At 35.5% G+C, this 57,671-nt stretch carries 49 protein-coding genes and 4 pseudogenes (1 of these 53 running past the window's edge); 18 read left to right on the top strand and 35 right to left on the bottom strand.

Annotation, left to right across the window (positions count from 1 at the left end):
• The 4 genes from ltaS to ACFFHF_RS19730 form a co-directional block, all read right to left on the bottom strand.
• Nucleotides 1-1,845, bottom strand: partial view of a lipoteichoic acid synthase gene (ltaS, locus tag ACFFHF_RS19745; RefSeq protein ID WP_160547496.1) — the 5' portion only. It extends 135 nt beyond the left edge of the window; 1,845 of the gene's 1,980 nt are visible here — the first part of the coding sequence; its start codon is at nucleotides 1,843-1,845; the stop codon falls past the left edge of the window.
• Nucleotides 1,846-2,328: 483 nt separating this feature from the next.
• On the bottom strand, nucleotides 2,329-3,729 hold the full coding sequence (locus ACFFHF_RS19740; protein ID WP_160547495.1) for a nucleoside recognition domain-containing protein: 1,401 nt from the start codon (nucleotides 3,727-3,729) through the stop codon (nucleotides 2,329-2,331).
• Between the two features lies 1 nt (nucleotide 3,730).
• On the bottom strand, nucleotides 3,731-4,423 hold the full coding sequence (locus ACFFHF_RS19735) for a FeoB small GTPase domain-containing protein (protein WP_160547494.1): 693 nt from the start codon (nucleotides 4,421-4,423) through the stop codon (nucleotides 3,731-3,733).
• Nucleotides 4,420-4,668 carry a FeoA domain-containing protein gene (locus ACFFHF_RS19730; RefSeq protein WP_160547493.1) on the bottom strand — a complete coding sequence of 83 codons (249 nt, stop codon included), beginning with the start codon at nucleotides 4,666-4,668 and terminating at the stop codon, nucleotides 4,420-4,422. Before ACFFHF_RS19730 ends, ACFFHF_RS19735 begins: the two co-directional genes overlap by 4 nt.
• A gap of 285 nt (nucleotides 4,669-4,953) precedes the next feature.
• On the opposite strand from ACFFHF_RS19730, the gene ACFFHF_RS19725 reads away from it, so the two are divergent.
• The 6 genes and pseudogenes from ACFFHF_RS19725 to ACFFHF_RS19700 all read left to right on the top strand — a co-directional run bounded on the left by ACFFHF_RS19725 (nucleotide 4,954) and on the right by ACFFHF_RS19700 (nucleotide 11,156).
• Nucleotides 4,954-6,009 carry an NAD(P)-binding domain-containing protein gene (locus ACFFHF_RS19725; protein ID WP_160547492.1) on the top strand — a complete coding sequence of 352 codons (1,056 nt, stop codon included), beginning with the start codon at nucleotides 4,954-4,956 and terminating at the stop codon, nucleotides 6,007-6,009.
• Nucleotides 6,010-6,249: 240 nt separating this feature from the next.
• Nucleotides 6,250-7,212, top strand: a complete 963-nt coding sequence (locus ACFFHF_RS19720) for a cation diffusion facilitator family transporter (protein WP_160547491.1) — start codon at nucleotides 6,250-6,252, stop codon at nucleotides 7,210-7,212.
• A 105-nt stretch (nucleotides 7,213-7,317) separates the two neighbouring features.
• A pseudogene (locus tag ACFFHF_RS19715) lies at nucleotides 7,318-8,668 on the top strand (IS3 family transposase).
• Between the two features lie 384 nt (nucleotides 8,669-9,052).
• Nucleotides 9,053-9,835: a C39 family peptidase gene (locus ACFFHF_RS19710; protein ID WP_160547490.1), complete on the top strand. Its 783-nt coding sequence runs from the start codon at nucleotides 9,053-9,055 to the stop codon at nucleotides 9,833-9,835.
• Nucleotides 9,836-9,905: 70 nt separating this feature from the next.
• The gene (gene resA, locus ACFFHF_RS19705; RefSeq protein WP_160547489.1) at nucleotides 9,906-10,433 is read left to right on the top strand and encodes a thiol-disulfide oxidoreductase ResA; all 528 of its coding nucleotides are present in this window, start codon (nucleotides 9,906-9,908) and stop codon (nucleotides 10,431-10,433) included.
• 15 nt (nucleotides 10,434-10,448) lie between these two features.
• Nucleotides 10,449-11,156: a cytochrome c biogenesis CcdA family protein gene (locus ACFFHF_RS19700; RefSeq protein ID WP_160547488.1), complete on the top strand. Its 708-nt coding sequence runs from the start codon at nucleotides 10,449-10,451 to the stop codon at nucleotides 11,154-11,156.
• A 163-nt stretch (nucleotides 11,157-11,319) separates the two neighbouring features.
• Here the strand turns inward: ACFFHF_RS19700 and ACFFHF_RS19695 are convergent, their stop codons facing one another.
• The 5 genes and pseudogenes from ACFFHF_RS19695 to qoxA form a co-directional block, all read right to left on the bottom strand.
• The gene (locus tag ACFFHF_RS19695; protein ID WP_160547487.1) at nucleotides 11,320-12,648 is read right to left on the bottom strand and encodes a serine hydrolase; all 1,329 of its coding nucleotides are present in this window, start codon (nucleotides 12,646-12,648) and stop codon (nucleotides 11,320-11,322) included.
• A 78-nt stretch (nucleotides 12,649-12,726) separates the two neighbouring features.
• Entirely contained in the window at nucleotides 12,727-13,008 is a 282-nt protein-coding gene (qoxD, locus tag ACFFHF_RS19690) for a cytochrome aa3 quinol oxidase subunit IV (RefSeq protein WP_160547486.1), read from the bottom strand.
• A gap of 1 nt (nucleotide 13,009) precedes the next feature.
• Nucleotides 13,010-13,606 (bottom strand): annotated as a pseudogene (gene qoxC / locus ACFFHF_RS19685) (cytochrome aa3 quinol oxidase subunit III).
• Nucleotides 13,606-15,537 (bottom strand): annotated as a pseudogene (gene qoxB / locus ACFFHF_RS19680) (cytochrome aa3 quinol oxidase subunit I). Before qoxB ends, qoxC begins: the two co-directional pseudogenes overlap by 1 nt.
• Nucleotides 15,538-15,629: 92 nt before the next feature.
• The gene (gene qoxA / locus ACFFHF_RS19675; protein WP_160547485.1) at nucleotides 15,630-16,496 is read right to left on the bottom strand and encodes a cytochrome aa3 quinol oxidase subunit II; all 867 of its coding nucleotides are present in this window, start codon (nucleotides 16,494-16,496) and stop codon (nucleotides 15,630-15,632) included.
• Between the two features lie 544 nt (nucleotides 16,497-17,040).
• On the opposite strand from qoxA, the gene ACFFHF_RS19670 reads away from it, so the two are divergent.
• Nucleotides 17,041-17,553 (top strand): hypothetical protein, encoded by a 513-nt coding sequence (locus ACFFHF_RS19670; RefSeq protein WP_377058886.1) that lies wholly within the window; start codon nucleotides 17,041-17,043, stop codon nucleotides 17,551-17,553.
• Between the two features lie 297 nt (nucleotides 17,554-17,850).
• Here ACFFHF_RS19670 and ACFFHF_RS19665 read toward each other — a convergent pair whose 3' ends face one another.
• Complete coding sequence (locus ACFFHF_RS19665; RefSeq protein ID WP_377058885.1) at nucleotides 17,851-18,444, bottom strand: cell wall hydrolase; 594 nt, start codon at nucleotides 18,442-18,444, stop codon at nucleotides 17,851-17,853.
• Between the two features lie 683 nt (nucleotides 18,445-19,127).
• Between ACFFHF_RS19665 and ACFFHF_RS19660 the strand changes: the two genes are divergently transcribed.
• Entirely contained in the window at nucleotides 19,128-21,140 is a 2,013-nt protein-coding gene (locus ACFFHF_RS19660) for a LysM peptidoglycan-binding domain-containing protein (protein WP_377058884.1), read from the top strand.
• A 225-nt stretch (nucleotides 21,141-21,365) separates the two neighbouring features.
• Here ACFFHF_RS19660 and ACFFHF_RS19655 read toward each other — a convergent pair.
• Nucleotides 21,366-21,584: pseudogene (locus tag ACFFHF_RS19655) on the bottom strand (glutaredoxin family protein); the annotation flags it as partial.
• A gap of 268 nt (nucleotides 21,585-21,852) precedes the next feature.
• Between ACFFHF_RS19655 and ACFFHF_RS19650 the strand changes: the two are divergent.
• Both ACFFHF_RS19650 and ACFFHF_RS19645 read left to right on the top strand, forming a co-directional pair.
• A complete protein-coding gene (locus ACFFHF_RS19650; RefSeq protein WP_340906772.1) occupies nucleotides 21,853-22,614 on the top strand; it encodes a DUF8832 domain-containing protein in 762 nt (253 codons plus the stop codon).
• An 88-nt stretch (nucleotides 22,615-22,702) separates the two neighbouring features.
• On the top strand, nucleotides 22,703-24,130 hold the full coding sequence (locus tag ACFFHF_RS19645) for an MATE family efflux transporter (protein ID WP_377058894.1): 1,428 nt from the start codon (nucleotides 22,703-22,705) through the stop codon (nucleotides 24,128-24,130).
• A gap of 9 nt (nucleotides 24,131-24,139) precedes the next feature.
• Here ACFFHF_RS19645 and ACFFHF_RS19640 read toward each other — a convergent pair whose 3' ends face one another.
• The 3 genes from ACFFHF_RS19640 to ACFFHF_RS19630 all read right to left on the bottom strand — a co-directional run bounded on the left by ACFFHF_RS19640 (nucleotide 24,140) and on the right by ACFFHF_RS19630 (nucleotide 25,976).
• The gene (locus ACFFHF_RS19640; RefSeq protein WP_340906773.1) at nucleotides 24,140-24,295 is read right to left on the bottom strand and encodes a hypothetical protein; all 156 of its coding nucleotides are present in this window, start codon (nucleotides 24,293-24,295) and stop codon (nucleotides 24,140-24,142) included.
• Between the two features lie 427 nt (nucleotides 24,296-24,722).
• The gene (locus tag ACFFHF_RS19635; RefSeq protein WP_340906775.1) at nucleotides 24,723-24,914 is read right to left on the bottom strand and encodes a DUF2187 family protein; all 192 of its coding nucleotides are present in this window, start codon (nucleotides 24,912-24,914) and stop codon (nucleotides 24,723-24,725) included.
• A gap of 147 nt (nucleotides 24,915-25,061) precedes the next feature.
• A complete protein-coding gene (locus tag ACFFHF_RS19630; RefSeq protein ID WP_377058883.1) occupies nucleotides 25,062-25,976 on the bottom strand; it encodes a F510_1955 family glycosylhydrolase in 915 nt (304 codons plus the stop codon).
• Nucleotides 25,977-26,398: 422 nt separating this feature from the next.
• On the opposite strand from ACFFHF_RS19630, the gene ACFFHF_RS19625 reads away from it, so the two are divergent.
• The 3 genes from ACFFHF_RS19625 to ACFFHF_RS19615 all read left to right on the top strand — a co-directional run bounded on the left by ACFFHF_RS19625 (nucleotide 26,399) and on the right by ACFFHF_RS19615 (nucleotide 29,309).
• Complete coding sequence (locus tag ACFFHF_RS19625) at nucleotides 26,399-27,763, top strand: ATP-binding protein (RefSeq protein WP_377058882.1); 1,365 nt, start codon at nucleotides 26,399-26,401, stop codon at nucleotides 27,761-27,763.
• Between the two features lie 103 nt (nucleotides 27,764-27,866).
• The gene (locus tag ACFFHF_RS19620) at nucleotides 27,867-28,469 is read left to right on the top strand and encodes a TVP38/TMEM64 family protein (protein WP_377058881.1); all 603 of its coding nucleotides are present in this window, start codon (nucleotides 27,867-27,869) and stop codon (nucleotides 28,467-28,469) included.
• 426 nt (nucleotides 28,470-28,895) lie between these two features.
• The gene (locus ACFFHF_RS19615; protein ID WP_377058880.1) at nucleotides 28,896-29,309 is read left to right on the top strand and encodes a cupredoxin domain-containing protein; all 414 of its coding nucleotides are present in this window, start codon (nucleotides 28,896-28,898) and stop codon (nucleotides 29,307-29,309) included.
• A gap of 288 nt (nucleotides 29,310-29,597) precedes the next feature.
• Here ACFFHF_RS19615 and ACFFHF_RS19610 read toward each other — a convergent pair.
• The 4 genes from ACFFHF_RS19610 to ACFFHF_RS19595 all read right to left on the bottom strand — a co-directional run bounded on the left by ACFFHF_RS19610 (nucleotide 29,598) and on the right by ACFFHF_RS19595 (nucleotide 33,697).
• Nucleotides 29,598-30,931, bottom strand: a protein-coding gene (locus tag ACFFHF_RS19610; protein ID WP_377058879.1) for an IS3 family transposase whose coding sequence is annotated in 2 segments (ribosomal slippage) — nucleotides 29,598-30,559 and nucleotides 30,559-30,931 — 1,335 coding nt in all. Because the reading frame shifts where the segments join, the coding sequence is not laid out codon by codon here.
• A 108-nt stretch (nucleotides 30,932-31,039) separates the two neighbouring features.
• A protein-coding gene (locus ACFFHF_RS19605; protein WP_377058878.1) for an IS3 family transposase occupies nucleotides 31,040-32,379 on the bottom strand; the annotation gives its coding sequence in 2 pieces (ribosomal slippage) (nucleotides 31,040-32,007 and nucleotides 32,007-32,379; 1,341 coding nt in all).
• Between the two features lie 165 nt (nucleotides 32,380-32,544).
• A complete protein-coding gene (gene resA / locus ACFFHF_RS19600; RefSeq protein WP_377058876.1) occupies nucleotides 32,545-33,069 on the bottom strand; it encodes a thiol-disulfide oxidoreductase ResA in 525 nt (174 codons plus the stop codon).
• A 118-nt stretch (nucleotides 33,070-33,187) separates the two neighbouring features.
• Nucleotides 33,188-33,697 carry a GNAT family N-acetyltransferase gene (locus tag ACFFHF_RS19595; protein ID WP_340906783.1) on the bottom strand — a complete coding sequence of 170 codons (510 nt, stop codon included), beginning with the start codon at nucleotides 33,695-33,697 and terminating at the stop codon, nucleotides 33,188-33,190.
• Between the two features lie 527 nt (nucleotides 33,698-34,224).
• Here ACFFHF_RS19595 and ACFFHF_RS19590 point away from each other — a divergent pair.
• Complete coding sequence (locus ACFFHF_RS19590) at nucleotides 34,225-35,319, top strand: D-alanyl-D-alanine carboxypeptidase family protein (protein ID WP_340906785.1); 1,095 nt, start codon at nucleotides 34,225-34,227, stop codon at nucleotides 35,317-35,319.
• 264 nt (nucleotides 35,320-35,583) lie between these two features.
• The gene (locus ACFFHF_RS19585) at nucleotides 35,584-37,155 is read left to right on the top strand and encodes a multicopper oxidase family protein (RefSeq protein ID WP_377058875.1); all 1,572 of its coding nucleotides are present in this window, start codon (nucleotides 35,584-35,586) and stop codon (nucleotides 37,153-37,155) included.
• Between the two features lie 173 nt (nucleotides 37,156-37,328).
• Here ACFFHF_RS19585 and ACFFHF_RS19580 read toward each other — a convergent pair whose 3' ends face one another.
• The gene (locus tag ACFFHF_RS19580; RefSeq protein WP_377058874.1) at nucleotides 37,329-38,303 is read right to left on the bottom strand and encodes a F510_1955 family glycosylhydrolase; all 975 of its coding nucleotides are present in this window, start codon (nucleotides 38,301-38,303) and stop codon (nucleotides 37,329-37,331) included.
• Nucleotides 38,304-38,881: 578 nt separating this feature from the next.
• On the opposite strand from ACFFHF_RS19580, the gene ACFFHF_RS19575 reads away from it, so the two are divergent.
• Entirely contained in the window at nucleotides 38,882-40,573 is a 1,692-nt protein-coding gene (locus ACFFHF_RS19575) for a methyl-accepting chemotaxis protein (RefSeq protein WP_340906789.1), read from the top strand.
• A 238-nt stretch (nucleotides 40,574-40,811) separates the two neighbouring features.
• Here the strand turns inward: ACFFHF_RS19575 and ACFFHF_RS19570 are convergent, their stop codons facing one another.
• From ACFFHF_RS19570 to ACFFHF_RS19525, 10 genes are all read right to left on the bottom strand, one after another.
• Nucleotides 40,812-41,477 (bottom strand): hypothetical protein, encoded by a 666-nt coding sequence (locus ACFFHF_RS19570; RefSeq protein WP_340906790.1) that lies wholly within the window; start codon nucleotides 41,475-41,477, stop codon nucleotides 40,812-40,814.
• Between the two features lie 215 nt (nucleotides 41,478-41,692).
• Complete coding sequence (locus ACFFHF_RS19565) at nucleotides 41,693-42,430, bottom strand: hypothetical protein (RefSeq protein WP_160549842.1); 738 nt, start codon at nucleotides 42,428-42,430, stop codon at nucleotides 41,693-41,695.
• 11 nt (nucleotides 42,431-42,441) lie between these two features.
• Nucleotides 42,442-42,987, bottom strand: coding sequence for a redoxin domain-containing protein (locus tag ACFFHF_RS19560; RefSeq protein WP_160549843.1), 546 nt, complete (start codon nucleotides 42,985-42,987; stop codon nucleotides 42,442-42,444).
• Nucleotides 42,988-43,658: 671 nt separating this feature from the next.
• Entirely contained in the window at nucleotides 43,659-43,973 is a 315-nt protein-coding gene (locus ACFFHF_RS19555; RefSeq protein WP_340906793.1) for a four-helix bundle copper-binding protein, read from the bottom strand.
• A gap of 775 nt (nucleotides 43,974-44,748) precedes the next feature.
• Nucleotides 44,749-45,150: a hypothetical protein gene (locus ACFFHF_RS19550; RefSeq protein ID WP_160549845.1), complete on the bottom strand. Its 402-nt coding sequence runs from the start codon at nucleotides 45,148-45,150 to the stop codon at nucleotides 44,749-44,751.
• Between the two features lie 330 nt (nucleotides 45,151-45,480).
• Entirely contained in the window at nucleotides 45,481-46,203 is a 723-nt protein-coding gene (locus tag ACFFHF_RS19545; RefSeq protein WP_160549846.1) for a YwmB family TATA-box binding protein, read from the bottom strand.
• Between the two features lie 139 nt (nucleotides 46,204-46,342).
• Nucleotides 46,343-46,474: a hypothetical protein gene (locus tag ACFFHF_RS19540; RefSeq protein ID WP_340906795.1), complete on the bottom strand. Its 132-nt coding sequence runs from the start codon at nucleotides 46,472-46,474 to the stop codon at nucleotides 46,343-46,345.
• A gap of 12 nt (nucleotides 46,475-46,486) precedes the next feature.
• Complete coding sequence (locus ACFFHF_RS19535) at nucleotides 46,487-48,919, bottom strand: heavy metal translocating P-type ATPase (RefSeq protein WP_160548480.1); 2,433 nt, start codon at nucleotides 48,917-48,919, stop codon at nucleotides 46,487-46,489.
• Between the two features lie 80 nt (nucleotides 48,920-48,999).
• Nucleotides 49,000-49,206, bottom strand: a complete 207-nt coding sequence (gene copZ / locus ACFFHF_RS19530; RefSeq protein ID WP_160548479.1) for a copper chaperone CopZ — start codon at nucleotides 49,204-49,206, stop codon at nucleotides 49,000-49,002.
• Between the two features lie 15 nt (nucleotides 49,207-49,221).
• Nucleotides 49,222-49,569: a metal-sensing transcriptional repressor gene (locus ACFFHF_RS19525; RefSeq protein WP_160548478.1), complete on the bottom strand. Its 348-nt coding sequence runs from the start codon at nucleotides 49,567-49,569 to the stop codon at nucleotides 49,222-49,224.
• Nucleotides 49,570-49,915: 346 nt separating this feature from the next.
• Between ACFFHF_RS19525 and ACFFHF_RS19520 the strand changes: the two genes are divergently transcribed.
• The gene (locus ACFFHF_RS19520; protein WP_377058893.1) at nucleotides 49,916-50,833 is read left to right on the top strand and encodes a plastocyanin/azurin family copper-binding protein; all 918 of its coding nucleotides are present in this window, start codon (nucleotides 49,916-49,918) and stop codon (nucleotides 50,831-50,833) included.
• Between the two features lie 88 nt (nucleotides 50,834-50,921).
• Here ACFFHF_RS19520 and ACFFHF_RS19515 read toward each other — a convergent pair whose 3' ends face one another.
• From ACFFHF_RS19515 to ACFFHF_RS19505, 3 genes are read right to left on the bottom strand one after another with little or no spacing between them, the layout of a single operon-like run.
• The gene (locus ACFFHF_RS19515) at nucleotides 50,922-51,308 is read right to left on the bottom strand and encodes a RidA family protein (protein WP_377058872.1); all 387 of its coding nucleotides are present in this window, start codon (nucleotides 51,306-51,308) and stop codon (nucleotides 50,922-50,924) included.
• A gap of 32 nt (nucleotides 51,309-51,340) precedes the next feature.
• A complete protein-coding gene (locus tag ACFFHF_RS19510; RefSeq protein ID WP_160548476.1) occupies nucleotides 51,341-52,627 on the bottom strand; it encodes a cation:dicarboxylate symporter family transporter in 1,287 nt (428 codons plus the stop codon).
• 29 nt (nucleotides 52,628-52,656) lie between these two features.
• Nucleotides 52,657-53,748 (bottom strand): threonine synthase, encoded by a 1,092-nt coding sequence (locus ACFFHF_RS19505; RefSeq protein WP_160548483.1) that lies wholly within the window; start codon nucleotides 53,746-53,748, stop codon nucleotides 52,657-52,659.
• Between the two features lie 194 nt (nucleotides 53,749-53,942).
• Here ACFFHF_RS19505 and ACFFHF_RS19500 point away from each other — a divergent pair, with 194 nt between their 5' ends.
• The gene (locus tag ACFFHF_RS19500) at nucleotides 53,943-54,812 is read left to right on the top strand and encodes a LysR family transcriptional regulator (RefSeq protein ID WP_377058870.1); all 870 of its coding nucleotides are present in this window, start codon (nucleotides 53,943-53,945) and stop codon (nucleotides 54,810-54,812) included.
• 176 nt (nucleotides 54,813-54,988) lie between these two features.
• Here the strand turns inward: ACFFHF_RS19500 and ACFFHF_RS19495 are convergent, their stop codons facing one another.
• The 3 genes from ACFFHF_RS19495 to ACFFHF_RS19485 form a co-directional block, all read right to left on the bottom strand.
• Nucleotides 54,989-55,612, bottom strand: coding sequence for a nitrite reductase (locus tag ACFFHF_RS19495; RefSeq protein ID WP_377058892.1), 624 nt, complete (start codon nucleotides 55,610-55,612; stop codon nucleotides 54,989-54,991).
• 330 nt (nucleotides 55,613-55,942) lie between these two features.
• On the bottom strand, nucleotides 55,943-56,680 hold the full coding sequence (locus ACFFHF_RS19490) for an urease accessory protein UreH domain-containing protein (RefSeq protein ID WP_377058869.1): 738 nt from the start codon (nucleotides 56,678-56,680) through the stop codon (nucleotides 55,943-55,945).
• Nucleotides 56,681-56,717: 37 nt separating this feature from the next.
• Nucleotides 56,718-57,536, bottom strand: coding sequence for a C39 family peptidase (locus ACFFHF_RS19485; protein ID WP_377058867.1), 819 nt, complete (start codon nucleotides 57,534-57,536; stop codon nucleotides 56,718-56,720).
• Between the last annotated feature and the right edge of the window lie 135 nt (nucleotides 57,537-57,671).

The following is a 57,671-nucleotide window of genomic DNA, read 5'->3' as shown; positions in this document are numbered from 1 at the left end:
AAGTTCTACATTTTTTTTATATTCCTTTGCAAGCACTAACTTATCTTCAAGAAGCAACTCAAGGCCAGTCTTCGAGTCATAATATTTACCCTCTATGGATGAAACTTCTGGACTTACAAAGTCACCATTTCGAAACGGAATAACTTCATTATGAGTTTCTGATAATAGGTCTGTTCCAAATTGTATATAATTTTTTGTATCAATTCCAAGTAAATGAAGTAGTGTTGGTAAAATATCTATTTGACCACTATATTCTTGGTTCACTCCACCTTCTATCCCAGGTACACGAATAAATAATGGTACTCTTTGTAAACCCGCACTCTCAAAAGGTGTAATTTCTTTACCTAATACTTTCTCCATTGCTTTATTACGATTGACCGAATTTCCATAATGATCACCATACATGATGATGATAGAGTTGTCGTATAAACCAGACTTCTTTAGATAGTCAAAAAACTGCCTTAATGATTCATCAGCATAACGTGCTGTTTGAAAATATCCATCAACAGTTTTATCCCCTGTAGTATGAGGTTGAATTAAAGCGTACTCTTCCCCAATTTCATATGGAAAATGGTGCGTTACTGGTATAAATTTTGCATAAAAGGGTTGAGGCAAAGATTCCAATAAAGGAATGGATTGTTCATAAAATGGCTTATCCATTAACCCGTAATCTGCAATGTTTTCCGAATCCATCGTGTAGTAATTAGAATCAAAGAATTTGTTATATCCAAAAGATTTATAAATCTCATTTCGATTCCAAAAACTCCCCGTATTTGAGTGGAAAACCGCTGACGTGTAACCCTGTTGTCCCAATATAGCAGGGGCAGCCTGGTAAGTATTTAAGCCTTTTGTTGTAAATGCTGACCCTTGTGGAAGTCCATACAAGGAATTCTCTAAAATAAACTCTGCATCTGCTGTTTTCCCTTGTGCTGTCTGATGGAAGAAATTATTAAAATAAAGTGTATTTTCTTCCTTTGTCATGGAGTTTAGGAACGGTGTTACTTCCTCTCCATTCAATTTGTAATCAATTAAAAAGTTTTGCATGGATTCAAGGTGAAGATAAATAACATTCATTCCTTTTCCAGCCCCAAAGTATTTTGGGTTAGGTTCCGAATGATTTGATTTTGTATAATTGATTACCTCTGTGATATCGTTACTATCTGCCAAAACTCTTTGAGTAGAGGCCTTTGTACTTTGAACTGCATCATACAAAGTGTAATTATATAGACCCAAATACTTAACTATATAGTTTCTATCAAATCCCCTAGTTAACAGCTGTGGACGATCCCCTTCAGCCAAAGCTAGGTTAAAGAAAGAAAAACCTAAAGCCAAAGAAAACATAGCTGCTACATATCGCCGTCCAGGATTTTTATCTTGAATTTTTTTATTTCTAACAAAATACAATCCTACTAAAATAAGAAAATCTAAGAAAAACAAGATGTCATACGGTTTTAAAAGAGAGGTAACACTGCTACTAACATCCCCAAAATTTTGTGTCTGTGTTAAAGTCGGTAAGGTGATGTAATCATTAAAAAACCGATAATACATAGTATTTGCATATACTAGGAACGTTAATAAAAAATAAGTAGTTAATAAAATTAAATACTTCTTTCTTCCTTTAAACAAAGTCGCAAAACTTAGTAAGAGTAAAGATGACCCAAGTGGATTTAAAAGTAATAAAAAATCTTGTAGTGAACTTTCCGTATTTAAGTCAAACTGTGTTAACTGAACTATATATGTTTTTAACCAAAGTAAGATTACCGCTACAGAGAAAAAAATGATGTAATGGTTGTGCTCAAACGCTAGATTGATTCTTCTTTGAGCCAATTGAAAAAAGTTTTTCATTTTAACACCTTCTTTCTAACATAGTATTAAAACATAAATTATATAAAAAAAAAATAGGAAAATCCATCTAAATAATTATTAACTATCCATTTTTCTATTATAAATATGCGTTTCATAGCTTACTACATTAATTTTTTTTGCAAACAATAAAATTTTATTTGTTATTTAGAGGCATATATATTTCCCTATTTATTATTAAAAGAATGCATACAAAGCGCTTTATTCCTTCTTCTATTTAATAAGTAAAACGGTAGCTTTATAAAGCTACCGTTTAAAAGAATCTAATAATAAATGTTACTATTAGTATAATAAAGATTAACAAACAAATCTTACCTGTAAATTCCCACCCGTGGTTTTTGTTTTTTAGCATTAGGTAAGAAACCATTATACAAAATAAGAAAAAAATAATTAGAATGTTCTCGAAAAGGTGATTCACATAAATCCAAACTCCCTAGTTATTCGTTAATTAGCAAAGACTCAAGTTTATACCCATCCCATAATACGCACAGTTTGAGCGACTAAGAAAGTAATTAAAAAAGCGATTCCTGTGGGTATTATAAAGGACCAAAAAGTCCATTTAATACTTTTTGTTTCCTTATAGATATTTACTAGTGTTGTTCCACATGGATAATGTAACAAGGAAAATAGCATCATATTTATTGCGGTTAACCAAGTCCACCCATTGTCTAAAAATATTTGTTTAAGCCCCTCTATTCCATCCACATCAATTAATGCTCCTGTAGAAAGATATCCCATCAGTAGTATAGGGAGTACAATTTCATTTGCTGGCAAACCTATTATAAATGCCATAAGAATATACCCATCTAACCCTATTAACTTTCCTAGTGGATCTAGAAAGTTTACAATATGCAATAGGATGCTAACATCACCTATCGAGATATTAGCTAAGATCCACGTTAACACCCCAGCTGGAGCAGCTACTTTAATTGCACGGTTTAGAACGGATGCAGACTTATTTAGTGAAGAACGGATGACAGTATCAACAAACTTTGGTTTTCTATATGGGGGCAATTCTAGAGTATAATGGGTCGGTACACCTTTAAGAGCAGTTTTAGATAATACCCATGAGACAAGGAAGGTTATTATTATTCCAAACAATACGATTCCTACAATCACAGATGTTGTTACTAATGACTTCATCCCTCCTGTAAAACCGGCTGCCATAAATAGTGATGACAATACAATGAGTGTTCCCCAACGACCATTGCAAGGGACGAAGTTATTTGTCAGAATTGCCAGCATTCTCTCACGTGGAGATTCGATTATTCTTGAAGACATAACGGCGGCTGCATTACAGCCAAAACCCATAGCCATGGTTAAGGATTGTTTGCCGTGAGCCCCTACAGTTTTAAATAAACGATCCATATTAAACGCAACTCTTGGTAAATACCCATAGTTTTCTAATAGTGCAAAGGTAGGAAAAAAAATAGCCATCGGAGGCAGCATCACACTAATTACCCAGCTTGTTCCTCTAAATAAACCTAAAACCAATACACCATGGAGCCATTCTGGTGCATTAACAGCATTGAAAAATAGACTCAAATATCCCTCGACCCAGCTAAAGAAACTTGCCAACATACTTGATGGGATGTTTGCTCCAGCAATGGTTAGATAAAAAACGATTCCTAACATAGTAAGCATTATTGGATATCCCCAAATAGGAGATGTAAATATTGCATCTAACTTTTCAGTTCTTTGATCATACCTTGTTTTAGTGAAACTTACCCCCTCTTTTATTACCTCCTGACTATTGTTATAAATTTGTTCCACAATCCGATCACGAATAGTAAAAGAGGAGAGTCGTTCAGCCTGTTGAATTAGATCTTTAATCTTCATGTTAATATTTATTTGTTGTGACTCCATCTTATATCACCTCAGAATTCGAAAGTTCTTTTTCTATTTTTTCTAAAAGTGATTTATCTCCATCAAGTAGCCGTAAAGCCAACCATCTTTCTGGAAATTTTCCACCTGATATAATACGAACTTCTGGTAGTAGGAGGTTGATTTTTTGCTCTGTTTCCTCATCGTATTTCAACTGATATGGTTTACATCGAATTACTCCAGATGCCAAACGATCAATTGTATCCAGTAACATTGGAATACCCGTTTTGTTTCTAGCTGATATCTTAATCACCGGTACTCCTAATCGTTTCATTAACACTTTTTCATTTATCTTAATCCCTAATTTTTCTGCTTCGTCTATTAGATTTATACAAACAATTACATTGTCAGTTATCTCCATTACTTGCAAAGCTAGGTTCATGTTTCTCTCAAGTGCAGTCCCATCTAAAACAACCAGTGTAACATGAGGTTTGTTAAACACAATGTAGTCACGTGCGATCTCTTCATCTTTAGAATTTGAAAACAAAGAATATGTTCCAGGTAAATCAATCATTTCAAACATTTTATCTTTAATGTAAAAATTTCCTACTTTTAAGTCCACCGTTTTTCCTGCCCAGTTTCCAGTATGTTGCTTTAATCCTGTAAGAAGATTAAATAATGTACTTTTCCCCGTATTAGGATTACCGGCAAGGGCGATTTGGAACGATTTACTCATGTCACAATCAACTCCCCTTCGATTCTATTACTCTCTTCTTTTCTTAAAGCAATTATTGTTTGACTAACTCGGTATGCAATTGGATCACCCATAGGACTCTTTCTTAGAACTTCAACGATAGAACCAGGAACGAATCCTAAATCCAGTAATCTTCTTCTCATAACTCCACTTATCTCCAACTTGGTAATGCGTATAGAATCACCCTTCTTGGCTTCAGATAACTTCACTACTTTTGACTGGCTCATTTTTATTTACCCTCCGCTCTTTTTTTGCCTCAATCCAACTTTGTGGTTATAATATGATTATATTTTGAAATTGTCAAACTTATTTTTAAAAAGCCAAAAAAATTAGTGAAATTATATCCTTTCCTTATAAATCGGATCATAATTACTTTATTTTTACTTTAGGTATAAATATAAACGAGAAAAAACCATAAATTTCTTGAAGTAGAATTGACAAAAACAAGGATGACACTATATATTATATATGAGCATATGTTCATATATAATATATATGAGGAGTATATATTTATGTTTTATGATGTAATTATAGTTGGCGCTGGTCAATCTGCTTTATCTATGGGGTATTTTTTAAAAAAGACGAAATTATCTTTTTTAATCCTTGACAAAGGCTCAAGGATTGGTAATACGTGGAGAAATAGGTACGATTCCTTAGTTTTATTTACACCACGTTCTTACAGTTCTTTACCTGGCCTATCACTGGAAGGTAATCCTAATGGGTTTCCAACAAAAGATGAAGTAGCAGATTATCTAGAGTATTATGTACAGTTTTTTAAATTACCTTTTAGAATGAACACCAATATTACAAGAATCATTAAAGAGGGATCCCTATTTAGGCTTTTTTCGGAGCATGAATCATTTACAGCAAGGAATATTATAATTGCGACTGGTTCATATCAATACCCTAATATTCCTTCATTTTCTAAGGAAATCGATAAAGACATTATGCAGGTACATTCTTCCCAATATAAAAATCAATCTCAGTTAAACAGTGGATCTGTATTAGTAGTCGGTGGTCGTAATTCCGGTTCTCAAATTGCACTTGAATTATCGGATACCCGAGAAACATACCTATCGATTAGTCACGATATTCAATATCTACCTCTCACTATAGCGAGGCGAAGTATTTTTTGGTGGTTAGACAAGTTGGGGATATTAAAAGCTGACAATAAATCCTTTATTGGTAGAAAACTTCAAAGTAAAGGTGACATTCTCTTTGGAGATGAATTGAAAAAAAATATTAAAACAAACAAAGTCAAAATAAAACCGAGAGCTATTGATGTCAGGGAAAAAAATGAGATCCTCTTTCAGGACAAGACGAATTTAAAAATTAATAATATCATCTGGGCTACTGGTTTTATACAAGACTTTAATTGGATTGATATCCCAGGCTTACTTAACTCATATGGGACTATAAATCACATTAGAGGTATTACTAATATTAAGGGTCTATATTTTCTCGGACTCCCCTGGCAACATCGGAGAGGATCTTCTCTGTTATTAGGGGTTGGGGATGATGCAGAGTATTTGTATCAAAATATTCTAGCAACAAATTTCAAAGCATAAGCAGTTCAATACGTATCCAACTAAGATCATTATTGTCAGTACTCACTGGACTAATTATAAAGAGTTTTCATATTTATTTGGCATAATTGCAAAATCCTCTGTATTTTATATTGACCATACCTCCCCTAGTTATAACATGGGGAGGCAGCAAGAAATTAAGCTGAATTACAATATTTAACACCTTAATCAATCCATTAAGTAAATCAACAACGTTAAAAATGAACCAAAGGAGGCATTATTATGGGGCATCATCACCACCATGGTCATAGTCACCATCATCATGGCCACGATCATCATGGTCATTCACACGGCCATAATCACTTTGAGGAAGCCAGGGAAGGCAATAAAAAAGGGTTAATAATCGCACTATTGGTTACCACAATTATTATGTTTTTAGAGTTTTTCGGTGGTTTAATAACAAACAGTTTAGCTCTATTATCAGATTCAGGACATATGCTGAGTGACGCCAGCTCTTTATTATTAAGTTTAGTCGCTATCTGGTTTGCTTCTAAACCAGCCTCAGCAAACAAAAGCTATGGTTTTTATCGTTTTGAAATCTTAGCTGCATTGTTCAATGGTGTTACTTTATTTGTTATTGCCGGGTTTATTGTGTGGGAAGCTTATGGCCGCTTTTTCCAACCACCCACTGTTGCAAGTGGTTCAATGATGTTAATTGCATCTGTAGGCTTATTTGCAAATTTGTTTAGCGCTTGGTCTCTAATGAGAAAAGGTGATGTAAAAAACAATGTAAATTTACGTAGTGCCTACTTACATGTTCTTGGTGATGCATTAGGCTCGGTTGGAGCTATAATTGCTGGAATTTTAATGCTTTTATTCGATTGGTATGTTGCCGACCCAATTATTTCAGTTTTGGTCGCTTTACTGATTTTAAAAAGTGCTTGGGGAGTTATAAAACATTCCACTCATATTTTAATGGAGGGTACTCCCCCTAGTATTAACCAAGATGAAGTAAAGTCTGTTTTATTAGAAATAAAAGGGGTAATTGATGTCCATGACCTCCATATTTGGACAATCACTTCTGGATTAGACTCATTTAGCTGTCATATTTTAGTTGAGGATAACATTAACAGTCAAGAGGTTCTACAAGAAGCCATTAATAAAATGCATGATATTTTTCTTATTGAACACACCACTATTCAAATTGAAAAATCTCAGATTGCTCATAATGAATTAAAAGTTTAAACCTACCTAATGATACATCCAGACTGTAGACAAACCCAATGTATTTCGAGTTGAACTGCCCCTAAATTGTTAGACATTAAATCTAACGATTTAGGGGTGTTTTTTATGGCTAATTTTACAGCCCAAGAGAAAATATTTATTGCTCGTCTTTACCTTGAGGGGAAACATAGTTTTTTGGAACTTCAAGATTTATATAACGTTTCTTATCAAATGATTCAAGGATGGGTCCGGTTATATCAAATACAGGGAGAAGAGGGATTTAAGAAATCCTATACAAGTTATTCCGCGGAGTTTAAAATGGATGTACTTAATTATATGAAGGATACGGGTACATCCTCCTACGATGCAGCTGCTATTTTTAATATTTCTTCTCCATCATTAGTTCGAACATGGCGGCTAAATTTTAATGCTGGTGGATTCGATGCCCTCATTCCTAAGAAAAAGGGGCTACCATCCATGAAAAAAGAAACAAAAAAAAGAAAGTTAGTTGAAGGTTCAACTAAAGCGCTTGAAGAACGAATTAAACATCTTGAAATGGAGAACGCCTATTTAAAAAAGTTAAATGCCTTAGTTCAAATGCAGGAAAAATTCCATCCAAAATTAAAGCGCAAGTAATTTATGAACTAAAGGCAATCTATGATGTAGTGGCCCTTATCAAAGTCACTGAAATTCCACGTAGTACCTATTATTATTGGGAAAAACGTTTAAATCGGGAAGATAAATATTCTGCAGTAAAGACAGCTATCCAATCTATTTTTCATGAGCATAAAGGGCGTTATGGTTATCGTCGAATCACAAAAGAATTAAAGAAAATCGGGTTTTCTCATGATCCCAAGACCATCAACCGTCTTATAAATGAAATGGGCTTAAAATGCCTGGTTCGATTGAAAAAATATCGCTCTTACAAAGGAAATGTCGGGCGTATTGCCCCGAACGTGATTCAACGTGATTTTAAAGCAGAAAAAATGAATCAAAAATGGGTAACAGATGTAACGGAATTCCATCTATTTGGTGAGAAGCGCTATTTATCACCCATCCTAGATTTATGTAATGGCGAAATCATTGCCTATACAGTAATGAAACCACCAGTTTATCAACTTGTAGGTGATATGTTGGAACAAGCAACTCAGCGTTTAACATCAGAAGATCGAGTCATCCTCCATTCCGATCAAGGCTGGCATTACCAAATGAAAAGATATCAAAGAACGTTAAAGGAGCATGGCATCATACAAAGCATGTCCCGTAAGGGAAATTGTTTAGACAACGCCGTCATGGAAGGGATTTCTTTGGCTTATTAAAGTCTGAACTGCTTTACCTCCAGAAATTCGAAAGTATGGAGCACTTTGAAGAAGAATTAGTAGATTATATTAATTACTATAATCACAAACGTATGAAGACAAAATTAAAAGACCTAAGTCCAGTACAATACCGGACTCAGATCTTAGAAGCTGCTTAAATTATTGTCTAACTTTTTTGGGTCAGATCAAGTTTGTCTACAGTCTTTTATCTTTACAATAAGTTTTAGTGAAGTAGTACGGCTAGATGCGTAGAAGAATCTTCCCGTGGCATAGCCGAGACATTTTCCCGAGGTTAATCCAATCAACAAATCTTTAATAAAAAAAGCTATCAAAACGTTCGATAATTATAAGTAATCCTTTCTTTTCAATCTGTTTTGTGTCTACATGATTTCTACTTCATTCAAATTAACCTTTGAGTAAGGTGTGGTTCTAGAATATAATAAGGTTGTACATTGTTAAAGATTAGAAGGGAGATATAAAATCAACAATTTAGATCTGCACAAATTTAAATACTGCTTATCATAAAGTTGAGATCATTTACTATGAAAATTTGGAAATATATATTAGGTTCTATTATTTTATTACTTTCTACTTTCAGCCTCTATACCCTATTTGTACAAAAAAAGTATGGAGAAATAACTTTTGCACAAATAATTGATAACAAAAAATTTAACGCTACATCATTTGAAGCTAAAAAAGATCGATTACCTATTATTAAAATTAAAGATACCGTTTTGTTAGATGCCCCTACTATTAAGCAATTCCCTGAACTACCTAGGGGATGTGAGGTAACATCTCTAGCCATGCTTTTACAATATAAGGGTATAAATGTAGGAAAAATGGAATTAGCCGAAAAAATCCCAAAAGATACAACACCTTTAATAAAAGAAGGTAGTAACATTTCTTGGGGGCATCCTAACGATGGATTCATTGGAGATATGTATTCATATAATAATCCCGGTTACGGTGTATACCATCTTCCAATAAAAAAGCTTGCAGAGGAGTATATGCCAGGGAAAGTAGTTGACCTAACAGGGAGTGAATTTAATGAATTAAAAACATATCTTTCCCTTGGTAGCCCAGTTTGGGTTATTACTAATGCAACATATAATAGTTTACCAGATAGCGCTTTCGAAACCTGGCAAACACCTAGAGGTGATGTGAACATAACGTATAGATTACATTCAGTTCTAATAACAGGTTACGATGATAAGTATGTTTATTTTAATGATCCTTTAAATGGAGGAAAAAATAAAAGGGTTTCTACGGATAATTTTATTGCGGCTTGGGAGCAATTAGGGAGGCAGGCAGTCACCTATTATTAATTACAATGTTTATTAATAAATTTTATAAGAATATTTAATTAATTATTTATATAATAAAAGGGAGAATAGCATGGGAAACAAAAAAAAGCGGACAATTTTTAGAATAAGCTTGTTACTAATAATGTTATTAGCAATATCCTATACACTTTACCAAAATTTCTTTACTGAAAAAATGCGAGTTCAAGCAGGAGAAAAAGCACCTGATTTTTTACTTGAGGATATGCAAGGAAACAAAGTTCAACTTTCTGATCTAAATGGAAAAGGAGTCTTCCTAAATTTCTGGGGAACTTGGTGCAAACCGTGTGAAAAGGAAATGCCCTATATGGAAAGACAGTATAAACATTATAAAGATCTAGGAGTAGAGACATTAGCTATTAATATAGGAGAAAGTGAAGTTGCTATTGAAGCATTTGCCAATAAATATGGTCTTACATTTCCTATACTTAAAGATAAAGATTCAGCTGTTACAGAAACTTATGATATAACTCCTATTCCAACAACATTTTTAATTGATAAGAACGGGACAATAGTGAAGGTCATAACTGGCAGTATGACTGAACGGGATATAGCAAACTATATGGAACTTATTAAACCTTGAGTTAGGTGATGAATTATGGAACAAGTCAATTTATTTTTAGCGTTTGGAGCAGGTCTTCTTTCATTTTTATCACCATGTTCCCTTCCGTTATATCCCGCATTTCTATCTTATATAACTGGGGTGTCGGTAAACGATTTAAAGAACAAAAAAGGGATATTAAATAGAGAAGCTTTCATCCATACAGTTCTTTTTTTAGCAGGATTTTCAATTATTTTTATAGCTTTAGGTTTGTCCACCTCTTTCATCGGTTCGTTTTTTTTAGATTATCAAGATTTACTTAGACAATTAGGTGCCATTTTAATGGTATTCTTTGGTTTAGTACTTTCTGGCCTGCTTAAATTTGATTTTCTTCAATCCGATAAAAAAATAAAATTTCAAAAAAGACCCTCAGGCTATATAGGTTCAATTATTATTGGGATTGGTTTTGCAGCTGGATGGACACCATGTACAGGCCCAATTCTTGCTGGGGTAATCGCATTAGGAGTATCAGATCCTGGTAGAGGACTTTTCTATATGCTCCTTTATGTATTAGGTTTTTCTATCCCCTTTCTACTAATGTCTCTGTTTATTGATAAAATGACATTTTTAAAGACTCATAGTGCTGTTATTATGGCTTTAGGTGGCATTTTAATGGTCCTTATGGGAGTATTATTATACTTTAACATGATGACAAAAATTATTACATTTTTAACACCACTTTTTGGCGGGTTTACGGGATTTTAAGATTACTATCACACATCCCATCGTTTCATATTATGACTCAATTACTAATAAGTATATGAATGTTTACTCATTATTATTTCCTGTCGTAATTCTTCTCAAAAACTCCAAAACCAACATAAAAATGGCTTCCTTGTAAGATCCAGGAAGCCAAACATTTATTACGTTAAAATAACCCTTTTACTGATGTTGATACATTGTTGAGAAAGGCACCAAAAAATCCTCTTATTCCACTCAACACTAACACAAACCAATTGGCTTTTTCAACATCTTCTGCTGCAACAACATCCACTTTCACGAGATTTTCATCTTCACTAGTTAAATAACTAATAGGCTCATTACTTTTAGTTTGGATGGTTAAATATCCAACCCTATCACCCTCTTTAATGGGGGCAGTTAGATTTCCCTTTTCATCTAATTTTCCTTTATCAAGGACAAGCTTTGGTACATATTGATCTTCCTCACCCTTTTTAATTGGGAGAATGATTTCGTCAACTGTTTGGATTTCAACCTGGTCTTCTTTTCCTTTTGTCACTGGCACTGAATCTTTACTTTTTAGTTGATAGTTTTTTTCAACTACTATTTCGTTTTTAAAGTTATTAAAAGCATAATCTAGAATTTTTGTTGTTTCTGTAAACCGCATATCTCTCGTATCGGCCTTCATCACCACTGAAATAAACCGTTGATTGCCTCTTTTTGCAGTTGCTGTAAAGCCATATCCAGCAAAATCAGTAGAACCAGTTTTTAATCCATCAACTCCTTCATACCCATATACTAGTCCTGGAAGCATGAAATTGAAGTTATCATAGGTTCTACCATCTCTAAATTCTAATCTTGGTTGACTCGCAGTATCTAATACCTTAGGGTAATCTTTTAACAAACGATACGCTAACTTTGCTGTCGCCCTTGCAGACATAACATTTTCTTCATCAGGCCCTCCTGCAGGATGATTACCCAGCAAAGAACTATTATTTAACCCTGATGAGTTTACAAATTTATAGTCTTTCAGACCAAGTTCTTCGGCTTTCTTATTCATCATTTCAACAAAATTCTTTTCTGTACCACCAATAAGTTCAGCGAGCGCAACTGTTGCTGCATTACCGGAAAAAATCGCCATTGCCTCATAGAGCTCTTTTACAGTATAAGCTTCACCTTGTGTGAGACCCACATTGGATAGTCCCGGAGCTGCTGAGAGCTTATGAACGTATTCATTAATCTCAACTGGTTGGTCCCAAGAAATCTTTTTTTGGTCAATTGCCTCAAGAACCATGTATTCAGTCATCATTTTCGACATTGAAGCTATTCCCAGTACAACATCTGCATTTTTTTCAAATAATACAATACCTGAATCGGCATCTATCAGAATAGCGGCTTCTAACTTTAAATCCAACTCATCTTCAGCTGCATCTGATTTACTTGCGAAACTTATTAATACTGTTGTTAAAACGATAAAGAAAATAATAAGTAATATTGAAATTTTTTTTAAACCCTTCAAAACAAATTTACCTCCAATATAATTGCAATTGCTATATTTTCATCAATTATTTTTGTACATACCAGTTTATTAGTAAGGTTACATATTCCAAACCATAGCTAGTAATGTACCAAAGATGGTAACTAAGGCAATAATTAATCCGTAGTATATATTTATATAAATCGAACCCTTATCCTCTGTTTCACCAGCATGCATAAAAACAATAAGTTGAAGACCTGCCTGTGCGAATGCTGTTAAAAGGAGTACCGTCATACCTACTGCAAACGGCATGTCAAAGAAATAAACCCCAAGTGCTACCGCGGTAAGAATTAACGAAAACACAAACCCTATTACTTGTTTCCGAGGGAATAATTCGGTCATATTACATCATTCCTTTCAAATAGATGAAGCTGAAGATGAAGATCCATACTACATCTAGGAAGTGCCAGTAAATTGAAAAGATAAACGCTTTATTCGTTGTTTGAGGAGTCAACCCACGTTTCTTCACTTGCAAGATAATAAACCAACCCCAGAATAGACCCAGTGTTACGTGTGCACCATGTGTTCCTAAGGTTGTTAATAGAATAGATGTAAATGCACTAGTTTGTATTCCAGCTCCTTCGTGTATATACGTAATGAACTCAAAAATTTCAACTCCTAAAAATCCTAAACCAAGAAGAAGGGTGATAGTAAAAAACATAATCATTGCATTTTGCTTCCCCATTCTCATTGCGTGAATCCCAAGACCAACGGTGAAACTACTAGTTAACAGTAATAGTGTTTCTATGAGTACTGGACCAACTTGGAAAATCTCAGCTCCAGTAGGGCCGTTGCCTGTGCGGTTTACTAAGGTAAAATAGGTAGCAAATAGAGTGGCGAAAAGCATTATTTCCGACCCAAGGAAAATCTAGAAACCTAGTATATTTATTTTGTTTTGTTCCGTGCTATATTCAAGTGGTAGTGATTGTTCAATTTTCATTAATTAGCACCTCTTATTTTTGTTTCTGTCCCATTAATTTCTTCAACAGAGATGTAATAACCATGATCCTGTTCAAATGAGCGATGAGCAATACAGGCTAGAATTCCAATCGTTGAAAGAATAGCAGGAATCCATAAACTAAATACTAAAGAAAATCCCCAAACCAAGAAGATACAACTCATGATAAATGGAACGCCACTTTTATTGGGCATAACCTTTAAATAATTCATGACCTTTTTTCTTCGCATTCCAAAATCCTTCACTTGATTGTACTTGAGGGACAACCGCAAAATTATATTCAGGGACTGGACTATGAGTAGCCCATTCTAGAGTCCGTGCATTCCATGGATCTGAACTGATATCCCTAGATGCATATCGAGTGCTGTAGTATACGTTGTATACGATTAAAACAAAACCTATACCCATAATAATTGCTCCAATAAACGAAACCATATTTAATGGACCAAAACCACTTTCTGCTGAGTACGTGTACATCCGACGTACCTGCCCCCATCTACACCAGTAACATACATAGGCATAAAGGCTAATACGAAGCCGATAGAGAGTATCCAAGCTGTCCATTTCCCAATTCTTTCATTCAGCATGAAACCAAACATTTTTGGCCAGTAGTACGTTAGACCGGCAAGCATAGCAAAAACTACTCCAGGAATTATCACGTTGTGAAAATGGGCGACTAGGAACATTGTATTGTTATATTGGTAGTCAGCAGCTGACATCGCAAGCATAACTCCGGTAACTCCTCCCAACGTAAAGAGCGGAATGAATAATAGAGCATAAAGCATTGGGGTAGTAATTTCTATTTTCCCTTTCCAAAGAGTTAACAGCCAGTTAAATATTTTAACCCCTGTCGGGACGGCAATCACCATGGTTGTGATCGAGAAGATACTGTTCGTTAATGCACCTTGTCCCATTGTAAAAAAATGGTGTGCCCATACTAAAAATGACATGATTGAAATAATGGCCATTGAAGCAACCATTGATTTATAACCATATAAATTACGCTGTGCAAAAGTTGAGATAACTTCACTATAAATACCAAATGCAGGGAGTATTAAAATATATACTTCAGGATGTCCCCAAACCCAAAACAGGTTCGCCCAAAGCATCCCCATCCCCCCATTATCCAATGTAAAGAAGTTTGTTCCAAATAATCGGTCCATTGTTCCCATCGCAAGAGCTACTGTTAACACAGGGAACGCGAAAACAAAAATGACATTGGCAATTAATGAAGACCAAGTGAACATTGGCATTTTCATTAAGGTCATGCCAGGCGTTCTCATTTTAAGAATAGTCGTAATCATGTTAATACCAGTTATTAAGGAACCAATACCAGATATCTGGATAGATATCATGTAGTAGTTTGTTCCAACGGATTTACTAAATTCATTCCCTGCAAGCGGGAAATAAGAAGTCCAACCTGCATCCGGTGAACCACCAATAACAAAAGAGATGTTAAATAACATCGCCCCCATAAAAAATAACCAAAAACTTAGCGCATTTAGTCGTGGAAATGCTACGTCACGAGCTCCGATTTGTAACGGCATTACAAAGTTCATTAAGGCAAAAATAAATGGCATCGCCATAAAGAAAATCATTACTATTCCATGTGTTGAAAAAATCTCGTTATACTCCTGTGCATTGAGCAATTTGTTTTCGGGAGCAGAAAGTTGAGCACGCATCATAAGTGCGTCTACTCCACCTCTGAAAAGCATTAATAAAGCTAAAATCAAATACATAATACCGATTCGTTTATGATCAACAGTAGTTAACCATTCACGCCATAAATAGCCCCATTTTTTAAAATAGGTTAAACCAGCAATGATTGCAATCACCGTAAGACCGATAGCTGCCATTGAAGCATAAATCGTAGGTGTTGGATTGGGTACAATAAACCGTTCAAAGAATTCCATCCATTGTTGCACCTTCTGAAAAATATTTTATTTCCTCATGCTTAAAATTAAAAACTAGTATATTCAACTCGAAATTACTCAAAAACTGATGATTAATTCTTTGATTCATCATTGGAAGTCGCTGTTTCAGAGGATCCATTTTCTTCTGGAGGTGGGTTAAATTCTAAGTGAGTTCCCGTAAAGGTCATTTGCCCAAGATGACCAGGTTCTAATAAGTCATTAAACTTTTTCTCAGTCAGTGGGTCAGCTGTTTCCTTAACTTCTTCTACCCATTCCTCAAATTCAACCTGAGACATCGCAGTTACATTGAAGGTATTTTCCGCAAATCCTTCCCCACTAAAGTTTACGTTTCGCCCCATAAATTCACCAGGTTCATCAGCGGCTAAGTGTAATGTATTAACCATGTTGCTCATTGCATATTTTTGGCCAGCAAGCTGTGGGATCCAAAAACTAGTAATTGGTCCGTAGGAATAAAGTTTGAACTCAATAGGTCTATCAGTTGGAATATATAAGTAATTAACCGTCTCAATATCTTCTTCAGGGTAACTAAAATGCCATTTCCAATTAGAAGACGAAGCATAAATGACTAAAGGCTCTTGATCTTCGTATCCTTTTAGTGTTGCTTCAACAATATAGTTACTTTGAACAGATACAAACGAAAGATAGGCAACTATTAGAACCGGTACCCCTACACAGACCGCTTCAACCCATGCATTCCCCTCAATATAGGGCGGTTCATCAGATGGACTTTGTTTAGAAGCACGGAATTTAACTAACATGTAGATTAATAGTGCCAAAACAACAATGACAATAAATGCCATGATCCCCATTGTCAAAAGGATGTCACTCGCAAGTCTCTCAGCTTGAGGACCTTTCGGATCTAATACCGTTAGTTGTTGACATCCTGTTAGCACTGTGGCAATAGTTATAAACGTTAACACTCCGCATTTAAATTTCATGTAAATACTCCTTTCATAATCAATAATCGTAATTCATGGATTATAAGAGTTTTAATGTATAGATCTTACAATGAACTTCAGTTTGTTATACTATCATTCAAGTATTGAGAATTTGTGAAGAATTGAATTTGTCACAAATTCGACAATAGTCTTTAACACAAAAAAACAAACGAGCATTTAGGCTTGACACATGCCTCATTGCTCGTTTGTTATTAAATTTTATATAAAGGGTATTTAAATTTTTGATTTTTTATATAGATTTTCTCCGTTTTTTGAAAATTGCCATATATAGTAGTTACAGGTTACTTAACTATTTGCAAGACAGCTTCACAATTCTAACGACCGTTACAACATACTCCACAGCAAAAGGATGTATTCCTACATAAGTTTTCTCGTTTTTTTCTTAGCTCAATAACTTCAATAAAGGCATAAGACTCCTTAATATACTCAATTGGGATACTATATAGGTATATGAACAATAATAAAAGTCCTTCATAGGCTATAGATGAATACCTATACATTAAATAAATGGAGGGGCTTAAAATTGATCATACCTGCGATCGATGTTCAATTAATAAACGAACATCTGACAACTCATGAAGGTGTTTTATATAAACTAAGAATTTACTATTACCAAACAAAGAATCCTAATTTAAAACAAATCATTCAGAAGCAATATATGGTTATGTTGGATCATGTCAGAGTAATGCTCGAACTCTTAGATCCAAATCGAACAAAAGAAGTAAAACTTCAACCAATTCAATTTGAAATAGTTCCATCCTCTCTTGCAGGATCTACTTCTGAACAAGATAAACCTATAGCTATTGAAGGAAGAGCTACTGCTCAAAATATGGCCAATATGAATTTCATGTCTGCGCTTATGATGAAGAATCCTAATGTAAAAGCAATCCATAAAGAAATGTCTTTACAACAGGGAAAGCTTCAAGAGGTATATTCGAGTTTTATCACTAGAGGGTTTAACCAAGAACCACCTATGTCTTCTAAAGAAGCACAGCAAACCATAATAAACCGTCACAAATATCTGCTAATGGATTAATAAATCTTGATAAGTTAAGACCACTTATCCTTTACTCCCTCTTATCTAGGGAGTGCCTCTTACTTTATATTTCCAACACATAGTCCCCAATTAAGTTAAAGTTATATCAAAGGTCAAAAAAGTATTAAGGATTAAGTTAGAATACGGTTAGCCAAAAGAGGGCCAACCTATTTGATAGTATTTCGTATTTAAAGTAAAGGTGAATTTTATGTATTAAAAACTCGTGAATATAATGAAATGAATTTTTAAAAAGGGAACAATCTTTTAAGATTGTCCCCTTTTATACATACATTATTATTATCTTGCAAAAACATGATTTCCAATTCTAGTTGTCACAGGTCGAGATAAAATCCATGAATTTGTAGAAGTATCAGGATTATAGAAAAACAATGAGCCCCCACCTTTACCCATTAAGGCAATTGCTTCATTAACAGCTCTTTTGGATTCAGCATCAGCTGGCTTATTAATTTCACCGTTTGCTACAGGAGTAAACGCATAATATCCATTTGATATTTGATAAATAACTCCACGGACCGAATTAGGGAACTGGTCACTTTTTACACGGTTAAGAATGACAACCGCTACTGCCACTTTTCCAGCGTACGGTTCACCTACAGCCTCTGCACGAACTAAACGTGCCATTAAATCTTTATCTGCTGCTGAAATTGGAGAGTTTGGTAGTGTTATATTTTGTCCTGCAATAAGTGGCTTACTATTATTTGCACTCATTAAACTATTTAAAGGAATGCCGAAACCTGTAGATATTTTCCAATATGTTTGACCAGATTTAACTGTATATGTTGTTGCAGCCTCAGTTTGATTTGTTAATGTAAATGATGAAATGGATAACATAAGTCCAGCTGCTACTATCAGTTTTTTAAATTTATTCAAGTCAATAACCTCCTAGTAGTCGTTTCTCTGTCTACTATTAGGCTATCAGATGTAACATTCCTATTGTTTGTACAAAAAATGGAAGTGGGCAATCTAGTCCATCCAAACCCAGGCTAGTAAAGTATTAATATATCCTTAGGAAATATTCTCCACATATTTATTTCCACCTAAAAGTTTGATATTTAGTATAATTTTGGTTTAAATTTTACAACTGTGAAAGAATTGTAACAACAGAATGTTATTATCGCCATCTTCATTGGCATTTGTCACCCTTCTTTACAAGTAACAATCGAACTTTCGACATTAACATTTTAATTTTTTCCTTTTAGAACCTCACCTTCAGACTGTTTCAAAGGACAGATTTGCAGGTGGGATCTTATGCCTTTTAAATACTTCTCCCCTATCTCCACAAATACAACAAATAGCTTTAGGCGAATATTTTGATTAAGTAACTATATAAGCTCCTTCCTTAAAATAATTATGCTTCTCTCATAGGAATTAACCGAAGATACCTTTAGATATTGGTACGTTCATATTAATTAACTGCTATCTCTCAATCAATCTTATATTCGTACTGTTGGCTAAATTATTATTTGTGCTGAGAAATTCACTTAAAGAAGAATGAGTTATGTAATTTTTTAAGAAACTATTTTAAATCACTATTTTAAGGAGCTGGAGACAGTATGGACAATTTTAAGAGGTATGAGATTAGGTTGATAAAAAGTGACGAGTACGAAATTGTTATTTACTTAGCCGATCACTTATCGGAGTTTGCTAATGAATTAGGCACGTTACCTAGAGAAAGAAAAGATGTAGTTGCGCTAGCAAAACAGATTATTGGAGAACGCTACCCTAATATCAAGGTTACGATGGTAAAAGTTATCATTGGTGGAATTGCAGTTACATCTCTTCCTTTAATGGGTGGGGATGAATCTTCTGTACAAGCAGCCACTTCTACAGCATCCACTAATCAAGTATCACAAGATGGCTCGATATATTATCAGGTTAATTCTGGTGACACCCTTTGGAGTGTATCGAGGAATTTTAATACAACGGTTAATAATATTAAACGAGCAAACAGTTTAACTTCTGATATCTTACAACTTAATCAGAGACTGATTATTCCAAAAGCATTCCATAAAGTAGAAAAAGGTGACTATTTAACAGTACTTGCAAGAGACTACAGAACTACGGTTAATGCTATTAAGGAAGCCAATCGTTTAACTAGTGATAGTATCCAGCTTGGGCAAGTATTGATTATCCCAGTGTTGATTGAGGGACAAACTATACTTCAACCAACAACTTCGCCCCCTACACAACCCACACAAACAAATACGTATACTGTGGTCGCCGGTGACACTTTATATTCCATTGTTCAACGCTTTGGTACAACATTAGAAGCTATACGTGCTACAAATAATTTAACTACTGACTTGTTGACAATTGGACAAACCTTGACACTACCCCCAAACACACCTGCACCAACAGCACCTATCCCGGAACAGGTTACCAGGAATTATACGGTTGTTGGAGGAGACAGTTTATCCGTGATTGCAAAGCGTTTTGGAACGACAGTAGAGGCATTGCGAAGTGCTAACTACTTAACAACGGATTTATTAAAAATTGGGCAGGTCTTAGTCATACCTAGTAGGAATACAACAACTGAAATTCCAGCAGGTGCGAATGAACAAGCTACACCAACTGCCCCATCAACATATACAGTAGTCGCAGGGGACAATTTATGGAATATCGCGCAACGATTTGGAACTACCGTCGCACTTATTAGAAGTACAAATAATCTAGGAACCGATTTATTGCGAATTGGGCAAATACTTAACATACCAACAAGAACAAACGAGACACAACCAACACCAAGTCTTGAACCTAATGAAACTAAAACGCCAACTCCGATTACTAATACCGAAGAACGATATACGTTTACTTATTCTGTGAGATCAGGAGATACACTTTCTGTTATCGCCCAACGGTTTGGAGTATCAGTTGATAATATTCGTTCAACCAATAACTTGAACTCAGATATCTTACAGGTAGGACAAGCTTTAACCATACCAAACGGCATTAATGCACCAGCTCAAACTAGCGAAAATACATTGACCTATTTAACACACACTGTAGTATCAGGGGATAATATTTGGGACTTAAGTGTCCGTTACGGAATTCCACAGAGTGAACTTTTACGAGTAAATAATTTAACGATCACCAGTATGCTTACATTAGGACAGAGGCTTAAAATTCCAGTTCATAATATTGCCGTAAAACCAGTTGTAAGCGAAAAGCACGGTGAATTTTTGGATTGGTGGACCGAGGCCCAGTATGTTTTCACTATCGGAAAAACAGTAAAGGTTACAGATTTGGCAACAGGGAAGTTTTTCAATATTACCCGCACTATTGGTGCAAACCATGCTGACAGTGAAACGCCTACCATTAATGACACTAACATTGCTAAGTCTATATGGGGAGGTTATTCATGGACACCTAGAGCTGTTATTCTCGAAATAGAAGGTAGAAAAATTGCTGCTAGCATGAGCTTTATGCCTCATGATCGTGAATATATCGCTAATAACGGTATAACCGGGCATTTCGATGTGTATTTTAGTAACTCTACACGTCACGTAGATGGGAAACCCGACGCCTCTCATCAAGCCCAAGTTGAGCGGGCAGCAGGCCTAAGATAAAATCAAAGAAGAGCTCCCTTCGAAAAGGGAGTTCTTCTTTGTAAGGGTCGTTTTCTGAATTTTCTTCTTCCAATTCCCAGTTACCTATCAATAGTGAGAAAAAAATACAAAATTCTTCTAAAATCTCAATTAAATATCGGGAACGTTTATCTCCATTTTTATAGGTTGTAAATAACCAACTACTTACCAGACGTAATAGTTAAACTCAGCCTTTTAGAAAAAAAATTACGTAAGGAGCAGTTGTTCAATTTGCTGTTGATTTATTTCAAACCCAATAAATATTTGTGTTTTGTTAAACAAACCGGAAAATCCCTTCTTTTTTAAAATAAAAGCAGGAACAATTCGCACACCTGTACGATCAATCATTTCTGCTTCTTTTTCAGGGAGTATTGTAAGATCATATTCAGTGTAAGCAATATGGTGTTGCGAAAGAAACTCCTTCGCTACCTTACAATCTAGTCAAGTTGGTCTTGTATATAATTCAATCGACATCTTTGACATCCTTAACACTCCTTTCCCTATTATTATTATTGATTTATAAATGGGAAATACTCATCTGTTAAAAAAGGGGCATTGTTCAGAGGCCACCTTTATGTACCCCCATTCTTTCTTATACATCTTGTCCAGAAATACAAGTTAAAGGTCAAGAGAAATTGAATTAAGTGGAGTTACAATAGAAGTTAACGGTCATGCTATAAAAGAGGTGATAAATATGAATGTAGAACACGGACATGATCATAACAAAATTGATCTTAAACACAATGATTACAGTATTGATAGCGAATTAAATGTAGAATGGAAGGTCTATCCTGAAAAAACCATACCTAACAAAGATGTAGAAATCTCCATAACCATTAAAGACAAACATGGATATTCTGCTACTTCCTTTGCTGTTATTCATGAGAAACAAATGCATTTATTAGCAATAAGTAAAGACCTGTCATCCTTTCAGCACCTTCATCCTGAGTACAGGGGTGAGGGGCAATTTGTGGTGAAAACTCAATTCCCTAAAGCAGGCAGTTATAGATTATTTGCAGACTTCATGCCGGAAAATGGCTCCCAGCAGTTAGCAACTTTTGATATACAGACCACAGGTAAAGAAACCAAAGAGATGATTATACCAGACAAAGAATTTAATAAAACAGTTAATGACTTGCACTTCGAGCTTAAATTTAAGGCTTTGACAGCACACCAACATTTACAGATGGCTTTTACAGTAAAAGATGCTAATAGTATGGAACCAATTGAACTTGAAACATATCTTGGTTCTGCAGGTCACGTGGTGATTGTTAGCGAAGATTTAGAAATTTTCTTGCATGTTCACCCTACTGATGAAACCAGTATAGAGCAAACTGTCTCATACACGACTTCATTTCCAGCACCTGGTATTTATAAGATGTGGGGGCAATTTAAATTTAAGGGTAACTTGTATACGGTTCCTTTTGTGATCCCTGTTCCTCATGAACTAATCTAGAAAAGCACACCTGGCACCTGTTTGCTTTTCTTAATGTTAATAATACTTATTTTCCTGACAAAAAGGAGGATAGATCTTGAAGGGACATATGAATTCCAAAAAAGTTATGGAAGCAGACACTGATAAATCCCGGCTGAAACTAATTATAATCCTCGCCATACCAGCTGTAATCGAAAATTTCTTTCAAACTGCCCTTGGCTTTGTTGATACGTTTTTTGTTTCAAAAATTGACTTGGCTGCGGTATCTGCTGTTGGGGTAACCAATGCCATTCTTGCAATATATTTTGCCCTATTCATGGCCATTGGGGTAGCTGCAAATGTTCGAATTGCCAATTTCCTTGGAGCAAATCTTCCAGAAAAAGCCCGCCACATTTCACAGCAATCGATTTTATTAGCCATTCTGTGCGGTTTACTTACTGGCGTCCTTACACTATTTTTTTCGGAACCGTTGCTAAAACTGATGGGAATTGAAGAGAATGTACTGGAGGTTGGTTCCTTATACTTTAAAATTGTCGGTATTTCATCAATCCTTATGTCATTGATGTTTGTCATGAGCGCTATATTAAGAGGAGCAGGGGATACACGTTCTCCTATGTACGTCAGCATTATTATAAATGTCCTGCATGCTTTTCTCGACTATGTGCTAATATTTGGCTTTTTGTTTATCCCGGAAATGGGGATAATTGGTGCAGCTTTATCAACTGTCTTTTCAAGATTTGTGGGAAGTGTTCTTCTATTTTTCTATATAAACCGTTCAAATGTACTTGTTTTTCGTAGGGATTACTGGAAGCCAGATAAAGTTCACTTGAAGGAACTTATGACCCTCGGAACTCCAGCAGCGGGTGAACGGTTATTAATGAGAGCAGGTCAAATTGTATATTTTGGGTTTGTAGTTGCTCTGGGTACCAATGCTTTTGCTGCTCATCAAATTGCAGGAAATGTTGAGGTATTTTCTTATATGATTGGCTATGGTTTTTCTACTGCAACGACTATCCTTGTCGGTCAGCAAATAGGAGCAGGAAATTATGAAGAGGCCAAAAATTACACTAAGCTTTCGACTTATCTAGCCTTTAGCTCAATGGTTGTTCTTGGGGTTTTGCTATTCTTCCTCGGCGACTGGGCGGCATCCTTCTTTACAAAAGAACAGGCCGTTATCAATGATATCGGTACTGCTCTAAAGATTTCAGGTATTTTCCAGCCCTTCTTGGCTATCCTGTTAGTTTTGACGGGAGCATTCCAGGGTGCGAATAACACTAAATACCCTATGTACCTAACGGCTGTCGGAATATGGGCCGTTCGTACTGTTCTAGTCTATTTACTCGGTATTAGATTTGAATGGGGACTTGCAGGAGTATGGATTGCAATAGGTCTCGATATTGCCTTTCGTGCAATCGTCTTGATGGTCAAATTTAAAAGCGGAAAATGGGTTAGGCTTGGAGATGCTCCAGAGCCCGAGGCACACTGCCATCCACAATCAACAAAGGAAAATATGTCTTCATGTGCTAACAACTATTAAAAATATCGGTTAAGTTCCAACACCAAACCAGACTGCTGTCAATTCCATTTCAGTACGAAGCGGACTTGTGACAGCAGTGATTTTCTTTATTAAACGGCCGTTGTATCTACTATCAATGGATACGAAACTTATTAGTTTGGCTAAATAAATCAAGAAATACCGCATTGGCTAGTGGTAACTCTCCCCAGGCAAAAAGCCTTTTGCTCCTGCTTTTTTCCCTGTTTAAATGTCCCTGTTGTATCTCCGAACATATCTATCTAAATCAAAATGTTTAAATATTAAAGGAATCGAGTACGAACTCTTTCTTCTTACCGTTTTCTTAAAGATATTTACTTTCCTATTTGTAATGTACAAGAGATCACAATTTATTTCTCAAATGAAAATACACAGTATTAGGTGGTTTTCTTATTCAAAGGAGTTATGTTTTGCGTTTTTCTGGTAAGCCTATAAATTATCGTACTAAATTATGAATCTGAACTAACCATGAGGATACGATCATCGTCTGGAGCTGTATACTGCGCATGAGGATGTTATAGGGGTTGAAATAACATAAATAAACCTAAATCCTCCTTCTTACTTCTTAGAAAGCCAATTATTCAATAACAATATAATTTGAATGACTAACCACTGTTTTATTATTTACATAATTTAATTTACTAGCATCGTCATATGATATTTCAACAATCACACTATTATCTCTCACACTTTCAACTAACCCTATTAAAAGGTAACCTTCTCTAACAAACTCAATCTGATCATTAATTTTTGCTTTAGTTTTTTTCATGAAATCACTCCTATAAAATGAAATAAACAATTTTATTTCTATTTTCACCTGATTGTTTTCCTACCTTACCTCCACATAGAGTCGAGAATTTTATAGACAGCTAAAGACAAATAAACGTATAAATAAAAGTTTAATTAAAATGAAGTTTTAATCTAGTTTTCCATATGATGAAATTTTGGTCCATTCCTTTCCTCTGTTTAATGAAAGGAAAATGTCATCCCTTAATGTTGTAATAGTAATTTCCTCTCTATTATTGGGGTTTGTAGATATATTTGTTATTGGATTTTCTTTTAGAAGTTCCGGCAAAGAAATCCTACTTACTTGACTTGAATCCATACTCATTTCATTCAAGAAAATATCCTCTCCTTCAATTGATGAATAAATAAGGGAGTTTTCCTCTACATAGACAGTTGTAATCATATTTGGTTCGCTAAGGAGCTTGAAATTATCACCGAAATCACTTGAATAGAACAAACCCTCTTTTGTAGAAACTGCAATAATATTAGGTTCTGAAGGATGCGCAGCAATCCTTGAAACTGCTTTGGTGTTAAGACCATAGAGTAGGCTTTGTGTCCATGTAACCCCCATATCAACTGAGTAGTAAAGACCTTTATTTAATTTTTGATTGGGTATTTCATTAATGACATATAGACTTTGCTGATTGTAGCCGGCAGTGAGGTGGCTAAAATCTGTTTCACCATAAAATTGCCAAAATTCTATAGATTTTCCTTCATCGACACTCCTTACAATACCCAGTGGAGTTTTGATGTTTGAGTTAGAAGATTGGTAACCACTTGAATAAAATCCGTTACTCATTGCTTCAAATGCAATGTAATCGTGTTTATTATATCTGTCTTCAAACCAATTATCGTCAACATATTTAACTAAACCTTCATGTGTTGCTATATACAACTCACTCTCATTTCCCACATAACCTATACCATGTATATGGCTAATTTTTATTTCCTTTGCTGGTTTAAAGGAGGAGATTAATGTATTTTCTTTTGTACAACCTACTAAAAAGATGCCAATCAAAGTTGTTAAAAGAATCCCTACTTTCATCTTTACATCTCCCTATGTTTATTATTTAGAATCTAGCAATACATGTGAGGCATAAAAAAAATCCAAAAAAGACTTGCTTAAAGAATGATCTGTTCTTTATTCGGAAATTCATCTATATTTTTCCAATCTAATTAGAATAACTTTAACTGTAAACACGGTATTTATAGTTTTATTGTTCCGAAATTTCCACTAAAAAATATGTATAGGAATTTTTCATTAATGTGAGTGCACATCCATTATAATGTATAATTTTGGAGAAAATGTGGAGAAAGAAATATTTGTTTTAACGACTCTAATGCAATTGAAAAACTTTCTTTATAACACTGAAATATATATTAATAATCAATTGATAACAATTTCTGCATAATTTCTTGAAAATCTTACAGTAAAATAAGGTGATATGACGAAATGGGTGATTTTTCTTGAAAAAGCTTTCAGTTAAGCTAGGTATTGTCTTTTTCTTTATTATTTTCGGACTCGAAACTTTTATGTTTTTTTTCCTTCATTCTGCATTGGTTGATTCCAGGGTTAAGGAGGAAATTTATGCATTACAAACTAGAGGAAACTCTCATAGGGCCATTCTTGAAATGCATTTTGATACACCAACTCTTAACCATGTTGCCCTAATGGAATCTGAAGCAGATACTGACGTGGTCATAACTGATGCCTCCAATAAGATTTTGGCATCTTCGGCTGAGAGTCAACATTTTTACAAATATTTCAAGAAACAACCCACGAGCCTTCCACGCCAAGGGAGAATACTCGAAGAGAATTGGAGGAAAAAACCATTTATTTCAACAGTAACTCCAATAAAAACAGATGAACAGGTCATAGGGTATGTTTATATGTTCCAGGACACAGAATCTGTCCAAACGTTAATCAAACGTTTGAATGACCACTTCCTTTTAGCTGGATTGATATTGGTCATATTAACCTTTATTATTATCATTCTGCTTTCAAAAGCACTTACCAAACCACTAATTGAAATGAAAGAGGCTACGTCCAAAATCAGCAAAGGAAACTTTCTAGTCACTCTTCCGAAAACAGGAGATGATGAACTTGGTGACCTTGGAAAATCAATTGAGTTGCTCGCAAAGGAACTTAATTATCTCACACGTGAACGAAATGATTTTCTTGCAAGCATCTCGCATGAACTTCGAACGCCGTTAACGTATATTAAAGGTTATGCAGATATAGTTTTGAAACGGAAACTCTCAGAGGAAGAGAATCAAAAATACCTTCACATCATCCTTGACGAGACAAAACGGCTATCCGATTTGATAAAGGATTTGTTCGAACTTGCAAAAATAGACAAAAATCAATTTGTTATTCAAAAACAAAAAATTAACCTTGGGGAGTTTTTAGCGAAAATTGATCAAAAGCTATCCCCCGCTTTTGGTGAAAAGAATATGACGCTCCATATTTTCTGTCCTGAGGATGCCAATTTATTCGCGGATCCCCTTAGATTGGAACAAATCATTTTTAATTTACTTGATAATTCTATTAAGTATTCTCCTGAAGGAGCCCGAACCGATTTGATTGTTTCCAGAAAAAAACATAAAGTCCAAATCACGATTAGTGATAATGGAAAAGGGATCCCAGAAGAAGATATTCCTTATATTTTTAATCGTTTCTACCGTGTAGATAAGTCCAGAACCCGCTCTCTAGGAGGAACAGGACTCGGGCTTGCGATAGTAAGAGATTTGGTACATGCACATGGTGGCACTATTGAAGTAAAGAGCAAAGAAAATTCAGGCACGGAATTCAATTTGATTTTTAGGGGCTAAAACATGGAAAGCTTATTGTTTGTTGTCTTAAACCATATAGTATTGACTTATTTTTTTATATAACAATTTAATGAAAATATTCGCAATACTAGGTTTGTGAGCTGTGCTGACGAAATTCGCCGTGGTTACAAAGGGGTTAATGAAAATAGAAATGGAAGAACATTTACTCGAGTGTTTACCTAAAAATCCTATACTTATAGTCTTAATTAGTTTGACTCTAAATATCATTGTTGCCGTCTCGGGTGTGCTTCCGAGCGCATTTCTTACTGCTGCAAATATTGCTCTATTTGACTTTAGATCAGGTCTCATCCTATCCATAATAGGCGAAGCTGTAGGAGCAATAATTAGTTTTATCCTTTATCGAAAAGGACTGTCCAAACTAACAAGCCATGTTCAACTCAACAATAAGCTATTAAAAAAGCTACAAGCCACAAAAGGTGTTGAGGCCTTTCTTTTGGTAGTAATCCTAAGAATAATGCCTTTTGTTCCCTCCGGGGTAGTGACCTTGGCTGCTGCATACAGCAAAATGGCACTAATATCTTTCTGCCTTGCTAGCACATTAGGAAAAGTACCCGCTTTGTTTATTGAAGCGTACAGTGTTGATAGACTTCTCGATTTAAGTACAGAGTGGCAGATTTTCTCATTAGTATTGGGACTTTCATTATTCACTTTGTATTATTGGGTAAGAAAAAGAAAGCATGCCTAAAAATACGTTACCTTAACCCGAGCAAGATTATCCTCATATACCTGGTATGCCTACAGCCGATGCTCTGTCCACAGCACCGGCCCCTCCGGAAGCATAAAGAAAATTGATATCTCGCTAACCACTGTTTAAAGCACACCAAATGATAAATATAGTTAGAATAAATTTATTGTTTATCTTTTGATATTTCACCAAGTTCCCCCATTAAATTAAATTATCCTCATGTTTTGTATAAGAAAAATTTGATAAATTTCCATTACATAAACAATAAAAAAGATTGAATTCCCATTCCTCCTTCAAAAAACACGTCAAACAAAAAATAAATTTGTTTATAAAGTAAATGTTCACATAATTGTCACTCTTTTTCGATAAAAAATAGATACTTTTTAATTACGATTGTCGTTGAAAAGTTAAAAGGGAGGAATTGGCTTGAAAAAAAAGGGGTTCTTATCACTACTATTTTTAGGTTTGGTTTTACTGCTTGCAGCATGTAGTGGAAATGAAAGTAGTGAGCCAAATAATAATGAAGAAACTGCAGAAAATCAGACAAGTGAACAATCAGAAGATACGGGTTCTCAGGATGCTTCAACTATTAATATCACAGCAAGTAACTGGGAATTTGATCAGTCAGAAATTACTGTTAAAGCCGGTGAAGAAGTGAACATTGCTCTTACAAATAGTGAAGGATATCATGGACTAGCAATTGATGAATTTGATATTGATATTCAAGGAGATGGGACGGCGACATTTACACCTGAAGAACCAGGTGAATATAAGATATATTGTAGTGTTCCGTGTGGTAATGGACACGCTACCATGGTGGCAACCTTAATTGTAGTATAAACTGTACTTAACAGTATTAGTTATCCATAAGGGTTTTATCCTACTAATACTATAATAGTTAAGTAGCTCTTTTTATGTAATAAATATAAGGATTTATTATGGTTATTATGGAATTAAAATTCTGATTCTTTGACCCTTTCTTCCATTAGTAAGTTTACCTACACTGTGTGCCATCTGTAATGGAAGTAAAATTTGTAACATGGTTATTAAAAAAATCCTATAAAGAGAAAAGGGTATCCAACTAAATATGAACTGAGCCCCATTTCACGGACAGTTTAAAAAAGGTGCTTAAGCTGCTAATAGATGACTCCGGTATTGTACCGGAGTCATCTTCTTTAAGCCCCACTGATAACGATGATTGTTATATTCCTCAATAACTCGATTAACTTCTGCACTTACTTCTGCTAGATTCTCACAGGACTTATACTCGGCGAGATCTTTAAAATGCCCAAAGAATGCTTCCATTGGTGCGTTGTCCCAACAGTTACCCTTGCGGGACATTGACTGTTTTAGCCCGAGGTTTTTCACCTTCATTTGAAACACAGGATGAGTATAATGGAAACCCTGATCTGAATGTAAGATTGCTTCAGGGTGGAAGTGTTTATTTACTGCCATTTCTAGCTTTTTAAGTGTCTTATAGACAATATCCATTTCCAAGGATGTTGATAAATAATGTGCCAAGATTTCTTTGGTTGATCCATCCTTTATACATGACAAATAAGCTTTCTGTCCTTTTCCATAATAAATATATGTAATATCTGTAAGCAATACTTTCCCTGGTTCTTCTTGGTTAAAGTTACGATCTAGAAGATTAGGACAGGTGCGGTGTTCCTGGGTCGCTTTTACCATCTTTCGATATGGATTGGCCCTTCTAATTTTAGTTATTAGGCTATACTTAGCCATAAGTCTTCTGATTTTCTTATGGTTCATTACTGCCGAATAATCATTTTCCATAATCATTTTGATTTGAAGGGCACCAACCTTCTCTTTCTTAGAAAGAAAGATTCTCCTGATTAGTTCAATATCCAGTTCGTCCTGTTCATTACGAATCTCCCTTGAAGGAGTAGCCTTAAGCCAATCATAATAGCCACTTCGGCTTACCCCGGCTAGCTTACACAGATAAGTGACAGCGTGCTTCAATTTGTGTTCTCTTATAGTCTTTTCAATCAGATAGAACTTTTCAGCTGGTGCTAGAAGCGTTTCTTCTTCAACACCTGCCTTTCTAGTTCTTCGAGCTTTTTTAAGAAATCTACTTCAGCTTCTAAAAATTTTATCCTAGCTTCTGCTTTCTTTAGTTGTTCCTCTACAGAAAGTGACCTTGAAGAAGGTCTCCCTGTACTTCCTTTCCCTCGGCGTTCAGTGAGGAAGCCTTCTTCCCCATACTTATCAAAAGTTTCCTTCCACCTTAAAAGACAGCGACCAGGTAGCTTTTTACCTATAATATCTAGGTTGAACCCATTCTCAAGAAAGATTTGAGAAGGACTTTTACCTAGCTTATATTCTTGTACTGCTTTTATTTTGAATTCAGCTTTATATGTAATGGATTTGTCGGATGCATGAATGATATTTGGATTCTTCTCTAATTCTTTTATTTGATATTCTGTATATAAATTCTTGGCCATGATAAATCCCCCGTTTTCGTATGAATTCATTATAAACGGGATTTTTTCTTAAAAGATAAAAAACCCCGAATATAATCTGTACCCCTTGTAAAGGACATTTTAAAAAAGCTAGGCTACTTTAAGAAGATGATCTCTGTATTCGACAGGGGTCATCTTTTTCATATTCCATTGATATCTGTTGTGATTATAGTAGTGGATGGCAGCTTTCACTTCTTGTTTAAGTTCTTCTAAGGTTTCACATGATTTTATATCAGCCAAGTCCTTAAAATGACCAAAGAATGATTCCTGTGGGGCGTTGTCCCAACAGTTCCCCCTTCTGGACATGGATTGTCCCAACTTGAATTTTTTCACCAGCTTTTGATATATAGGGCTGGTATAGTGACCTCCCTGATCAGAGTGTATATAGGCTCCTTTAGCTAATTTTATTCTCCTGTTTCTCTTTAACTTCTTAAGTGTGTCCGTAGCGATATCAAGGGTAACTCGATCAGAGAGCTGATGAGCTAACACTTCATTGGTGGAAGCGTCAATAATGGTTGATAAATACGCCCTTTTGCCTTTACCGAAATATAGGTAGGTGATATCCGTAAGCAGGACTTTATAGGGTATTCCTTGTTTGAATTCCCTGTTAAGCAGATTCGGGACGACCTTGTGCTCCTGGGTAGCCTTCATGATGCGTTTGTAGGGATTCGTTCTCCTAAAGGGGCTCTCAATTCCGTATTTCTTCATAATTCTTCTGATTCTCTTGAGGTTGAAGACAACACCAAACTGACCTGCCAATACCATCTTAATTTGGCGAGCCCCTTTTTTACGGTTCTTAAAATTGTATGCTTTTAAAACCAAGTTCCTGAGGGCTTCATCCTTTTTCTCCTGATCATTCCTTCGCTCAACTTGTTTAGCTGAAAAATAGTTATAGTAACCTTGACGTGAAACACCAGCTGTTTTACAGAGGTGAGAAACCATCCCTTTTAGATTGTACTTTTCGATGACTGAATGAATAAGGGTATATTTTTGGTCAGCCGATAACTTTACTTCTCCCTCTTTTTTAGCCCCCTTTCGGCGAATCGTATCTTTTTTAATAGTTCATTCTCTGCTTTCAACAGGTTATTTTCGGCCTCTAATCTTGCATACTTTTCTTCGATAGAAAGTTCTCTTTCCCTTGGTCTGCCTGAGTTTCCTGACCTTGTATCACGAAGGCCCAGAACCCCGTGCTTCCGATAAGCTTCTCGCCACCTTTTGCCTGAAGACTCAATCCGTACGATTCCAATTACCTCTATATCGAACCCACAGTCTTCAAATATCTCTCTCGGAAACTTCCCCTGGTCATATTGTGTTATAAAGAGCTCCTTAAACTCATCTGAATAGGTAATTCCTTTGGGACTTACTGACTTCACATAGGGATTTTTAGCTAGTAATTCAATCTCTTTTTCCGATAATAATTTTTTACTCATACTTTCTCTCCCGTACTATTTTTAATCTATTGTACATAAAAAGACCCTGTGCAGCAGACTTTTTTAATGTGTCTACTACACAGGGTACAGTTTAATAAGGGGCACCTTTTTTTAATAGTGACCGTTATTCGGGGTATAGTTCAATATTTGGATACCCTCTCTCTTTTATGATGGGGAAATGGATGTCAGGTGATTAATAATATCTTGCTCAGTCAAAGTACCTGTCATAGAATCAACTATTTTTCCTTCGGCATCTATTAAAACAGTGGTTGGAATTGGACCAATGTTATATAAATCTACTATTTCACTTTTACGGTCCATAAGGATTGGAAACGATAATCCATGCCTCTCGACAAATGTAGAAACCGAAAGATCACTCTCTCCTATATTTACTGCAAGAATCTCAACATTCTTCTCTTTGAATTTAGAATATTGGTTCTCCATATAAGGCATTTCTTTTTCACATGGTTTACACCAGGTTCCCCAGAAGTTTAGAAAAACTCCCTTGCCTTTTAATTCGGATAGTCTTACTTCCTTCCCATCAAGTGTTTGTAAAACAAAGTCAGGTGCATCCGAACCTTTTTTAATATCGCCTTTTTCTTTAGTGAAATTAGCATATACTGTAAAAACAACTGCAAATAAGAGAACACATAAAATAACAGTACGGAAACCTTGTCTTTTATTTTTCAAGAAACTCCTCTCCTTACTCACTATGCAATAAAAATCAATTACAAAATATATATTTTCACAAACCAGTAAGACTTTCAGATTTCAAAGTACCCTTTGTTATATTATCTAATTACTTTTATTAATCTTTGATTGATAGTTGAAAGGCTTTTACAATTATTCCATCATCCGCGGGCTGAAAGTCATATTTTGGTATCCTCACAAATCCAAGTCGATTATATAGCCTCATGGCGGTTATCATAAAATCTGCTGTATGTAAACCAACATGTTGGTAACCTTTCGTTTTCACTCTAACTATGCATTCTTTTATTAAGGCTTCAGCAATCCCTTGACCTCTATATTCCTCATTAACAGCGAGCATTCTTATTTCAGGATAATCTAACATATCAGTAAACCCATCATAGACATCTGATTTTGAAGGGAATATAGCAACACTTCCTACTATTTTACCATCTAGTTCAGCGGCTAATAGTTCTACACCTGGTTGTTCGTCAGTGTCCGATGAAATTGCTTTCTTTAGAGCTTCCCAATGCCCTTTAGGTATACTATTTTCATGTTCTTCATATGCCTTAACTCTTTCCCTTCGAATTATTTCAACTTCATTGCTTGCAGCCTTTCGAATTTTTACCATTTGTATACCCTCCTCTTTTTCAATCAAATTTTTAATATAAGTGGATTATAAAGTCTTAGATACTGATAAAAAATCTAAAAATCTATAAATATCAACCCAATATTCCAGTGTCCACTACTTATTGCTCTTCATCCTATGAAACAAAATAGGATATATTTTTTTCACTGTTTGTTTGTAATGAAAAAGCACCCCAAAAAATAAAGGGTGCTTTAAGGGGGTGTCCTAGATTTTAATCATATCATCTACTTTTGCAGAAACTATGGATTTTTAAACATATTTAAAATTAATATAATTAATACAAGTTGTATTGTTTCTATAGGAATCCTTCCAAATTTAAATAAAAACTATCTTAGAAAAAAGTAAAGGAAGTTAATATAGTTTTAGTTCATATTTTCCCTAGAATGTACATACAGATTTACTAGACAAAAAAATACATTCTACTAGAATTCTAAAAAATTTAAAGTCTAGTTTCACTTAACATTCATCTTAATAATTAATTAAAGCAAAAGAAACTTGGGGGAATCAAATTGAAAGCCTACATTATTAATAAACCATTGATCGTTATTACACTGATTTTTGTATTTTTGTTTATATTTAGTGAAAGAATCTATGCTCAAGAGCATTCATATCAGGAAATAAATGCGGATTCTTATATAGTAATAGATAGTAAAACTGGTGAAATCATAATAGAAAAAAATATGAATAAACAACAATTTCCTGCAAGCATAACCAAAATAATAACAGCTATTATAGCTATTCAGGAACGAGATATAAATGAAACGGTAACAATTTCTGAACACGCACAGAATACGGAAGGTACCAGTCTCTCATTAATAGCTGGTGATAGAATCTCTTTAAAGGATCTACTATATGGAATCATGTTACATTCTGGTAACGATGGTGCTGTAGCAATTGCTGAACACATCTCGAATAGTGAAATGGAATTTGCAAAGAAAATGACGTCTTTTGCAAGATCAATTGGAGCGAATAATACCCAATTTACAAATGCAAGTGGACTCCCTAATAACAATCACTATACTACAGCGTATGATATGGCAATTATTACTCGATATGCAATGAAGAACAATGTTTTTAAAGAAATTGTACAACATAAACAGTATACCTGGGATAGTCATTTCTGGAGAAACGACTTAATGGAACATGAAAAGATTGATGCCTCAAAATTAGGGATACCATGGGAAGGCGATCCGAAAATTGTTAATCATAATCTTTTACTTGATTTGTATGAAGGAGCGACCGGGATTAAAAATGGGTTCACTCATGAAGCAAGGTACACTTTAGTAGGTTCAGCTAAAAAAAAGGGGACGGAATTAATTGCCGTACTTCTAAAATCTAAGGATTCTGATACAGCATACAAAGACATGACTAACCTGTTAGATAGTGGGTTTAAAGTAATTGAGGAGAATTCAAATAATTTAGCTGTCAACCAAGAAGATGAATTATTACGTAATCAGGGACAATTGAGTAACCCAGAAAAAGAAACAGTCAAAAAACAAAGTAATATTAAAGCCATGATGAATAATTTCTACACATTACCATTGACGGTGTTAATAGTTTCTTTGATTATCCTACTTATAATAAAAAGAAAGCAAAATAGGTAGTTTTTAATATTGGTTTGATTCTAATTTAAATTCTTTTAAGAATAAACTAACAATCATTCCTTTTAGAAAATTGAATAGGCTTTCCATTACCCATCAACTAAGGAGCGTTTATCTCGCTCCCCTCTCCTTTTATTTGTTCTTGATTGAAGAATTCAAATAAATTTTATGTATTTTACCCTCTTTTAAATTTTTGTGGAAAATTCATAATTTCTGCATGTATTTTTGTTACCATCAACAATATGAAAAATATTGGAGGTGGCTTCGATGAAGCTTAAATATGTAGCTTTTCTTTTTTTCTTAGTCCTTATATTAGGAGCATGTTCTAACCAGAGCAATACTGATGAAGGGACAAAAAGTGAGGAAAAACCAACCACTACAGGAGTAGTGACGACCAGTACACAAGTACTGACAGGCAATGAAATTTCATTGGTTGCAAAAGAAGCAGATCACCAATTAACTACTGACGTAAAAGTAGATGCTTGGACTTTTAATGGTTCTGTACCTGGTTCACAAATACGTGTTAAAGAGGGTGAACAAGTAAAGATTACATTAAAAAATGAATTGCCAGATCCTGTATCAATACACTGGCATGGTCTTCCAGTTCCTAATGAGATGGATGGTATACCAGGCGTAACTCAAAACGCTGTTCAGCCTGGTGAAACATTCACTTATGAGTTCACAGCCTCAGTAAAAGGGACATATATGTACCATACTCACCAGGACGGTGTAAAACAGCTTGATAAAGGTCTTTATGGATCCTTTATCGTTGAGCCTGAAGAAACAACATATGACCGAGATTATACTCTCATGCTTGATGAATGGATGAGTAATCCAGATGAAGCTTCAATGGAAGAAATGGGAGATATGGAGGGTATGGATCATAGCAACATGTCTGGCATGAGTTCCGAAGACAATTCAGAAGAAAACGAAGATCGTAGTGACGGTGGCATGGAAGCAATGGAACACAGTATGGATAGCTATGACATCTTCACCATTAATGGAAAAAGCGGGGATTTGATTGAGCCTCTTAAGGTGAAGGAAGGCGAAAAGGTTCGAATTCGTCTAGCCAACATAGGATTCATGTCTCACAAATTCCATCTACACGGACACAAGTTTAAAGTGGTAGCTATCGATGGGCAAGAATTAAATGAACCACAGGAAATCGAGGATGAATTATTAACAATTGCACCTGGGGAACGGTATGATATTGAATTTGTCGCTGATAATCCAGGTGAATGGTTCCTAGAATGTCACGGCGACATGGAAGGCACGGATGGTATGAAAACAAAGATTCAATACGAAGGAAATACGAAATCAACTGATGAATCGAATCAAAGTGAAAACCTTCCAGAGTTCACTTTCACTAATTACGGTGTTGCAAAGGATGGAGAATTTACGCTAGACCAAAACTTTGATTTAGAGTACACCATGAATCTGAATACAGAAATGGATAATAGTGAGATGGTGTATACCATCAATGGAAAAACCTTCCCTGATACAGAAAATATAGTGGTTAAAGAAGGTGACAACGTCAAGGTTAAGTTAGTTAATAATTCGGAATCAGATGATCATCCAATGCATCTTCATGGACAGTTCTTCCAAGTTCTTAGCAAAAATGGTAAGCCAATCGAGGGCTCTCCTATCATAAAAGATACAATTAACTTAAAACCTGGTGAAGAATATGAAATTGCATTCAAGGCTGATAATCCAGGAAACTGGCTTTTCCACTGTCATGACTTGCATCATGCTTCAGCTGGTATGGTAACGTTAGTAACGTATGAGGGCTTTAAGCCAACCTTCACACCTGATCCAGAAGCTGGAAATAAACCAGAATAACAGTACTAGCGGTCGCTTAAATAGTGACCGCTTTTTTTGATATTAAGAGAAATGAAAGCAAATATTAGTTAGCTACAAACAAAAGCCTTCAGTATTTAATATATCTGAAGGCTTTTGCATTGCTATTCAATATATTTTCAGAGTGCATTTTTTGTGTAACAAAAAGACATACTTTATTGAATCTTCCCATCCTCTACAAGTAGATTCCATTTATTTGATCCATCAGTTGACTGATATATATTACCGTTAAATGTAACAATAAAGATCTCTGATTCTTTTTGAGGGTTCTGAGCAATGTTCATGATCGCATCCTCCTTTAATTCAGGAAGCGGTAAATCCTCTTCAGTCCCTCCTTGTAACGTTCGTTTTACAAGTACTGCGCTCCCATTATATCCCCCATAGAATAGGGCATCCTCTGTAAAGTACACTGAAGTTCCTTGTAGTCCCTCACTGATCAGGGTAAAACTCTCTGCCTTATCCTCAGATAGATATACTCCCTGCATACCTACAGCCGCAACTAAATTAGCATTTGTTGGATGCACGGCAATGCTTAAGATTTGGTCTTCCAACCCCTTTGCACTGACTTTTTTCCACGTTTTAGCCTTATCCTCACTCAAATAGAACGAATTTTCTTCCATCAATGAATTTTTTTGACCATTTAATAATACTATTGTCTCATTTTTAAAACCTACTCCCATTGCATGAAAGTCGGATTCACCTTCAAGGGTAAGGGACTCCAAAGTTTGACCCCCATTAGTCGTTTGAATTATCCCAATAGGATTTGGTAGAGTGGAATCAGAACCTGGATGACCACTTGAGTAGAATCCGTTTTCAGTAGCATTAAAGCCCATATAATCATTATTCTCTTCTTTTGTCTTATACCAATTTCCATTATCCAAAATCTTCAAACCATCATGAGCTGCAAAATAAACGGCACCCTGACTCCCTGCATATCCCATCCCATGGATATGGTCAATATCTCCATCGAATGCCTCATAAAAATTATTGGAAGCAATACTAGTTGAAGAATTTTCAATCTCTTTTGTTTGCTCATTACTACTTTGTCCTTCTCCAGTGTCCTCCTGATTACATGCTGTTAATGCAGTAATCATTGCAAATGCTCCTAAAGCAATTAATATTTTCTTCATTTTAGTCATCTCCTAGTTATTCCGAAATTTATTTAATTCCAAACTCTAATCATTATATAGAAATAGAGGCCCTATCTAGCATTAAATTTTATTATTAATTGTTATATCCCCTTCCTTTAAATCTTCCAATGCTACTTTTATCTAATTTTTAATAACATATTTCTCACCTAGCACTTCTTACCCACTAAGAAAGTTAAATCCTTAAGTACCAAAAATCTTTTTACTCTTTCGTAACCATCATTGTATGAAGTTCTTTTTATTCTTTCAATTCCCAAATTAAAACTAATTTTTACTATATCGTTAAATTATCGAGAAAGTGTGCAGGCGAATATTCTTCACTATTTGACTAATACATATTTAATCAATAGAAGCCTATATAAAAAAAAACACTCGTTGCATCAACTGAAGTAGATTAATAAAAGTCTTACATTTTCTATTTGTATTAATTTTTTCTCCATATTATGAGAATGAATTGGGACTTTAAACTCAAACGTCCAAGAAATATTGTGACTATCTTCATATTTTTTGGACATTTTTATTATATTCTTAGGATAAATACTATAAAGGAGAAAACATATATGAAAATGAATCTTCAAAAGAAAATGTTTGGCGGTTTTTTTATAATAGTTTTACTGTTAGGATTGGTTTCAGCTATTGGATTATATGAAATTACCTCTGTTAATAAATTATATAGTGACCTGGTGGATGAACGCGCTCTAAAGGCAATGATAACAAAAGACATGATGTCCACGGTAAATGGACAGCAAAAGTCTTTTATTAGTTATCTTCTTACTGGAAATGATGAGGATTTAAAAGCTTATCAAAATGCAGAAAAGGACTATGAAGAATTAAAAAACACACTAGGATCTCTCATATCCTCTGATGCAGAAAAAGAGCTTTTCGTAGAAATGAATGAAATGAATGCTCATTATGCAGAAACTACAGTTCAATTACTCACACTTAAAAGAGAGAACAATAAAGAGGAATATACTCGCATTGCTTCTGAACAAGGTGCGGAGCATGGAGATGAATTCATGAGGTCTGCCTCAGAAATGGCTAATTTACAGGAGGAACTGTTAGAGAAGGAACATCAGACTACAACACAAAAGGTTAAGAATATAAAAATACTAACTTTAATTATTAGCTTAATAGCTCTTATATCAGGTATTTTCATTGCACTTTATATGGGTAGGATTATAACAAAACCCGTTTTGAAAATTGCCCGTGTAGCCGAACAGATTGCGGAAGGAAACCTAACCATTGATGACCTACTGATTAATAATAGAGATGAGATTGGAGATCTAGCCCTTTCTTTTAATAAAATGAAGAAAAATCTCCATAGTTTAATCCAGCAGGTCGCCCTTAGTTCAACAGAAGTAGCTGCTTCTTCCCAAGAACTTACCATAGTTGCAAAGGAGACAACAGAGTCAGCAAATCAAATAGCAGCCTCTGTCCAGGAAGTATCTATTCGATCTGAAGCAGCGTTGGAAGGAACAAAGGAGAGTGTAAAAGCTATGGGGGCAGTTGCAAGTGATGTACAACGAATTGCTGAAACGGCCACTATGGTTTCTAATTCATCCGTTAGCGCCTCTCAACAAGCTAATAAAGGCAATGAAGAAATACAAAAGGCAGTATACCAAATGAATTTGATTGATCAATCCGTCCGAAATATTGCCTCTGTTATTGAACAATTGGGATCAAGGACTTCTCAAATAGGAGAAATTATCGATGCCATTACCGATATTTCATCTCAGACTCAATTATTAGCTTTGAACGCTACTATTGAATCCGCGAGGGCTGGGGAACATGGAAAGGGTTTTGCAGTGGTAGCAAATGAAGTACGCAAATTGGCGGAGCAATCGGCTGAATCTGCAGATATGGTAGCTAAGCTTATTAAAGGGATACAGGACGATACCGTATCCGCTGTTCAAGTAATGAGCAGGGGGACAAAAGAAGTAAACACAGGGTTGCTGATGGTAACCAAAGCGGGTGAGGCCTTTCAAACTATTTACACAGCTATTCAAGATGTAGCAGAACAAACACAACAAGTATCGACTGCTTCTCAACAAATCTTTAAGACCACCAAACAAGTGGCAGCTTCAGAGGAAAATGTAGCAAGGCTTGTCAATCAATCTGCAGGGAATGCTCAAACAGTTGCATTATCTTCTCAACAACAATTAACTTGTCTAGAGAATATAGCATGCTCAGCATACTCATTACGTAATATGTCCGAGACTTTACAAAAAACAATAAACAATTTTAAGATTTAAAAAAATGAAGAGGTGCCCTGAAGCACCTCTTTTTTCTAAAATCTTATTAGTTTAAATCTTATAAATCCGATAAGTTATATTCTTAAATAGTTTTCTCTCCCTTGATAATCTTTCTATTCTCCTTAATTCGGATTAAGTAATCTCCTAAAGTGTAGACATATGATAATGACATATTACCTCTGTATGGATCTACTCGTTAAGGAGCATAGATTGCTAACATAACAACGTATTTAGAAGTTTAATCTTGATTCACAAGAGCTTTTCTAGCCTTGGCTCGATTTCTTAATACAGTAAGAAAAAAAACACCCCATTGTATTAAGAATAGGATAATAACGAATACTAGAAACGGTTTTTGAAACCAGTTGGCATTACCGATTCGATAGAAAAAGAGAAAATAGGCAGTATGCGCCACTACTAGTATATATAATATGCTGCTCTTTTGCTGAACATAATCCCATGCTGGCTTACCCAGAAGTTTCACTGATTTGTTATTCGAAATAAGTGTTAGGAGGAACACATACACCAATCCAATTAAACCAAGAAGGTTAGCAAGAGTAAACCCAGAATCAAAAAACAATTGACCTGTAGCTTGATCAAAACCTGCTATGGTTCTGATAGGCTCCCATTGGAACCAGCCATCGAATAGTATATATACATGAATAATTGCCGTCAACGCACTCCAGATACCCATTTCACGGCGCCATGGTCTATAAGAAATAAAGAATCGATTTATCTTGCCCAAAGGACCAATCACGAGAGTCAATAATAGTAATAACAATGAAACATCAGCAAAAGCTCGATTCCAAGCATGCATTGGGTCCCATCCAGAGCGAGATAAGAAAAATAAGTATACTGCTATGATAGAAAACAACCCTACAACCAAATTTCTTTTCAAAGTTTTCAATGAAAATCTAACTCCCCTTTTCTATTATTGGATTTGAAAGTATCTGGGATTAAACTCTTATGGTAAGTAAGTGCAGTGGACTCTTTTTTAGAATAAAGCTACCGATTATTACCTGTAGGCTATTATATAGTTTTATTAATTTTGACAACCCATTGTAGTATATTATTACGGTCTCCCATATCCATGTTAATATGAGACTCTAGATTCTGTGCTTTTTAGTTTATAAACTGAGTTTCGTCCTTCTCCACTGTTTTATTGGACTTAAATACTGCAATTCCGAATAAAAGCAATATTAAATGTAACAATTGATTAAAAGACAGGCCAATTAGGACAATGTCTTGGTGAATAAAAAAGGATGTAAGCAAGCCAATTGCACCGATACCAATGGATGATTGAGAAAAATTGATTCCCGTACCGACGTTAGCTTTGAGCCTCAAAATATAAAAAGTTAAAAAAGCGAATAACACTGCACGGTAATAACCAATTGGGTGATAGTTAACTTCTGAATTTGCTAAGCTTTTTCCCCAAGGCAGGGTGGTTTCAAATCCAATACCTGGAACTAGAAGGCTATATATAAACACAAAAGGAAGTATTCCGAAAGGAAGAACATCAAAGAAATAATAAAAAGGCATATTGCCCTTCTTTAATTTATAGCCCAAATACAGACACGAACTAAAAATGGCAAAGATAATTGTCTTTTCACTACCGCTAATAAACAGAATCGATAATGGATTTGTCCACAAAACACTAGGATTAAAAAAGACACCGCCAAATTTCCAGACAACAATTCCTATAAATAGAGTACCAGCAAGTACATCAGAGAACACTTCAGGTTCAATATTCAATTTGTTCATTTTGTACCTTAATAGGAAATAGCCTATTACAGCACTAAGCAGAACTGCAATCAGTTGATATTTCACCATAAATGGGCCTAATTGAATAATTTCATTCATATAACGTCCACCTATTCTTTCGCTAATTTTTCAAATTTATCTTCAAATAATTCAACACCCCCAAAACCCAATATCTGATCAACGATAATACCATCTCTGTTGACAAAGTATGTAGTGGGAATTGCTGTCACCCTATACATATCTGAAACCTTGTTATCCGTGTCCAACAACACCGGAAATTGGAAACCATAAGAATCAGCAAATTTTTTAGCAGCTTCTTTTGAATCCCCTTCTGTAAGATTCACTGCAAATATTTCGACTTTATCATTATATTTTTGATAGAGTTTCACTAGTTCTGGAGCTTCCACTTTACAAGGTCCGCACCAGGAAGCCCAAAAATTTATTACCAGCGGTTTAGAGACTTCATCCGTTGAATATTGCTTTCCATCCAAACCCGTTAAGGAAAAACTAGGTCTCTGAAAATTCTTTTGAGGTAGTTGTTCAGTATTTACAGTGCTTTTTGAGATAGACTGAAACTTTGTAATCTCTTTGTTTACAGTAAATACAAAAGCCCATAGTAGCAAACCAAGTAAAACAATTTTAATCGTTTTTTTCATAAGAAACCCCTCTCTTATTAGAAAATTTTTAAAAACAAATAAATTCGTTAAAACAATCTAAATCAAGAATGATTAATCTTAGTGATCATTTAAAATATAAACACATTTGATATATCGCTGATTGAGCCTCGGTCCAGAATTTCACCATAAAAAAGTCAATATAAAAAACAGAATAGATAAGCTCATAACATAATACATATCATTTACAAAAAATCTCCACTCTGGTTACTTACTAGATTATGAAATTTAGTGAAAAGCAAATTATGAGTATGTAAATATTTATTTTGAATTCACCGGTTATTTCGTAAAATCGTCCCTTAAGACACCAGTTATTTAGTAAACAACCCAAAGCTGAACAACAGGGTGAAATATGCGGTAGGAAGCTAGCACCATTTCTTCCTTCCGTAAACAGTGGGGATATAACTATCATACTTGGTAAATATAGAGAAACCATGCAGAAATGATAGTAACGGTGGAAACTTTGGAAACCTTACTTCTATACCTTTAGAGCCAGATGTATTATCCAGTAAATATCTAATCGATTTTGAACAATTAGATAGTAAGTAGTATGTAAAAAAAAACGACCCCTTACAGCTGAGTACCTGCTCCCAAAGGAATACTTCAGCATTCAAGAGGCCGTCTTTTCTTTTTAAAGAAAATATTTCAAGTGATTAAGATGCCATTCTACGGCATTCATCTGCACATCTGAAGCAGACTTCAGCGCATTTCTGGCAGTGATCATGGTTATGTTTCTTACATTCGTTTCCACAGGCCTCACAAATATCAGCACATAACTGACAGATTTGCTGGATAAAGGGACTATTCGTTTGCATTGCTTTTGCAGCAAACTCACACATATCAGCACATAGGCGATCCATGCGGATACAATCTGCCATCATATGATTTTCTTTCAAACAAGCATCGAAGCAAACATTACACGCTTCCATACATTCCAAGCATGCTTTAATACATTGTTCATGGTTCATATTTAATACACCTCCTTTTGTCCATTACGACTTTAAGTTTTCCCTTGGTTTAGTGTTTTAAACTACATAAAAACTGCATATTTATTCCCGTTGTTTCAACATTTCTTCAGGAAAAATTAAAATCTTGAAACTACATCTATTCCCAATGACAGTAAGGAAAAGGTTGTTATTTCTCACCCATTATTCGTCACTTGATGTTTAATCAAAACACTACAAATTTTTATTCATGGATTTATTATTTCCCTAGGTTCTTCATGAATGCCATTAAGACATATATGCACAAACCTTGCAGAATACAATAAAAAGAGCCCTTTTTAATTAAAAAATAGGCCCAGTAAAAATCATCCAACTAATCATTTCATTTATAAAATTTTCTTAGGGAATTATTGATTCGAATAAATTCCCTATACCATCTTGTAACAGCAATTCTTCTCCACCTAATGCCTGTAGTACCGATCCAATTGACTGGACGATATCTCCTGTTACTGCTATTTTTGAGAACTAAAAATAGAATACTCGTTTGTATTGTTTATTTGGTTTGTAACTCCAGTTGCTTCAAGCAACTATCCTATTGTTTGGCCCAAATTCCATTTAGTATTTTTTTCTCCCCCTCAGAATCTCCGTTTAAAGAATATAATATAGTCAGTAAAATAGCTTCGGCAATAACCACAACTGTTTGAATCCACTGAGTAACTGCAATTTGTTTTTTTATTGGATCTTTAATAAATCATTGTCATCTTTAATTTCTGTTTTACTTTACTTTTAGCCATCAACCTCACTCCCAAAACTCTTTCAAGTTCTCGCTCAAAGCTAAACTACTACATTTTGAGAGTAGTGATATTAAGATTGTTCCTATTTTTCTAATTACTTCTTCCTCTTTACTTTTACCCTTAAGATATAACTCAATTTTACTTATTTCTTTGTTAACGTCGATTGATTTCAACTGTATTGCATAGGCAGTAATTAGTTCTTCAAATGAATCTAGTAATTTTATATGTTCAGGGTTAAAAACTAGTGGTGCTTCCACCTTTTTTAATTGATTAAACGCCTCTTCATATATATTAATAAGATTAAGTATTTTTTGAATTATATTATCTTCCCTTTTATTTTGGTTATTCAAATCAGAAATTCTTTTCCCTATTTTAGACAATTCCCTACCATACTCGGCGATTATCAAATGTAACCTCTCCTTACCATTGATCAATTGCATTTTTGTTTTAGTGTATGTAAAAGTGCCTAATGAGGTTATGGTTTTTTGATTTAAATTTATACTCGAGCAGGAAGATAAAGATTGAATTGGGAAAAAGTAATCGATTAAAACCTAAGCAGTGACAGCTCGTTTTCCTTTTGAAAAGACAATCTATCAAAGCCATATTTTAAGTCTAGGGAGTTTTCGGTCACTCTAATACTCTTGGCTCTCCTACTATGCCGCGAATAATTTAACTTTTAAATCTATTAAGATCATTCGAGTTCCAATAACATACTCTTGTTTAACTAAATTTTCATCTTAATACTCCACGGTAATAATAGGACTACCAATAGTTAGATTTATCTTAGATTCGTCTACATTTTTTCTTAGTGCCAACTGTAGATTCATTTTTTTATGATTGGCAGTAGGAAGGAAATATTCCCAATTGTCATTAAAAGCTGAAATCGATACAAAATCTTCTTCTTTTAAGCTTTCGACTTGAACCGATGAAAGTTCGTCCAATAATAAATTCGCTTTCTCGTTTAAGTCGGTCATTCCTGAATCACTTAATTTTGCCTTTACAGTAAAAAATACATCCTTTTTGTTGTTCAACTTTTGAAGAATGTCAAAATAGGTATTCTCCGACCACTTTTTACTTGTATAGCTATATGTCTGTAGAACTTTGTATCCTTCTCCAGATTTATATGCGGTTAATGTTATTAGTTCCTTTTCCTTTACGTTTTCTACAGCACTGCCAGTAATTTTTATATGGTGTTCCTTCGAATCATCTTCAATCCATTTGAAGTTAGGATAATCCTGCTTAAGGCTTGTTTCCATCTTTCTATATTCTTTTAGTGTTTTTATGAGTTCCGTTTCCTCACTATAATAAATTGTCCACTCACTAATAATGCCTTTAGCTTTTTTAATGGTATTAACTGTACTAATTACTTTTTCCTCTTGTGCTTGAACCTCACGATATTTTCCATAAAAGCTAAACAATAGAACTAATCCTATAAAAATTAATAGTAATGATTTTTTCATTTTTCTTCCCCCCTGCCCATCATTATGGGCAATCTAGTAAAATATATACCTGATAATCTAATAAAAAAATATTTCCTCATAAAAAAACAGGTCCTTTAAAAGGACCCGTTGTAACAACAATATAGTTAAATCTATACTTTTATTTATCTTCCATTTGCATATTGGAATGATCCGCCTCATCAGTAGGCTCCCCTGCAATAGAAGAGTATGCGTAGTATGCCCCAACAACAACCACAAGATAAACTAGTGCTGAAATTACCCATTTTTTCATATACACTTCTCCCTATAATTTTACTCGTTGCAAACGTAATGCATTGAGAACTACTGACACAGAACTGAAGGCCATTGCCGCTCCTGCAAGCCAGGGCGCCAAGAAACCTAAAGCAGCTATTGGGATTCCTAGAGTATTATAGGCAAATGCCCAGAAAAGATTCTGTCTAATATTTCGAATGGTCTTCTTACTCATAAAGATAGCATCTGCAATGCTGTTAAGATCTCCACGTATAAGAGTTATATCCGCTGCTTCCATCGCCACATCCGTACCTGTTCCGATTGCCATCCCAATATCTGCTATGGCAAGTGCAGGAGCATCGTTAATGCCATCTCCTACCATGGCTACTTTCTTGCCTTGTTGCTGAAGTTTTTTTACTTCCTCGGCCTTCCCTTCTGGCAATACTTCTGCAATGACATTTTCGACCCCAGCCTGCTTTGCTATGGCTCTGGCTGTTTCCTGATTGTCACCTGTAATCATAATAACTTCAAGACCCATATCTTTTAGGCGCTGGATTGCTTGGGTTGATGTTTCTTTTATTGTGTCTGCCACCGCAACGATTCCAGCGTAATTGCCTTCTATGGCTGTTAGCATAGCTGTTTTCCCTTGCTTTTCTAAATTTCCCATAATGGGTAAAATATGATCTACATCTACATTGTATTTTTTCATCAAACGACGAGTCCCGACAAGGATCTCTTTTCCGTTAACAATCGCTTTTATTCCGAATCCTGGAATAGCTTCAAATTCTGAAACCTCTGCAAGACTAATGTTTTTTTCTTTTATCCCTTCTACAATTGCCTCGGCAAGTGGGTGTTCTGATTGTTTCTCTGCAGTTCCCACTAGTGTTAAGAATTCCGTTTCATTTAAATCAGTGATTACATCCGTTAAAACCGGTGCACCGTTTGTAATAGTTCCTGTTTTATCTAAAATAACCGTGTCAATTCGGTGGGTCATCTCTAAATGTTCCCCGCCTTTAAATAAAATTCCAAACTCTGCAGCTCGGCCTGAACCCGCCATTATGGAGGTTGGAGTTGCAAGACCAAGGGCACAAGGACATGCTATAACAAGAACGGCAATCAGTTTTTCTAATGCCTCTGCAAAATTCCCCGGTGCCACCCATATATACCACACGAAAAATGTCACAACTGCAATCCCGACAACAATGGGAACGAAAATCCCCGAGATGGAATCAGCTAGACGTTGGATGGGTGCTTTTGAGCCTTGAGCTTCTTCCACCACCTTGATAATTTGGGCAAGAGCTGTATCTTTGCCAACTTTTGTGGCTTTAATTTTGATAAATCCATTCTTATTAATTGTTGCACCTATTACACTATCGCCAACAGTCTTATCGATAGGAACACTTTCACCTGTAAGCATTGACTCATCTAAAGCAGAGCGACCCTCAATAATCTCTCCATCAACAGGTACCTTTTCACCTGGTTTAACGAACACAATATCCCCTGCAACTACTTCTTCAAGGGGAATTTCAATTTCTTCCCCTTCACGTAAAACTTTAGCTGTTTTTGCTTGTAAACCCATCAACTTCTTAATCGCTTCTGAAGAACGACCTTTTGCTTTTGCTTCAAATAACTTCCCTAAAATAATTAATGTAATTAGGATTGCACTTGTTTCGAAATATAATCCAACTGAATGAACATCTGTACCAAGCGTTTCAAATGCAAGATACACACTATAAAAATAAGCTGCTGAAGTACCAAGTGCTACTAGTACATCCATGTTGGCACTAAAGTTTCTTAACGCTTTATATGCTCCTACGTAAAACTGCTTTCCGATATAAAACTGGACAGGAGTTGCTAAAGCCATCTGGACCCAAGGGTTCATTAGCGCATCTGGTACATAAATAAACGCTGTAAAGCTGAAATGTCCTACCATGGCCCACAGAAGTGGCAGGGAAAGTATCAGTGAAAAGATAAATTTCCCCTGCTGATTTTCTATTTCTTTTAAGCGCTGATCCACTGTTTCCTTTTCGTTGTCGTTGGTTTTTACTGTAGCACCATAGCCTAATTTATCTACTTTTTCAATCATGTCCTTTGTAGTCACAACAGAAGGATTATATTCTATCGATGCCTTTTCAAGTGCAAGGTTAACATTCGCATGGATAACACCATCAAGTTTATTTAGACCTTTTTCAATGCGGGTGGCGCAAGCTGCACAGGTCATCCCTGTCAGGACAAGTTCAGCCTTTTCAGTTATTACATCGTAGCCTAGATCTTGTACTTTTTTCTGAATTTCAGCGGGGCCCATTTTAGTTGAGTCATATTTAACGGTCGCCTTTTCCAATGCTAGATTAACGTTAGCGTCCTTAACCCCTTCCATCTTTTTTAAACCTTTTTCAATTCGGGTCGCACAGGCCGCACAGGTCATTCCCGTGATTTGAAATTGGTCCTCAGATACTTTTTCTTTTACAAGAACATTTTCACTCATATATACAACTCCTTATACCTATGTAGGGTATGTTTTTGTGAAAAAGAGAGAGTGCTATCATAGCACCTCATCTTTTTGTATTATTGAACGTCGTAACCTTGGTCATCAATTGTTTCTTTGATAGTATCAAGAGAAACTTCACTTGCATTATATTCTACATCCACTTTACTATCCTCAAGGTTCACTTTAACTTTAGAAACTCCTTTAAGTTCCCCTACACTTCCCTCAATAGCCTTTACACAGTGACCACATGACATACCTTGAACATTTAATGTAATTTTTTCCATCGATAACATCTCCTTTTATTTTTTCATTAATTTTTGAACCGTTACTAGTACTTCGTCTAACACTTCCATATCACCCTCTTGAATCCTCTCCACAACGCAGTTTCTTAGGTGGCCTTCAAGAAGAATTCTTGCAACACTATTTAAAGCGGACTGAGTAGCCGCAATTTGAGTAATGACATCATCACAGTAAGTATCTCGTTCAATTAACCCTTTAATACCTCGAATTTGACCCTCAATACGATTTAAGCGGCTAACCAAATTCTTCTTCACTTTATCAGAATGATGGCTTTTTCTGTCACTCGTACAGCAGTCATCTTCTGTGATTTCTGGATCGTCTTTCAACAATTCATTTTCCATAATCATTACCTCCTTGAGCTCATTATATTATACCCCAGTATAGTATGTAAATAGGTGAGTTTAATATTTTTTGTTTAAAGAAGTATCTTCAGCAAGAAATTAATCCCTCTGTCAGTCAAATTCATTTGTATGATGTCTTCCTCGTAATTATATTCTTTAAATTTTTCATACAATTATATTCCCATTCATATTAATCCATGGTTTCGCTCTTATGAATTCTTTTTTGTCCTTTTATCAATTATTTAGAAACTACTAAAGATATGTTCATCTGTTTTTCATTAAATATAAAGAATTTGGTATGGCTTGTACGGCTTAGTCATATCATTGTAGCAATACAGGAGGGTTGAATGTGATGAACATTTTTTATTATTTTGTATTAGGTACACTTGTTTGTATTATCCTTTTGGCTACATTTTTGTCTTTTTATTTTCGGAACAGACTAAAAAACATGGCTGGCATGGTTTTATCCATGACTATAGGAATGAATGTGGGTCTAACGGCCGGATTGCTATTCGGAACTATGTTACAAGGAAATTTGTATCTTTCTACCCTCTTAGCTATACTAGCTGGTGTTATTGGAGGAGCTATTTGCGGTCTTGGATTTGGGGTTTATGCCTTTTTAGAAGGTCTAATGGCTGGTCTTATGGGTGGCATGATGGGTGCGATGCTAGGAGAAATGGTTTCAACAGTACAGGCGCACACCCTCATTAATATTTTTCTTACCCTTTCAGTTAGCTCCTTGTTATTATTTCCTGCACTAAGAATTCAGGCTAAAACAAAAGAAATAGCTAACAGAATATGGTACACCAAACCTGCGTTTGCCTTTCTTATCCTCTCCGGTATGTTGATATTCGGCAGTCAGTTCAGTAAGGTACAAGTCCAGTCAGAATCAAATATATCCAACCCAGAGGATAAGTCTCAACAACCGAGTGATATACAGCCGGAAAATGCTATGATCCGTGTTCAGGCAGCTAATTTTCTTTATAACCCTCAAAAGATCATCGTAAAAGAGGGAGAACAGACTTCCATTACATTGGATAACCTTGATTCTGTTGAGCATGATATTGAAATTAAAGAGTTTCCTGTTGAGAAAACTGAAGTGGGGCATGCGGGACATGGAGAAAACAGTCCAGATTTCCATTTACATGCACCTGCAAAAGACACGACAACATTAGTTTTTACTCCGTTACAGAAAGGGACGTATGAGTTCTATTGCACCATCCCGGGTCATAAAGAAGAAGGAATGACAGGTGTTATCGTTGTAATATAAATGGTTTTGTAATTCATCCTAAAATCTAAAAAGCTCTGTTGTGAATACCTTCGCAACAGAGCTTTTATTCTTATCAGGCTTTTCTTAATTATCTATTGTTACTCAAAAAGGCTATTGCCTCTAGTTCTATTGCCACATCTTTTGGAAAACGTGAAACTTCAACACATGAAAGTGCAGGACGATGGTCTCCAAAATAAGAAGCATAAACCTCATTAATCTTCGTAAACTCATTAAGGTTTGTAATAAATACTGTTACTTTTACCACGTCGTTTAGACATGCTCCCCCACCCTCTAAGACTGCTCGGAGATTATTGAATGCCTGGTGGGTCTGCTCTATTATATTCCCATTTATTATTTCTCCTGCTGGTGTTAATGGTATTTGTCCGGATGTAAACAAAAAAGAACCAACTTGATAGGCCTGAGAATATGGGCCAATTGCCATAGGAGCGCGGTTAGTGTGAACTTCTTTCCCCATATTTATTTCTCCTTTTTATTTTATATTTGTAACTATGCCTTTAAGGTCTCATTAGACTGTACTACCTCGGGTATCTTATTCATACGCCTATCAATGACACTCGCACATACCGCATCTCCTAAGACGTTGACTGAGGTTAAAGGCATATCTACCAATCTCCAGAGCCCTAATATAATAGCGATTCCAACACCATCAATAGGGAGACCCACTGCTAGAAATATCATAGAAAGTGATACAATTCCACCACCTGGGATTGCTGGTGCTCCAACCGAGGCTAAAAGAGATATTAAAATGATTGTAAGGTATTGCATGAGTCCAAGTTCTATGCCATTCAGTTGAGCTACGAATACGGCTGCAACACCATGGCTCAAAGACGCACCATTCATGTTCATTGTCATCCCAAGAGGAAGGACAAAAGCACTGACATTCTTGGATATTTTTAATCCTTCTTCACAACAACTCTTAGTAATTGGTAACGAAGCTGCACTACTGCTTGTAGCGAATGCTGTGCCCATAGCAGGAATCATTTGACGTAAAAATGCAACTGGACGTAAATTAGAAAAGAAAGAAATCATAGAACCATAGGTGAGTACCACGTAGATTACCAAACCAAGGACAATAGACACTACATATTTTGCCATCGAACCAACCAAATCAAGACCAGCAGTCCCCATAGCTGTAGCGACAAGTGAAAAGGCAGCAAAAGGTATGACTTTCATAAAAATAAGAACCAGTTTCATCATCACTTCATTTAATTGTGAAATAAAGTGTTTTATTGTTTGACCTTTTTCTCCAACAAGGGCCAAGGCAATACCAAAAAGCAAGGAAAACGTTAGAACCTGTAACATGTTTCCTGAAGCCATCGCTTCGATTGGATTACTAGGTATAATGTCTAGTAACGTTTCCCTTATTGTTGGTACCTCTTCTGATCCAGACGTGGAACTACCATGCCCCCCATTTTCCCCTTGTTCTAAAGAAGCAGTATCGGGTAACTGTACGTTTTTACCAGGTCCTACTGCTATAGCCGTTAAAATTCCAATTGTACACGCAATAATAGTGGTAATGACAAATAATGAAATGGTGGTTAGCCCCATTTGACCAAGTTTCTTAGGAGTCCCTGCAGACGCAATACTGGTAACCACTGCTGAAAAAACTAATGGGACCACTACCATCTTAATTGCCTTAATAAACAATTCACCAACAGGAGCGAAAATGTAGTTATTTAAGATTTCGTAAATTCCAGGTGTGTATATGCTCAATCCCAATCCTGTTAAAATACCCAGTAAAATAGCTATTAGTGTTCTGGTGGCTAATTTCATTCTTTTTCCCCCTTTTATAAAAATGCTATTTATACTCCTTTATAACCGTGTGATGTAAGCATAAGAAGAACCTTGTCATTTTTATTGATTTCTCCCGATTTAATCAATTTTGATGCTGCCGGCCAGGTGACCGCCGCGGAACCTTCGAGAAATAAACCTCTTTTTGCTAAGTCCTTTTGTGCTTGTTCTACTTCAATATTAGGAATAGAAACGGCTCCTCCACCTGATGAATTAATAGCGTGCATCGCTTGGTAGGTAACTGTATTTCCTCCAATTGAAGGCATTTGACTGGAATCCCCTTTAAATTCCTCTCGATAGTCACTTCCTTGAAGAACTTGTGAAAGACGAGGAAAAGGTTCTACTGCATATAAACGAGGAATTGAATTAATCCACCCCATTCTCTTTGCTTCTATAAACCCTTCCCATATCCCCCATAGCAGGTCACCTCTCGTGCAAGGGATGATAATTGCAGTTGGCAAGTTAGCTTTCATTTGCTCAACAATTTCAAAAGCAACTGTAACATATCCTTGAACACCGAACAGATTGCTTCCTACTGGAGGGGAGCTGTAGTTTGTAGCAGGATAGGCCCCCTCATTCTCTACTTGATTTCTTATTACCTCCCATCTTTCCTTTGAATTGGATACTTTGATAATCTCTGCCCCTGAAGTACGAATTGCTTTCTCCCAGATTCGGCCAATTTTTGGTGTGGTCACAATTTTGCATTGCAGACCACCAGCTGCTGCATAGGCCGCCAAAGACGCACCTGCATTTCCACTTGAAGCAGCGACAACTGTTGTTCTTTTTAGTGAAGCAGCCCTTGCAACGATAAGAGGGCTCATTCTATCTTTGTGGGATCCTGTTGGATTTTGTCCTTCATTTTTTAACCACAACTCAGGGATACCTAATTCATCCGCCAGTCCTTCCAAATGAATGACCGGCGTTCCCCCTTCACCGAGGGTGGGAAATGAGCGGTAGGGTAATCGGTCGATATATCGAAACATCCCCCTTGCTTTTTGATCGATATCCCATGAATTCTTGTAGTCAAACAGAATCTTTAAACTGGCAGGGTACCCATCATCTAAACAACGGGGACACCCTTTAAAGTAATCATCCGGTTCCAAGTGATGTTCACACCTAATGCAAGTGAGAGCTTTTATAAGACCATTCCAATTGTACACCTTATCCCTCCGTAATTAATTTTAATATTTTGAATAATTAGAATTAATGTTAATCTTAGAGAAAGTGAATGAATTTGTAAAACGAATATTTTAAATATGTATTATCAAGATTTTAAATAAGTGAAGGAGGCATTTTAATGGATATTGATCAACTAAGAGCTTTTGTTCTTGTTGCAAATACGAAAAGTTTTACTCGAACCGCAGAACTTTTAAACGTTGTTCAATCAACTGTTACAACTAGAATACAAATGTTAGAGAGGCACATTGGAAAAGAATTGTTTGAAAGAGATAAGCGAAACATTAAACTAACGGAGGCAGGAATTATTTTTCTCCCTTATACAGAGAGAATATTGGAACTTACTGATGAAGGAACAAAGCTTGTACAAGTAGAAAACAGCTATAAAAATCATATCGTTATAGGGACAACTCATGCTTTATGGGATTATGTATTATTCGAAGCAGTAGATGCATTCCAAAAATCACAGTCAGAAACCTCACTTGGGATGATCACTGAACATTCCAATATTATTATCAGAAAAATGATTGACGGCTTAATTGATATGGCAATTGTCTTCTATCCTGTCAATCATACGAAAGTTACGATGGAGCTAATTATTGAAGATACTTTTATTTTGGTAGCTAATCCTCAATTTGGATTTAAGAAACCTCTTGTCCTACCAGAGGACTTACGTAATCTATATATTCATTTAGACTGGGGTGGGTCTTTTTCAGATTGGTTTAGTAAGATCACTTCGAATCAACTAAATTACCAACTACAGGTTGACCATGTTTCTCTTCTTCTGAAATTTTTACATTCCAGACATGGTGTCGGTTTTCTTCCCAATTCTGTAGCAAAGCGTCTAATATCTGAAGGGAAAGTTATTAATGTTCCATTTGAAGCAAACGTTCCTGTTCCGAGCAGATCTATTTATTTGCTGAAAAGGAAACAATCATCTACATATAGCAACATGGAGGTACTTTCAGATTATATTAAGGAGGTTTTCTAAGTTTTTAATCGAGGACACCATGTTCTCCTTATTATCAATAAAAAGGCCAAGGAGAGAGAGTTCACTCCTCCATGGCCTATTGAAATCTATATAAAATGGTGACAATTATTAAAAACAAAAATCTGTTTCTAGGGGATTGGCCAGCTTTTCTAAATAGATAGATGCCCATTGGTTTTCTATTGGTTAATACTAGCCAAAAGTTCGTCTGCCCCAAATCTTTTTACAAATTTATGAAAGGCTTCCCGTTTCTTTCCTTGCTCATTATAAAGATTAATAATCTTATCAATCGCTTGATACAGTTCATCAGGTGTAAGTTGTTCCATTAGCAATATCCCAGCTTCCGCGTCTTTACCTTTTGATTTTCCTCCAACATAAAGGCTATAGGAATCTTTAATTTTCATGACTCCAATATCATTAATCATTGGTTCACCACATCCAATTGGACAACCGGTGTAGGCAGGTTTTAACGTAAAAGGTACATGTTTTCCTGCAATCCGCTTATTTAGTTCAATGGCAACCGGCATCCCCTCTTCTTCAGCGCCTTTACAAAAATTACAGGTTCGTAGACTTTTCACATAATTCCCAACTGGGTAACAGCTTAAGCCTGCTTCTTCAAATTCAGCAATTATTTCTGTTTTTCTTTCTTCTGGAATTTCAATGTATAATTGCTGGAATGTTGTGAGCTCAAGCTCCTCCCCTTCCTCCAGATATTTTGCTAAAACGATCAGTTGCTTGGCGGTTAGCTTTGCACCGAATTTGATTCCTCCGTTGACCGCAATTTTAATCTTTTTATCACTCATCATGGTAGTTCCCCTTTCTTAACCCTAAGTTATTTAATAATTCCTTTTTTAACTTTTAAGCTTTAATTTTAAAGACTAAATTCCACTTTCGTCCTATGTTTTAGGGTACCCCTCTATAGTATAATTTATCCTTTTACCGAATGTAAATAGGTGTTTATAAAAGTTTTTCTGGTTAGTACGGGAGATTACTAAATTTACTAAGGGTCGTTTAAGGTAAAAAAAGGCATAAACTCGGTCCAATACCGCGTTTATGCCAACCACATTTCGCTTAAAGAGAAAAATAGTCTAACTTTATAGGGGAACTTCAGCTTCAGATGGCTCTTTATCCAATTAAATCCCCCAATAAGTTAATGTGTCCAGGACTCCAATTAAAAGCATGACTACTCCCGCCAACCTCTGAACGAATAACCCCAATTTTCTTCCGTTCTTTTTCAACAATTTACCACTTAAATCAAAATACCATATTAAGAAGATGGAAAGGATTAAAGGGATCGATGTACCTACAGCAAAAATAGCTGGAAGAACTGGTCCGTAGGGTACAGCTAGTGCGATAGGCATTAGAGTGATAAAAAACAATACAAACATTGTCGGGCAGAAGCCAAGGGTAAAACTCACGCCCATCAAAAATGCCCCTATCTTCCCTTTTTTCATGAACTTATTTGGAATACTTCCTAAGGTAAGAGATTTTCTGAATTTGACTATTCCAAGCATAAAAAATCCGATAATAATAAGTAACGGTCCAAAAGATTTTCTTATCCAGGGAAAGAACATGGTTAACGTTGATTTGGCCTCATTCCCCACAACCCAAACGATTAGACCCAATAAGGCGAACACAACGATTTTCCCTAAGATAAAAAAGAGAACCTCCCTCCAAGCGAGCCCTTTTTGAACCGATTGATTCCCATATATCGTAATAGCACCCAAATTACCTGTAAATTGACAGGGTGCTAACGCTCCTACAAGGCCCAAAATTAAAGCAGACAGGAGAGGAATACCCTCCGTTTCTCTGAAAATGTTGATTAATGGTTGGCTAAATAAGTTACTAATCTGACTAAATATCTCGTACATAAAAGCTTCCCCCCCTTTTATTCTGAGTTTTTACAGCCTATTTACTCCCTTCTATCGTGTTAGCATCAGGAAGAAGACTGATGGCCTGACTTCCCATCTGCTTCCACGCTTCTATAAATGGATCCTTTGGCTTCGCTAGATTCTTAATACCTGTGATGGGATCATTGAAGTAGATGTATTTATTATCGTAACCTGTTATTAATACAGAATGTTCTTTATAGGTAATCTTCACTTCTCCACTAGGTGTCTTCCAAGTTTCAAAGGCATTTTCAGAGAGTGGTTGATAAGTAGTATTGATAATTACCCAAACTGGAATTTCAAGTGACAAATAAGTTTTCAATTCTTCGAAATTTCTCCCTGTAAGGTCAATAATTTGTCCGGGAAGAAATTCTTCTGCTAGCTTTTTAATAGGTTTATGATACACTCCATAACCGGGATTGCTGTATGAATACATATCACCTATGTATCCATCATTGGGGTTTCCCCAATATATCGTTCCATTTTCTTTTTTCAAGGGAGTAGTATTCTTGATAACTCTTTCCGCCAGTTCCATTTTTCCAATATCGATACCTTTATACTGGAGAAGCATTGCGAGACTAGTAACCTCACATCCTCTCGGAAGCTCCGGAAATTGTTTTACAATTGGAGCATCCAACAACACATTCTCCTTTAATTGCACAACTAAATTATTCATACCAGATGCTTTTACAGTTTCCACCTTATTATCCTGAGAAATTCTATCTAGTAGGTTCCTCACTCCTCCCTCATTTTTAATTATGGCAAATAGAAAATAACTGATCGCTGAAGCAACAATGATTAAAATCGATAATGCTATTTTTCCTACTCTTTCCCCCAAGATAAAATCTCCCTCTATAAATGTTGATATATCAACGGTTTGACCCGTTGGTGGAGTGTCAAAAAAATATTTTTCGACACGCTTCCTAACAATATTTTTATATTATGTGAATCTATTCCATCATATGGGTACGCT

The organism is Robertmurraya beringensis, assembly GCF_042433785.1.
GTDB classification, from domain to species: domain Bacteria; phylum Bacillota; class Bacilli; order Bacillales; family Cytobacillaceae; genus Robertmurraya_A; species Robertmurraya_A beringensis.
The sequence above is the reverse complement of the archived record's forward strand: the minus strand, read 5'-3'. Positions and strand labels throughout refer to the sequence as shown.

Excerpts from the sequence above, each read along its gene's own strand:
- ACFFHF_RS19740 (WP_160547495.1), bottom strand. The coding sequence starts at position 3,729 with ATGGAGTCACAACAAATAAATATTAACATGAAGATTAAAGATCTAATT.
- ACFFHF_RS19735 (WP_160547494.1), bottom strand. The coding sequence starts at position 4,423 with ATGAGTAAATCGTTCCAAATCGCCCTTGCCGGTAATCCTAATACGGGG.
- ACFFHF_RS19730 (WP_160547493.1), bottom strand. The coding sequence starts at position 4,668 with ATGAGCCAGTCAAAAGTAGTGAAGTTATCTGAAGCCAAGAAGGGTGAT.
- ACFFHF_RS19725 (WP_160547492.1), top strand. The coding sequence starts at position 4,954 with ATGTTTTATGATGTAATTATAGTTGGCGCTGGTCAATCTGCTTTATCT.
- ACFFHF_RS19720 (WP_160547491.1), top strand. The coding sequence starts at position 6,250 with ATGGGGCATCATCACCACCATGGTCATAGTCACCATCATCATGGCCAC.
- ACFFHF_RS19710 (WP_160547490.1), top strand. The coding sequence starts at position 9,053 with ATGAAAATTTGGAAATATATATTAGGTTCTATTATTTTATTACTTTCT.
- resA (WP_160547489.1), top strand. The coding sequence starts at position 9,906 with ATGGGAAACAAAAAAAAGCGGACAATTTTTAGAATAAGCTTGTTACTA.
- ACFFHF_RS19700 (WP_160547488.1), top strand. The coding sequence starts at position 10,449 with ATGGAACAAGTCAATTTATTTTTAGCGTTTGGAGCAGGTCTTCTTTCA.
- qoxD (WP_160547486.1), bottom strand. The coding sequence starts at position 13,008 with ATGACCGAATTATTCCCTCGGAAACAAGTAATAGGGTTTGTGTTTTCG.
- qoxA (WP_160547485.1), bottom strand. The coding sequence starts at position 16,496 with ATGAAATTTAAATGCGGAGTGTTAACGTTTATAACTATTGCCACAGTG.
- ACFFHF_RS19660 (WP_377058884.1), top strand. The coding sequence starts at position 19,128 with ATGGACAATTTTAAGAGGTATGAGATTAGGTTGATAAAAAGTGACGAG.
- ACFFHF_RS19650 (WP_340906772.1), top strand. The coding sequence starts at position 21,853 with ATGAATGTAGAACACGGACATGATCATAACAAAATTGATCTTAAACAC.
- ACFFHF_RS19645 (WP_377058894.1), top strand. The coding sequence starts at position 22,703 with ATGAATTCCAAAAAAGTTATGGAAGCAGACACTGATAAATCCCGGCTG.
- ACFFHF_RS19640 (WP_340906773.1), bottom strand. The coding sequence starts at position 24,295 with ATGCGGTATTTCTTGATTTATTTAGCCAAACTAATAAGTTTCGTATCC.
- ACFFHF_RS19635 (WP_340906775.1), bottom strand. The coding sequence starts at position 24,914 with ATGAAAAAAACTAAAGCAAAAATTAATGATCAGATTGAGTTTGTTAGA.
- ACFFHF_RS19630 (WP_377058883.1), bottom strand. The coding sequence starts at position 25,976 with ATGAAAGTAGGGATTCTTTTAACAACTTTGATTGGCATCTTTTTAGTA.
- ACFFHF_RS19595 (WP_340906783.1), bottom strand. The coding sequence starts at position 33,697 with ATGGTAAAAATTCGAAAGGCTGCAAGCAATGAAGTTGAAATAATTCGA.
- ACFFHF_RS19585 (WP_377058875.1), top strand. The coding sequence starts at position 35,584 with ATGAAGCTTAAATATGTAGCTTTTCTTTTTTTCTTAGTCCTTATATTA.
- ACFFHF_RS19580 (WP_377058874.1), bottom strand. The coding sequence starts at position 38,303 with ATGAAGAAAATATTAATTGCTTTAGGAGCATTTGCAATGATTACTGCA.
- ACFFHF_RS19575 (WP_340906789.1), top strand. The coding sequence starts at position 38,882 with ATGAAAATGAATCTTCAAAAGAAAATGTTTGGCGGTTTTTTTATAATA.
- ACFFHF_RS19565 (WP_160549842.1), bottom strand. The coding sequence starts at position 42,430 with ATGAATGAAATTATTCAATTAGGCCCATTTATGGTGAAATATCAACTG.
- ACFFHF_RS19560 (WP_160549843.1), bottom strand. The coding sequence starts at position 42,987 with ATGAAAAAAACGATTAAAATTGTTTTACTTGGTTTGCTACTATGGGCT.
- ACFFHF_RS19555 (WP_340906793.1), bottom strand. The coding sequence starts at position 43,973 with ATGAACCATGAACAATGTATTAAAGCATGCTTGGAATGTATGGAAGCG.
- ACFFHF_RS19545 (WP_160549846.1), bottom strand. The coding sequence starts at position 46,203 with ATGAAAAAATCATTACTATTAATTTTTATAGGATTAGTTCTATTGTTT.
- ACFFHF_RS19540 (WP_340906795.1), bottom strand. The coding sequence starts at position 46,474 with ATGAAAAAATGGGTAATTTCAGCACTAGTTTATCTTGTGGTTGTTGTT.
- ACFFHF_RS19535 (WP_160548480.1), bottom strand. The coding sequence starts at position 48,919 with ATGAGTGAAAATGTTCTTGTAAAAGAAAAAGTATCTGAGGACCAATTT.
- copZ (WP_160548479.1), bottom strand. The coding sequence starts at position 49,206 with ATGGAAAAAATTACATTAAATGTTCAAGGTATGTCATGTGGTCACTGT.
- ACFFHF_RS19525 (WP_160548478.1), bottom strand. The coding sequence starts at position 49,569 with ATGATTATGGAAAATGAATTGTTGAAAGACGATCCAGAAATCACAGAA.
- ACFFHF_RS19520 (WP_377058893.1), top strand. The coding sequence starts at position 49,916 with ATGAACATTTTTTATTATTTTGTATTAGGTACACTTGTTTGTATTATC.
- ACFFHF_RS19515 (WP_377058872.1), bottom strand. The coding sequence starts at position 51,308 with ATGGGGAAAGAAGTTCACACTAACCGCGCTCCTATGGCAATTGGCCCA.
- ACFFHF_RS19510 (WP_160548476.1), bottom strand. The coding sequence starts at position 52,627 with ATGAAATTAGCCACCAGAACACTAATAGCTATTTTACTGGGTATTTTA.
- ACFFHF_RS19500 (WP_377058870.1), top strand. The coding sequence starts at position 53,943 with ATGGATATTGATCAACTAAGAGCTTTTGTTCTTGTTGCAAATACGAAA.
- ACFFHF_RS19495 (WP_377058892.1), bottom strand. The coding sequence starts at position 55,612 with ATGAGTGATAAAAAGATTAAAATTGCGGTCAACGGAGGAATCAAATTC.
- ACFFHF_RS19490 (WP_377058869.1), bottom strand. The coding sequence starts at position 56,680 with ATGTACGAGATATTTAGTCAGATTAGTAACTTATTTAGCCAACCATTA.